The organism is Streptomyces sp. NPDC003247 (assembly GCF_042888135.1).
Classification (GTDB): Bacteria; Actinomycetota; Actinomycetes; order Streptomycetales; family Streptomycetaceae; genus Streptomyces.
In genome coordinates this window covers 1,089,952-1,142,577 of record NZ_JBIAPF010000001.1, presented here as the reverse complement: position 1 = coordinate 1,142,577, position 52,626 = coordinate 1,089,952, and the positions used below count along the sequence as shown (strand labels likewise).

At 73.1% G+C, this 52,626-nt stretch carries 51 protein-coding genes, 3 tRNA genes and 1 pseudogene; 25 read left to right on the top strand and 30 right to left on the bottom strand.

Features of this window, described 5'->3' with window-relative positions:
* Positions 1-224 (bottom strand): transposase family protein (locus ACFYWQ_RS04860; protein WP_389512827.1); only part of this gene is annotated, 224 nt, incomplete at its 3' end.
* A gap of 18 nt (positions 225-242) precedes the next feature.
* On the opposite strand from ACFYWQ_RS04860, the gene ACFYWQ_RS04855 reads away from it, so the two are divergent.
* Positions 243-803 (top strand): HNH endonuclease, encoded by a 561-nt coding sequence (locus ACFYWQ_RS04855; protein ID WP_389512825.1) that lies wholly within the window; start codon positions 243-245, stop codon positions 801-803.
* 142 nt (positions 804-945) lie between these two features.
* Here ACFYWQ_RS04855 and ACFYWQ_RS04850 read toward each other — a convergent pair whose 3' ends face one another.
* The 3 genes from ACFYWQ_RS04850 to ACFYWQ_RS04840 all read right to left on the bottom strand — a co-directional run bounded on the left by ACFYWQ_RS04850 (position 946) and on the right by ACFYWQ_RS04840 (position 4,033).
* Positions 946-1,365, bottom strand: coding sequence for a DUF3592 domain-containing protein (locus tag ACFYWQ_RS04850; RefSeq protein WP_389512823.1), 420 nt, complete (start codon positions 1,363-1,365; stop codon positions 946-948).
* 30 nt (positions 1,366-1,395) lie between these two features.
* Positions 1,396-2,415 carry an SEC-C domain-containing protein gene (locus ACFYWQ_RS04845; protein ID WP_389512821.1) on the bottom strand — a complete coding sequence of 340 codons (1,020 nt, stop codon included), beginning with the start codon at positions 2,413-2,415 and terminating at the stop codon, positions 1,396-1,398.
* Positions 2,416-2,557: 142 nt separating this feature from the next.
* Positions 2,558-4,033 carry a beta-1,6-galactanase gene (locus tag ACFYWQ_RS04840; protein ID WP_389512819.1) on the bottom strand — a complete coding sequence of 492 codons (1,476 nt, stop codon included), beginning with the start codon at positions 4,031-4,033 and terminating at the stop codon, positions 2,558-2,560.
* Between the two features lie 247 nt (positions 4,034-4,280).
* On the opposite strand from ACFYWQ_RS04840, the gene ACFYWQ_RS04835 reads away from it, so the two are divergent.
* The 3 genes from ACFYWQ_RS04835 (at position 4,281) to ACFYWQ_RS04825 (ending at position 6,559) form a co-directional block, all read left to right on the top strand.
* Entirely contained in the window at positions 4,281-4,607 is a 327-nt protein-coding gene (locus tag ACFYWQ_RS04835) for a DUF6412 domain-containing protein (protein WP_389512884.1), read from the top strand.
* 165 nt (positions 4,608-4,772) lie between these two features.
* The gene (locus tag ACFYWQ_RS04830) at positions 4,773-5,492 is read left to right on the top strand and encodes a YidC/Oxa1 family membrane protein insertase (protein WP_389512883.1); all 720 of its coding nucleotides are present in this window, start codon (positions 4,773-4,775) and stop codon (positions 5,490-5,492) included.
* A 209-nt stretch (positions 5,493-5,701) separates the two neighbouring features.
* The gene (locus ACFYWQ_RS04825) at positions 5,702-6,559 is read left to right on the top strand and encodes a fumarylacetoacetate hydrolase family protein (RefSeq protein WP_389512817.1); all 858 of its coding nucleotides are present in this window, start codon (positions 5,702-5,704) and stop codon (positions 6,557-6,559) included.
* A gap of 180 nt (positions 6,560-6,739) precedes the next feature.
* Here the strand turns inward: ACFYWQ_RS04825 and ACFYWQ_RS04820 are convergent, their stop codons facing one another.
* Positions 6,740-7,240 carry a heme-degrading domain-containing protein gene (locus tag ACFYWQ_RS04820; RefSeq protein WP_389512815.1) on the bottom strand — a complete coding sequence of 167 codons (501 nt, stop codon included), beginning with the start codon at positions 7,238-7,240 and terminating at the stop codon, positions 6,740-6,742.
* Entirely contained in the window at positions 7,237-8,304 is a 1,068-nt protein-coding gene (locus tag ACFYWQ_RS04815) for a Gfo/Idh/MocA family oxidoreductase (RefSeq protein WP_389512813.1), read from the bottom strand. Before ACFYWQ_RS04815 ends, ACFYWQ_RS04820 begins: the two co-directional genes overlap by 4 nt.
* A 107-nt stretch (positions 8,305-8,411) precedes the next feature.
* Here ACFYWQ_RS04815 and ACFYWQ_RS04810 point away from each other — a divergent pair, with 107 nt between their 5' ends.
* From ACFYWQ_RS04810 to ACFYWQ_RS04790, 5 genes are all read left to right on the top strand, one after another.
* On the top strand, positions 8,412-9,821 hold the full coding sequence (locus tag ACFYWQ_RS04810; RefSeq protein WP_389512882.1) for an ROK family protein: 1,410 nt from the start codon (positions 8,412-8,414) through the stop codon (positions 9,819-9,821).
* Between the two features lie 90 nt (positions 9,822-9,911).
* The gene (locus tag ACFYWQ_RS04805; protein ID WP_389512811.1) at positions 9,912-10,931 is read left to right on the top strand and encodes a hypothetical protein; all 1,020 of its coding nucleotides are present in this window, start codon (positions 9,912-9,914) and stop codon (positions 10,929-10,931) included.
* Between the two features lie 103 nt (positions 10,932-11,034).
* Complete coding sequence (locus ACFYWQ_RS04800; protein ID WP_389512809.1) at positions 11,035-11,814, top strand: HAD-IIA family hydrolase; 780 nt, start codon at positions 11,035-11,037, stop codon at positions 11,812-11,814.
* Positions 11,815-11,943: 129 nt separating this feature from the next.
* Positions 11,944-12,516 (top strand): hypothetical protein, encoded by a 573-nt coding sequence (locus tag ACFYWQ_RS04795; RefSeq protein ID WP_389512807.1) that lies wholly within the window; start codon positions 11,944-11,946, stop codon positions 12,514-12,516.
* A 4-nt stretch (positions 12,517-12,520) separates the two neighbouring features.
* Positions 12,521-13,180, top strand: coding sequence for a class F sortase (locus tag ACFYWQ_RS04790; protein WP_389512805.1), 660 nt, complete (start codon positions 12,521-12,523; stop codon positions 13,178-13,180).
* Between the two features lie 56 nt (positions 13,181-13,236).
* Here the strand turns inward: ACFYWQ_RS04790 and ACFYWQ_RS04785 are convergent.
* Positions 13,237-13,310: transfer RNA gene (locus tag ACFYWQ_RS04785), tRNA-Lys, on the bottom strand.
* Between the two features lie 202 nt (positions 13,311-13,512).
* Here ACFYWQ_RS04785 and ACFYWQ_RS04780 point away from each other — a divergent pair.
* From ACFYWQ_RS04780 to ACFYWQ_RS04770, 3 genes are all read left to right on the top strand, one after another.
* Entirely contained in the window at positions 13,513-14,958 is a 1,446-nt protein-coding gene (locus ACFYWQ_RS04780; protein WP_389512803.1) for a peptidoglycan-binding protein, read from the top strand.
* 273 nt (positions 14,959-15,231) lie between these two features.
* The gene (locus ACFYWQ_RS04775) at positions 15,232-16,344 is read left to right on the top strand and encodes an SPFH domain-containing protein (protein ID WP_389512801.1); all 1,113 of its coding nucleotides are present in this window, start codon (positions 15,232-15,234) and stop codon (positions 16,342-16,344) included.
* A gap of 144 nt (positions 16,345-16,488) precedes the next feature.
* Positions 16,489-17,094 carry a lytic polysaccharide monooxygenase gene (locus tag ACFYWQ_RS04770; protein WP_389512799.1) on the top strand — a complete coding sequence of 202 codons (606 nt, stop codon included), beginning with the start codon at positions 16,489-16,491 and terminating at the stop codon, positions 17,092-17,094.
* Positions 17,095-17,147: 53 nt separating this feature from the next.
* Here ACFYWQ_RS04770 and ACFYWQ_RS04765 read toward each other — a convergent pair.
* From ACFYWQ_RS04765 to ACFYWQ_RS04735, 7 genes are all read right to left on the bottom strand, one after another.
* A tRNA-Lys gene (locus ACFYWQ_RS04765) sits at positions 17,148-17,221 on the bottom strand.
* Positions 17,222-17,388: 167 nt separating this feature from the next.
* Positions 17,389-18,141 (bottom strand): IclR family transcriptional regulator, encoded by a 753-nt coding sequence (locus ACFYWQ_RS04760; protein WP_389512795.1) that lies wholly within the window; start codon positions 18,139-18,141, stop codon positions 17,389-17,391.
* A gap of 484 nt (positions 18,142-18,625) precedes the next feature.
* On the bottom strand, positions 18,626-19,426 hold the full coding sequence (gene ehuA, locus ACFYWQ_RS04755) for an ectoine/hydroxyectoine ABC transporter ATP-binding protein EhuA (RefSeq protein WP_389512793.1): 801 nt from the start codon (positions 19,424-19,426) through the stop codon (positions 18,626-18,628).
* Complete coding sequence (ehuD, locus tag ACFYWQ_RS04750; protein WP_389512789.1) at positions 19,416-20,066, bottom strand: ectoine/hydroxyectoine ABC transporter permease subunit EhuD; 651 nt, start codon at positions 20,064-20,066, stop codon at positions 19,416-19,418. Before ehuD ends, ehuA begins: the two co-directional genes overlap by 11 nt.
* Positions 20,063-20,707, bottom strand: coding sequence for an ectoine/hydroxyectoine ABC transporter permease subunit EhuC (gene ehuC, locus ACFYWQ_RS04745; protein WP_389512787.1), 645 nt, complete (start codon positions 20,705-20,707; stop codon positions 20,063-20,065). Before ehuC ends, ehuD begins: the two co-directional genes overlap by 4 nt.
* Entirely contained in the window at positions 20,704-21,618 is a 915-nt protein-coding gene (ehuB, locus tag ACFYWQ_RS04740) for an ectoine/hydroxyectoine ABC transporter substrate-binding protein EhuB (protein WP_389512785.1), read from the bottom strand. Before ehuB ends, ehuC begins: the two co-directional genes overlap by 4 nt.
* A 46-nt stretch (positions 21,619-21,664) precedes the next feature.
* Positions 21,665-22,615 carry a D-2-hydroxyacid dehydrogenase gene (locus ACFYWQ_RS04735; RefSeq protein ID WP_389512783.1) on the bottom strand — a complete coding sequence of 317 codons (951 nt, stop codon included), beginning with the start codon at positions 22,613-22,615 and terminating at the stop codon, positions 21,665-21,667.
* 153 nt (positions 22,616-22,768) lie between these two features.
* Between ACFYWQ_RS04735 and ACFYWQ_RS04730 the strand changes: the two are divergent.
* The 3 genes and pseudogenes from ACFYWQ_RS04730 to ACFYWQ_RS04720 form a co-directional block, all read left to right on the top strand.
* Positions 22,769-22,945, top strand: a pseudogene (locus ACFYWQ_RS04730) (decarboxylase); the annotation flags it as partial.
* Complete coding sequence (locus tag ACFYWQ_RS04725) at positions 22,942-23,673, top strand: aspartate/glutamate racemase family protein (RefSeq protein ID WP_389512781.1); 732 nt, start codon at positions 22,942-22,944, stop codon at positions 23,671-23,673. The pseudogene ACFYWQ_RS04730 and the gene ACFYWQ_RS04725, both read left to right, overlap by 4 nt.
* Before the next feature lie 538 nt (positions 23,674-24,211).
* The gene (locus tag ACFYWQ_RS04720; RefSeq protein WP_389512881.1) at positions 24,212-25,285 is read left to right on the top strand and encodes an LLM class flavin-dependent oxidoreductase; all 1,074 of its coding nucleotides are present in this window, start codon (positions 24,212-24,214) and stop codon (positions 25,283-25,285) included.
* Here the strand turns inward: ACFYWQ_RS04720 and ACFYWQ_RS04715 are convergent.
* On the bottom strand, positions 25,264-27,174 hold the full coding sequence (locus ACFYWQ_RS04715) for a putative bifunctional diguanylate cyclase/phosphodiesterase (protein WP_389512778.1): 1,911 nt from the start codon (positions 27,172-27,174) through the stop codon (positions 25,264-25,266). The two genes, ACFYWQ_RS04720 and ACFYWQ_RS04715, sit on opposite strands and share 22 nt — an antisense overlap.
* Positions 27,175-27,459: 285 nt before the next feature.
* On the opposite strand from ACFYWQ_RS04715, the gene ACFYWQ_RS04710 reads away from it, so the two are divergent.
* Positions 27,460-28,752 carry a M6 family metalloprotease domain-containing protein gene (locus tag ACFYWQ_RS04710; RefSeq protein ID WP_389512776.1) on the top strand — a complete coding sequence of 431 codons (1,293 nt, stop codon included), beginning with the start codon at positions 27,460-27,462 and terminating at the stop codon, positions 28,750-28,752.
* A gap of 79 nt (positions 28,753-28,831) precedes the next feature.
* On the opposite strand, the gene ACFYWQ_RS04705 is transcribed toward ACFYWQ_RS04710, so the two are convergent.
* The 7 genes from ACFYWQ_RS04705 to ACFYWQ_RS04675 form a co-directional block, all read right to left on the bottom strand.
* Positions 28,832-28,905, bottom strand: a tRNA-Lys gene (locus ACFYWQ_RS04705).
* A complete protein-coding gene (locus ACFYWQ_RS04700) occupies positions 28,896-29,615 on the bottom strand; it encodes a bifunctional DNA primase/polymerase (RefSeq protein WP_389512880.1) in 720 nt (239 codons plus the stop codon). Before ACFYWQ_RS04700 ends, ACFYWQ_RS04705 begins: the two co-directional genes overlap by 10 nt.
* A gap of 73 nt (positions 29,616-29,688) precedes the next feature.
* Positions 29,689-30,057, bottom strand: a complete 369-nt coding sequence (locus ACFYWQ_RS04695; RefSeq protein ID WP_389512774.1) for a hypothetical protein — start codon at positions 30,055-30,057, stop codon at positions 29,689-29,691.
* A gap of 545 nt (positions 30,058-30,602) precedes the next feature.
* Complete coding sequence (locus ACFYWQ_RS04690) at positions 30,603-31,943, bottom strand: AAA domain-containing protein (RefSeq protein ID WP_389512772.1); 1,341 nt, start codon at positions 31,941-31,943, stop codon at positions 30,603-30,605.
* On the bottom strand, positions 31,940-33,538 hold the full coding sequence (locus ACFYWQ_RS04685) for a hypothetical protein (protein ID WP_389512770.1): 1,599 nt from the start codon (positions 33,536-33,538) through the stop codon (positions 31,940-31,942). The genes ACFYWQ_RS04690 and ACFYWQ_RS04685 overlap by 4 nt, the downstream gene beginning before the upstream one ends.
* Positions 33,529-34,650: a hypothetical protein gene (locus ACFYWQ_RS04680; protein WP_389512768.1), complete on the bottom strand. Its 1,122-nt coding sequence runs from the start codon at positions 34,648-34,650 to the stop codon at positions 33,529-33,531. The genes ACFYWQ_RS04685 and ACFYWQ_RS04680 overlap by 10 nt, the downstream gene beginning before the upstream one ends.
* Positions 34,601-35,575, bottom strand: coding sequence for a phosphatase PAP2 family protein (locus ACFYWQ_RS04675; protein WP_389512766.1), 975 nt, complete (start codon positions 35,573-35,575; stop codon positions 34,601-34,603). The genes ACFYWQ_RS04680 and ACFYWQ_RS04675 overlap by 50 nt, the downstream gene beginning before the upstream one ends.
* A 213-nt stretch (positions 35,576-35,788) precedes the next feature.
* Between ACFYWQ_RS04675 and ACFYWQ_RS04670 the strand changes: the two genes are divergently transcribed.
* A complete protein-coding gene (locus ACFYWQ_RS04670) occupies positions 35,789-36,388 on the top strand; it encodes a histidine phosphatase family protein (RefSeq protein ID WP_389512764.1) in 600 nt (199 codons plus the stop codon).
* Between the two features lie 447 nt (positions 36,389-36,835).
* Here the strand turns inward: ACFYWQ_RS04670 and ACFYWQ_RS04665 are convergent, their stop codons facing one another.
* The gene (locus ACFYWQ_RS04665) at positions 36,836-38,251 is read right to left on the bottom strand and encodes a hypothetical protein (protein WP_389512762.1); all 1,416 of its coding nucleotides are present in this window, start codon (positions 38,249-38,251) and stop codon (positions 36,836-36,838) included.
* Positions 38,252-38,519: 268 nt separating this feature from the next.
* Between ACFYWQ_RS04665 and ACFYWQ_RS04660 the strand changes: the two genes are divergently transcribed.
* Positions 38,520-38,906: a hypothetical protein gene (locus ACFYWQ_RS04660; protein ID WP_389512760.1), complete on the top strand. Its 387-nt coding sequence runs from the start codon at positions 38,520-38,522 to the stop codon at positions 38,904-38,906.
* A gap of 58 nt (positions 38,907-38,964) precedes the next feature.
* Positions 38,965-39,834, top strand: a complete 870-nt coding sequence (locus ACFYWQ_RS04655; protein WP_389512758.1) for a spermidine synthase — start codon at positions 38,965-38,967, stop codon at positions 39,832-39,834.
* A gap of 162 nt (positions 39,835-39,996) precedes the next feature.
* Here ACFYWQ_RS04655 and ACFYWQ_RS04650 read toward each other — a convergent pair whose 3' ends face one another.
* Positions 39,997-40,548, bottom strand: a complete 552-nt coding sequence (locus ACFYWQ_RS04650) for a hypothetical protein (protein ID WP_389512756.1) — start codon at positions 40,546-40,548, stop codon at positions 39,997-39,999.
* Between the two features lie 120 nt (positions 40,549-40,668).
* On the opposite strand from ACFYWQ_RS04650, the gene ACFYWQ_RS04645 reads away from it, so the two are divergent.
* From ACFYWQ_RS04645 to ACFYWQ_RS04635, 3 genes are all read left to right on the top strand, one after another.
* Positions 40,669-41,385: a response regulator transcription factor gene (locus ACFYWQ_RS04645; RefSeq protein WP_389512754.1), complete on the top strand. Its 717-nt coding sequence runs from the start codon at positions 40,669-40,671 to the stop codon at positions 41,383-41,385.
* Complete coding sequence (locus ACFYWQ_RS04640; RefSeq protein ID WP_389512752.1) at positions 41,382-42,791, top strand: sensor histidine kinase; 1,410 nt, start codon at positions 41,382-41,384, stop codon at positions 42,789-42,791. The genes ACFYWQ_RS04645 and ACFYWQ_RS04640 overlap by 4 nt, the downstream gene beginning before the upstream one ends.
* Before the next feature lie 128 nt (positions 42,792-42,919).
* Entirely contained in the window at positions 42,920-44,419 is a 1,500-nt protein-coding gene (locus ACFYWQ_RS04635) for a cellulose binding domain-containing protein (protein ID WP_389512750.1), read from the top strand.
* A gap of 10 nt (positions 44,420-44,429) precedes the next feature.
* Here the strand turns inward: ACFYWQ_RS04635 and ACFYWQ_RS04630 are convergent, their stop codons facing one another.
* Both ACFYWQ_RS04630 and ACFYWQ_RS04625 read right to left on the bottom strand, forming a co-directional pair.
* Positions 44,430-44,621, bottom strand: a complete 192-nt coding sequence (locus tag ACFYWQ_RS04630; protein ID WP_389512748.1) for a DUF397 domain-containing protein — start codon at positions 44,619-44,621, stop codon at positions 44,430-44,432.
* A gap of 12 nt (positions 44,622-44,633) precedes the next feature.
* Entirely contained in the window at positions 44,634-45,515 is an 882-nt protein-coding gene (locus ACFYWQ_RS04625; RefSeq protein WP_389512746.1) for a helix-turn-helix domain-containing protein, read from the bottom strand.
* Positions 45,516-45,747: 232 nt separating this feature from the next.
* Between ACFYWQ_RS04625 and ACFYWQ_RS04620 the strand changes: the two genes are divergently transcribed.
* The 3 genes from ACFYWQ_RS04620 to ACFYWQ_RS04610 all read left to right on the top strand — a co-directional run bounded on the left by ACFYWQ_RS04620 (position 45,748) and on the right by ACFYWQ_RS04610 (position 47,587).
* Positions 45,748-46,158 carry an ATP-binding protein gene (locus tag ACFYWQ_RS04620; RefSeq protein ID WP_389512744.1) on the top strand — a complete coding sequence of 137 codons (411 nt, stop codon included), beginning with the start codon at positions 45,748-45,750 and terminating at the stop codon, positions 46,156-46,158.
* An 88-nt stretch (positions 46,159-46,246) separates the two neighbouring features.
* Positions 46,247-47,173: a hypothetical protein gene (locus ACFYWQ_RS04615; RefSeq protein ID WP_389512742.1), complete on the top strand. Its 927-nt coding sequence runs from the start codon at positions 46,247-46,249 to the stop codon at positions 47,171-47,173.
* 174 nt (positions 47,174-47,347) lie between these two features.
* Entirely contained in the window at positions 47,348-47,587 is a 240-nt protein-coding gene (locus tag ACFYWQ_RS04610; RefSeq protein WP_389512740.1) for a hypothetical protein, read from the top strand.
* Between the two features lie 81 nt (positions 47,588-47,668).
* Here ACFYWQ_RS04610 and ACFYWQ_RS04605 read toward each other — a convergent pair whose 3' ends face one another.
* From ACFYWQ_RS04605 to ACFYWQ_RS04590, 4 genes are all read right to left on the bottom strand, one after another.
* Entirely contained in the window at positions 47,669-49,105 is a 1,437-nt protein-coding gene (locus ACFYWQ_RS04605) for a GH1 family beta-glucosidase (protein WP_389512738.1), read from the bottom strand.
* Positions 49,106-49,240: 135 nt separating this feature from the next.
* Entirely contained in the window at positions 49,241-50,143 is a 903-nt protein-coding gene (locus ACFYWQ_RS04600) for a carbohydrate ABC transporter permease (RefSeq protein WP_389512736.1), read from the bottom strand.
* Between the two features lie 10 nt (positions 50,144-50,153).
* A complete protein-coding gene (locus ACFYWQ_RS04595; protein WP_389512734.1) occupies positions 50,154-51,170 on the bottom strand; it encodes a carbohydrate ABC transporter permease in 1,017 nt (338 codons plus the stop codon).
* 5 nt (positions 51,171-51,175) lie between these two features.
* The gene (locus tag ACFYWQ_RS04590) at positions 51,176-52,504 is read right to left on the bottom strand and encodes an ABC transporter substrate-binding protein (protein WP_389512731.1); all 1,329 of its coding nucleotides are present in this window, start codon (positions 52,502-52,504) and stop codon (positions 51,176-51,178) included.
* Positions 52,505-52,626 lie beyond the last annotated feature (122 nt).

Genomic DNA, 52,626 nt, shown 5'->3' with positions numbered 1-52,626 from the left:
ACCCCGAACAGCGGCGCCAACTGCCGCAGGGTGAGGTTCGTGCGCCAGTACGCGGCGACCAGCAGGACCCGGTCCTCCAGCGGCAGGCTCCAGGGTCGGCCCTTGCGGACCGGGTCGGCACCCTCGCGCCGCAGTGCGGTGACCAGTTTGCCGAACTGCCGCGGGCTCAGCCCGGTGAACGGGGCTATCCAGGAGGGCTCCGACGCCGTGATCACACCAGCCACGGCAAGATCATCTCACCCATGAACAGCAGTTACGGGACAACGCTTAGTCCGCAGCAGGAACTGACGTCCGCGGAGCGCGAGGTCGCAGAGGTGTTGGGTCAGCAGGAAGTGTTGCTGAGCCTAGGGGCGGAATCTGTGGATGGTGCTCACGACGAGGACGGCTCGTCCGAGGCCGCCGAATGGGAGAAGTTTCCCACGACTCGCGCCACCCGCGTCCAACGCATTGTGCGCGACGCCGCGACAGTACGACGTATCAAAGAGCTCTACGACCATGAGTGCCAGATGTGTGGTTTGCGTTTGGTTGGCCCCGACGAGAAGCCCTACAGCGAAGGGGCCCACATTAAGCCCCTGGGGAGTCCACACAAGGGCCCTGACGTCGAACGCAACGTCCTCTGCCTCTGCCCCAACTGCCACGTGCGACTGGACATTGGGGCGGTGGTCATCGCGGAGGACTGGTCCATCGTCGTGCGTGCGGGACTGTTTGGTGACCAACTGCGGGACAAGCTCAAGGTGAACCGGAAGCACAAGGTGCATGAGGAGTACGTCCGCTACCACAGGGAATTGTGGGAGGGACGCTGACCTCAGCGGGCTAAGGCAGCGCAACACCGTCTATCTCGGAGCGGTGAGTCGCTCGGTCGGGGGCAGATCACGAGCCAGGTTCTCGGGTGGCTTGGCGCTCTACCGCTCGGCGCTTCTTTGGTTGGCTTGGCGAGGGCCGTCCTCACACCAGGCTCCACACCCCCAACCCCACCCCGAACAGACACAGCAACACCCCACACGCCAGGTACGTGTAAGGACTGAACGAAGCCTGCGTCCGCACCACGACCACCCGTCGAGGGTCCGCGGGGTCGTACCGGACGACCACCTCGTAGCCGACCCGCAGTACATGCCGGTCCGCGTTCAGTGGCGCTCGTCGGTACGTCTGCTCCTGTGGGCCCGCCCGGTAGCGGACCTGGGCGGGGTGCACCACGGTCCCCTCGCGTCGCGGGCCACGCACGACCTCGCCCTCCGCGCGGACTCCCCGGACACCCAGCCGCCGCAGGCCTTCGCGCCCCCGAAGAGCGCCCCGGGTGACGCGGAGGCCGTAGGTCAGCCAGCCCGCGGCGAAGATCAAGGCGAACGTCAGCCACGGCTGGGTCATCGTCGCCCGCCCCGGGCGGCGCGGTGAGCCTTACGCCTGCGTACTGCCGTGACACCCCTCATAAGCCCGCCCCGACCCACACCAGCACCCCGCCCCCCTCTGCGGCGGCCAAGCCACCGCTCGTCCCCGGGCCGCCAAGGTCGTCGCGTACTGCGGCAGCAGCTCGGAGTCTTCCGGTGAAGTGCCCTCGGAGGCGGCGAAGGCCTCGTAGGAGGGCACCGTTCCCGTCACGATGCCCAGGTTCGCCGTGCCCGAAGCCGACAGTTCCCGCAGGGCGGCCTCTATCGTCGCGAGGTGCTCCTCGTGGGAGGGGTACTCCGTCGCGAGCGTCGGGTAGGCGGTGAGCAGCTCCGTCAGTTCGGCGGTCGGCCAGTGCAGCACGGCCACCGGGAAGGGGCGGGAGAGGGCCTCCCGGTACGCCCCCAGCTCCGCCCGCAGCCGCCAGATCTCCGCCTCCAGCTCCGCGGGGTTGTCCGAGCCGAGGGACCAGACCCGCTTGGGGTCGTGCAGTTCGTCCAGGGACACCGGCGAGGTGTGCAGCGCGTCCGCGAGGGCGTCCCACTCGTCGTGGCCGGCGCCCAGCAGGCGCCGTACCCGGTGGCGGCCGAAGAGGAGGGGGTGGGTGGAGTAGGGGGGCTCCGCCACGTCCGTCAGCAGCAGGCGCACGCCCTCCGTGAACGTCTCCTGCGCCGCCTCCAGCTCGTCGTGGGACTCCAGGGCCTCCGCGACGATCACCCAGGGCGCCGGGTCGCGGGGGGCCGTCGTGCGGAGGCCGTCGATGATCGCGCGGGCCTCCGCCTCGTGGCCGTACTCCCACAGGTTGGACGCCTTGAGGGCGCGGACCAGGTGCGGCTGCTCCAGGCCGTCCGCGGAGGACAGCAGACGGTCGTAGAGGGCGGTCGCGGCGGGGCGGTCGCCGGACAGCTCCAGGTGGGCCGCGGCCTGCAGCAGCAGGGCCTCGGCGTCCTCGGGGTACAGTCCGGCGGTCCGCTCCAGGCGTGCCGCTTCGGCGAGGTGGTCGACGTTCTCGGCGGGCGTGTCGGGGCGCATGCACGACACCGTACTGCCCGCCGGTGACAAAGGAGAGACAGGTGCCGGCCGACGGCCGTGGGGGCAGGAGCCCGCCGTGCCGTCGGGCGTCGACGCGAGCCCGGTGCCGCTCACCCCGCGCAGCCGGCCCGACCCCGAACCGTCAGACCGCCACCCCGTCCACCTGCAACGTCTGCACCGCCCCCGCCGCGAACGGCACGCTCACCGTCTTGCCGGAGAGGTACGTGTCCGAGTGGGCCGTGTAGAGGTCGCCGCCGCCCGCCGTCACGGTGTTCCAGCGGGGGACCAGGCCGCCCGAGCCGCCGGTGACCGTGGAGAAACGGGACAGGTCGAAGGTCAGGGTCTGGGCCGACGTCGACGTGTTGGCGGCCACGACGACCAGGCGCCGCGCCGTGCGGTCGAGGGCGGCCACGGCGTAGGAGACGCCGGTGTCCAGGAGGGTCATGCCGGGGCGGATGTGGCGGCTGAACTGGGCCATGACGTAGAACTTCGTCGTGACCGCGCCGGGCTGGAGCGTGGCCGCGTCGTACGCGATCATCGCCCAGTTCGTCGACGGGTCCATGACCTGCCAGTAGACCCAGGCCGTGGGGTGCAGCCAGCGGAAGTCGTAGAGCAGGTTGCTCGCCATGGTGAGGCCGGTGCCGTCGTTGTCGCCGGTCTCGGAGTTCCACAGGACCTTCTTCGCCGTCGTCACGACGTCCGTGTACAGCAGGTCCCGGCGGCCGCCCGAGCCCTGGTAGCCGTGCACGTTGACCTGGTCCACCAGGGCCTTCGTGGCCGACGGGAAGGAGTTCCAGGTCGTGCGCGCCAGGTCGTAGCTCGTCTCGTCCGACGCGGAGATCCGCACGTCCGTCAGGCCCCGCCCGTCCAGCTCGCTGCGCAGGTACGGCAGTACGGCGGCCTGGACGGTCGCGTCCATGTGGCAGCCCTCCTGGGTGCCGGTCGCCGTCCACCAGGACGACGACGGCTCGTTGAACGGGTCGACCGTCGCGAAGTCCACGCCCCAGTTGTCCCTGGCGTACAGGGCCGTGGCGGCGAGGTGGGAGGCGTGCTGGCGGTAGTTCCAGGACTGGAGGTTGTTGCCGCCGTCCGCCGCGCCGGAGGGGTTGTGGTTCAGGCACATCCACCACATGGGGGAGTTGGCGAACAGCTCGGTGACCGCGCCCCTCTCCACCGCCTTCACCAGCATCGCGCGCTGGTTGGCGTCCGCCGTCCAGTCCCAGGCGGAGGAGGCGGGGTCCTCGTCGTTCCAGTCCTGCCAGTAGCCCTCGATCTGCTTGAAGCCGGGGATGTTGGCGGAGGCGACCATCGTCTCGCCGCCCACGCTGTTCCAGCTGCACGCGCCGAGGTTGTAGCGGGCGATGTTCAGGCCGAGGCCGGGGAGCGTCCTGCCGCCGTACGACACCGAGTTCGTCGTGAAGAAGAGGTCGGCGAAGTCGTTGCGGGCGCCGAAGACGTTGGCCCACCAGGCGAGGGAGGTGCCCCAGCCCTCCCACGTGCCGTACGTGGTGGACGGGGTGACGGCGATCGTCGCGTCGGCGTGGGCCGTGCCCGTCGCCAGGGCGCCTCCGAGGACGGCTCCGCCCGTGGCGGCCAGCAGGGTTCTGCGTCGGATCATGACTTCTCCGCTTCACTCGGCGAGCGGGGCGGCCGTCCCGGCCGGCCCGCGACTCGTGCGGGACGTGAGTGCATGAAGGGGTGAGCGCGTCAGAAGCATCGGGGGTCACGCGTGGTGTTGTCGAGGGTTCCGACAGCCCTTTCTCGAACCGGTGGAGGAAGGGGGCGGGAACCGTCTCGGTGGTTCCGGGCGTTCTCATGGGGCAGAGGGCAGGGACGGGCTGGAGAGGTGGAGGGGAGGGGTGCCTGTGATCCGCGTGTGGTCCTCCGCCCTGCGCCCCGCCGTCCTCCTCTTCCTTTTCTCCTTCTTCCTCCTCCTCGACGTCGCCCTCCTCACCACCGGCGGTCTCACGGCCACCGTCGCGCTCGCCGCGACCGCCGCCGCCGGTGCCGCGCTCGCCCTCTGCTGTCTCGCCGCGGCGCGCTGCGCTCCCGCCGTACCGCCCACCCGGGTGCGGACGGCCATACGGGACCGGGACCGGCGTACGGCCTTCCTGCCCCAACGCGACCCCGACGCCTCCGGCCGGCCACGGCCCAGGGCACCCGGGTCCGCCTTCCCGGCGACCGCCGCGTAGGGCACTCCGGTACCCCCGATGCACCCCGGTGCATCGGTTCATCCCGGTACACCCTTGTACCCCGCACTCTCCCGTGGGTGACCCGCGCGGGTCGTCATGCCGTCAGCCCGTTCTCCTCCCGGCACGACGAGACCCCCGGAGGGCACCTCCCCCATGTCCGCACTCCTGTCCGCCTTCGTCCACCTCGTCGAGCGGTTCGCCGTCCTGCTCGAACCCCTCTTCCACGCGTCCGCGGCGGCCGCCGCGATCGTGCTGTTCACCGCTCTCGTACGGCTCCTCGTCCACCCCCTGTCCCGGGCCGCGGCGCGCGGTCAGCGGGCCCGGGCCGCGCTCCGGCCGCGCATCGCCGAACTGCGCAGGAAGCACGCGCGCGACCCGGAGCGGCTCCAGCGGGCGGTCCTGGAACTGCATGCCGGGGAAGGGGTCTCCCCGTTGTCGGGCTGCCTGCCGAGCCTGCTCCAGGCGCCCGCGTTCCTCCTCCTCTACTACGTCTTCTCGCACGCGTCGGTGGGCGGCGAGACCAACGGACTGCTCACCCACCGGCTCCTCGACGCGCCCCTCGGCGACCGCTGGACCGACGCCCTGGCTGCCGGCGGGGTGTTCGGCGGGGCGGGGCTGGTCTACCTGGGCCTGTTCGCCGTGGTCACGGTCGTCGCCGTCTTCGGCTACCGCCTCGCGCGGCGGACGGCGGCCACGGACCCGGCGATGGCCGTCACCGACGACACGCCCGGCGCGGGCGCGGTCACCGCCGTCACCCGCCTCATGCCGTTCCTGCCCTTCCTCACCCTCGTCACCGTCGCCGTCGTGCCGCTGGCCGCCGCGCTGTACGTGGTCACCAGCGCGGCGTGGAGCGCCGTCGAGCGGGCGGTGCTGTACCACCGCTGACCCCGCCGACCCTGATGGCCGACGACCAGGGACTCGGAGCCCGGAACCCGGAGCCCGGAACGTGGGACCCCCGCGACCCCGGGACCGACCGGGACGGTCCAGTACGTGAACCGGGTATTGCGGAGTGGACCCCCAGCTTGGAGGATCGACCAGTCATCCGATGGCTGCACCCGTCGGAGGGCGCCCCGCGAGCGAGGGAGATAGTGATCATGAAGCTGCTGCGAGTCGGTACGGAGGGTGCGGAGCGCCCCGCGCTGCTCGACGCCGAGGGAACCCTGCGGGACCTGACCGGTGTCGTGGACGACGTCGACGGCGCGCTGCTCGCCGACGACGCGGCGCTCGGCCGGGTCCGGGCCGCCGCCGAGTCGGGCGGGCTGCCCGTGCTGGACGCGGCCGGACTGCGGATCGGGCCGCCGGTCGGCCGGATCGGCAAGGTCGTGTGCATCGGCCTGAACTACCACGACCACGCCCGCGAGACCGGGTCACAGCCGCCCGCCGAGCCCGTCGTCTTCTTCAAGGCGGCGGACACCGTCGTCGGGCCGTACGACACCGTGCTCGTGCCCCGCGGCTCCACCCGGACCGACTGGGAGGTCGAACTGGCCGTCGTCGTCGGCCGGACCGCCCGCTACCTGGAGTCGGCCGAGGAGGGTCTCGCGCACGTCGGCGGCTACGCGGTCGCCCACGACGTCTCCGAGCGGGAGTTCCAGATGGACCGCGGCGGGACCTGGGACAAGGGCAAGAACTGCGAGACGTTCAACCCGCTGGGGCCCTGGCTGGTGACGGCGGACGAGGTGCCCGACCCGCAGGCGCTCTCCCTGCGGCTGTGGGTCAACGGCGAGCTGAAGCAGGACGGCACGACCGCCGAGCAGATCTTCCCGGTGGGCGAGGTCGTGCGGTACGTCAGCCAGTTCATGACCCTGTACCCCGGGGACGTCATCAACACCGGCACACCGGCGGGCGTGGCCTTCGGGCAGCCGGAGCCGAAGCCCTATCTGCGGGCCGGGGACGTGGTGGAGCTGGAGATCGACGGACTGGGCCGGCAGCGCCAGGAGCTGAAGGACGCGTAGGCGCTCCGAGGGGGGCGGGAAGGAGGGGGCGGGAGGAGAGGGGGCGGCGGCCGGGAACTGCGGTGGCCGGCCGCACCGGCCTCCGCCCGGCCTCCGCCCCGCATCCGCCTCCGCCCCGCCTCCGCCTCCGCCCCGCCTCCGCCCCGCATCCGCCTCCGCCCCGCCCCCGAGGCGCGCTGCTCAGCCCTTGCTCAGGAACTCCTCCAACGCCTCCACCACGAACCGGTGGTCCTCCAGCTGGGGCAGCCCGGACACGGTCACCGCGCCGATCACGCCGACGCCCTCGACGTTGATCGGGAACGAGCCGCCGTGGGCCGCGTAGGTGTCCGGGTCGAGGCGGGAGGACTCCTCGAAGGTCGTGCCCCTGGCGCGGAAGCGGGAGCCGACCAGGTAGGAGGAGACGCCGTAGCGCTCCACGACGCGCCGCTTGCGGGCGATCCAGGCGTCGTTGTCGGGGGCCGAACCGGGCAGCGCCGCGTGGAAGAGCTGCTGGCCGGCGCGGTGGATGTCGATGGCGACCGGGGCCTGGCGCTCGCGGGCCAGCTCCACCAGGAGCGTGCCGAGCGCCCAGGCGTCGTCGTGGGTGAACTGCTTCAGGACCAGCCGCCGTTCCTGGGCCTGGAGCTCCTCCAGGGTCGGGGTGATCTCCGGGGTGAACCTCGGGGTGTTCTCGTGGGTCACAGCGTCACCGCCACTCCGTCTCGGGCCGAACGGCGGGCCGCCTCCAGTACGTCGAGGGCGGCGGCCGCCTCCAGGGCGGTCACCGGGTTGGGGCCGCCGTCGGTCAGTGCCTCGGCCACCGCAGCGTAGTAGGCCGGGTAGTCGCCGGGCAGGGTCGGCACGGCACGTCCGCCGCCGGTCCGCGGGGACTCGCCGGCGCCGAGACGGCCCCACCGGCCCTCGGGTTCCGTCCCCCAGCCGGGGCCCGGGCGCAGGCCCTCGCGGAGCGCGGCCTCCTGCGGGTCCAGGCCGTGCTTGACGTACCCGGCCTTGGAGCCCAGCACCCGGAAGCGCGGGCCGGGCAGGGCGGCCGTCGCCGAGACGTAGAGGTGGGACCTGACGCCCCCGGCGTGCGTGAGCGCGATGAAGGTGTCGTCGTCCGCCTCCGCGCCGGGGCGGCGGACGTCCGACTCGGCGAACACCTGCGTGACCGGGCCGAACAGGACCAGTGCCTGGTCGACGACATGGCTGCCGAGGTCGTACAGCAGACCTCCGATCTCTGCCGGGTCGCCGGACTCGCGCCAGCCGCCCTTCAGCTGCGGCCGCCAGCGCTCGAAACGGGACTCGAAGCGGTAGACGTCACCCAGCTCGCCGTCGGCGATCAGCCGGCGCAGGGTGAGGAAGTCGTTGTCCCAGCGGCGGTTCTGGAAGACGGACAGCAGCAGGCCGCGCTTCTCGGCGAGGGCGGCCAGCTCCCGTGCCTCGGCGGCCGTGCCGGAGACCGGCTTGTCGACCACGACCGGGAGGCCGGCTTCCAGGGCGGCCGTGGCGAGCGGCACGTGTGTCCGGTTGGGGGACGCGATGACGACGAGGTCCAGCTCGCCGGCCCGGGCGAGGAGCTCGTCCGGGCCGGCGGCGACGCGTACGTCCGGGAACTCGGCGCGGGCCTGCTCCTGCCGCTCCGGGTTCGAGGTGACCACCGTGTCGAGGGCGAGGCCCTCGGTGGCGGCGATCAGCGGGGCGTGGAAGACGGAGCCCGCGAGGCCGTAGCCGATCAGGCCGACGCGGAGGGGGGTACCAGTCATGCCCTCCACTTTCGCAACGCTGTTGCCAAAGTGCAAGCGGGAGGGACAATGGAGGAGTGAACAGGACCAACGACGGCTCGGCGGGCGGGGCGGCACGCGGCACGGTGGTGGGCGGCACGGCGGTGGGCGCGAACCAGCTCGCGGTGCGCAGCCACAACACCGCCCTCGTGCTCGACCTGCTGCGCACGGCCGGTCCCGACGGCATCAGCCGCCTCGAACTGGCCGAGCGCACCGGGCTCACCCCGCAGGCCGTCAGCAAGATCACCGCCCGGCTCCGGGACGAGGGGCTCGCGACGGAGGCGGGCCGGCGCGCCTCCACGGGCGGGAAACCGCGCACGGTCCTGCGGCTCGTCCCCGGTGCCGGGCACGCGGTCGGCGTCCACCTCGACCGTGACGAACTGCGACTCGTCCTCGCCGAGCTCGACGGGCGGGTGGTGGGGGAGCGGTGCGTCCCACTGGACCTGGGGGCGGGAGCGGAGGCCGTCGTGGGGACGGTGGTGCGGGAGACCGAGGCGGTGGTGGACCAGGTGCTGGGGGGCGCCGGCGCGCACACCGGCGCGAGGGGCACGGGCACGGGGGTGGGTGCGGGTGCGGGTGCGGGCGCGGGCGCGCAGATGGATGTGGGTGCTCATGCGGGGGCGGAGACGGCTTCGGGGACAGCCGGGGGTGTTCGTTCGAGGGCGGAGACGGCTCCGGGGACGGCTCCGGTGACGGCCGGGGGTGTTCGTCCGGGGGCCGCGGACACGGGCGCGGACGCAGGCGTCTCAGGCGTCTCGGGCGTCTCAGGCGTCGCAGGTGTCGCAGGTGTCGCGGGTGGTGCCGGTGGGCGTTCCCGCACGCTGCTCGGTGTGCTCGGTGTGCTCGGTGTGGGGGTCGCGCTGCCGGGCCCCCTCGATCACGTCAACGGCGTCCTGCACCGCGTCACCGGCTATCCCGAGTGGGACGGCTTTCCCCTGCGGGACGCGCTCGCGTGGCGGCTCGGGGTACCGGTCGTCGTCGACAAGGACACCAACGCCGCCGCCCTCGGTCTCGCCGTCGGCGGCGAGGGCGGCTCCTTCGCCTACCTCCACCTCGGGACGGGGCTCGGCGCCGGTCTGGTGATCGGCGGGAGCGTGCACCGGGGGGCCCGCACCGGTGCCGGTGAGTTCGGCCACCAGGTCCTCCAGCTCGACGGGCCGCCCTGCCCGTGCGGCAACCGCGGCTGCGTGGAGGCGCTGTGCCTCGCGGCCATGGCCCGGGACGACACCGCCGAGGCGGCCCGCGTCCTCGGCACGGCCGCCGCCAATCTGGCCGGCCTGCTGGACATCGACCGGCTCCTGCTCGGCGGCCGTACGATCACGGCCTCCCCGGAACCCTTCCTCCGGGGCGTCACCAGCGTCCTCGCGGTCCGCGCCCACCGCGAGGGCGCCCCGAAGGACCGGGTCCCGGTACGCCTCGCCCCGGGCGGTGCCCGCGGGGTGGCGGAGGGCGCGGCCCAGTTGCTCCTCGGCCCGGTGTTCGGCCGGGCGGACGGCTGAGCCACCGCCTCCTCCATACGAATGGATTCGTACGGCCGTGCGGAGCGTCGTCCCTCCCACCCCCGTCCCACCCGGCAGGCTCACGTGTTCATGCGACTGTGCACACCCGTCTCCCTCTGCCTCGCCGCGGCCGCCGCCCTCGGAGGTGCGCCGGCTCCCGCGCACGCGGAAGCCGGTCCCGGTTGTGCCGGCCCCGACACCGGCGACTTCCCGCTGACCACCCGCCTCCACGGCGGCCCCGCCTCCTACCGGGCCGGCGGTGGATTCGGCACCTGGTACCTCGACCTCACCAACACCACCGGCCGCACCTGCACCGGCGTCCACCCGGTCGTCGTCCTCGTCGACGCCGAGCGCTCCCTGAAGCCGTCCCAGCCGCACCTGGAGTTCTACGCCGACGGCCGCCCCCACCCCGTCCACTTCGAGACGACCGACGAGGACGAACTCGTCGGAGCCCTCACCGACCGGCCCACCGCCGCCACCGGTCCGACCGCCTCCACCGCCTCCACCAGGTCCACCGCGTCCACCACCTCCACCACCTCCACCACCTCCACCAGGTCCACCGCGTCGACCGGATCCGCCGACTGGTCCGGGTCCTCCGCGCGCGCCCCCTTCGCGGGCTTCACCGTCCCCCCGCACAAGACCCTCACGGTCAAGCTGCGCCTCGCGCTCACCTCGGACACCGTGCCCAACGAGGTCACCGTCAACGCGGCGGTCGTCCAGCGCCACGGAGACGACGGCGAGTGGATCGGGCAGTCGAACGACTACCGCTTCACCGTCGAGGCCGGCGGACGCTCCACCCGCGAGACCGCACACGGGACCGCTCCCGGGACCGGCACCGAATCCGCGCCGGGGACCGAGTCCGAGACCACGACCGAAACCGATGGCGAGACCGCGACCGAGACCGATCCCTCCGCCTCCGCCTCCGCCTCCACCACCGCCTCCGCCTCCACCGCCTCCACCCCCGCCCCGGCCACCGGCCTGCCGTATCTCGCCGAGGAGGCGAGGGAGATGGCCCGTACCGGCCTCGCCTCCCCGGCCGTCGTCCTCGCCGCCACCGCCTGTCTCCTGGCCGTGGGAGTCGCCCTGCTGCTCGCGCGCAGACGCCGCTGACCGCCGAACCCGGCGCAAACAGGCCATTCCCTCAAGATCGGCCTGTGATTAGGCTGGGGCCGCACGCAGCACCGCGTGGCGTACGGCACAGGAGATCCCGCACATGGCAGACCGCAAGCCCATCGAGTCGTGGCTCACCGACATGGACGGTGTGCTCATCCACGAGGGCGTCCCGATCCCCGGCGCCGACTCCTTCCTGAAGAAGCTGCGTGAGTCGGGCAAGCCGTTCCTCGTCCTGACCAACAACTCGATCTACACCCCGCGCGACCTGCACGCCCGGCTGCGCCGCATGGGCCTGGACGTGCCGATCGAGAACATCTGGACGTCTGCGCTGGCCACCGCCAAGTTCCTCGACGACCAGCGGCCGAACGGCTCCGCGTACGTCCTCGGCGAGGCCGGTCTGACCACCGCGCTGCACGACATCGGGTACATCCTCACCGATCACGAGCCGGACTACGTCGTCCTGGGCGAGACCCGCACGTACTCCTTCGAGGCGATGACCAAGGCGGTCCGGCTGATCAACGGGGGTGCCCGTTTCATCTGCACCAACCCGGACGAGACCGGCCCGTCCACCGAGGGCCCGCTGCCCGCGACCGGCGCGGTGGCGGCCCTGATCACCAAGGCGACCGGCAAGACCCCCTACTTCGCGGGCAAGCCGAACCCCCTGATGATGCGCACCGGGCTGAACGCGATCGGCGCCCACTCCGAGAGCAGCGCGATGATCGGCGACCGCATGGACACCGACGTGCTGGCGGGCATCGAGGCCGGCATGCAGACGTTCCTCGTGCTCACCGGGCTGACCGGGCCCGAGCAGGTCGAGAACTTCCCGTACCGCCCGTCGCAGATCGTCGACTCGATCGCGGATCTCGTGGACCGGATCTGACCGACTCGTGGACCGGATCTGACCGAACCGTTCACCCGCGGAAACTGACCCGTTCGGAGTAGTGGCGCCCCGGTCCGAGATGCGGGGCGCCGAGCCGGGGAGGAATCTCCAGATAGCTGGAGGTTCACCATGCGCTCACTGAAAGCAACTCTCTGTGCCGGTGCCGCGGCCGTCGTCGTGGCGCTCGTCCCGACGGCGTACGCGACGTACGCGGCGGACGGCGGTGGCGGGGGAGGCGGTGGAGGCGGGGCGGGCGAGGTCTCGGTGACACCGACGACGCCGTCCCCGGGCGCCGAGGTCTCACTGCGGGTCAGCGGCTGCCGAGGGACGACGGCCACGGCCGCGTCGGACGCGTTCGTCTCGGACGCCCGCCTCGTCGGCACGGACGGCACCCTGACCGGCGAGACCCGGGTCCGCTCCTCGCTCGCCCCGGGTTCCTACGCCGTCACGATCGTCTGCGCCGACTTCCGGATCACCGGGGCGATCCGGGTGGTGCCGGTGTCGGCGCGCCCGTCGGGGTACGCCTCGCCCGTCGCGCCGGTCCGCGCGGGCGGCGGCGGTGCCGCTCCGCTCGCCTCCGCCGAGGAGGCCCAGGTGGACGGTCCCGGCATCGGGCACGCGGTCACCGGACTGGTCCTGGCGGGTGTCGCCGCCGTCGCCGTGGCGCTCCGGACGGTGCGCCGCCGCCCCGGGACGGACTGACTCCGTGGCCGGACGCGAGCGCCCTTCCGGGCGCCTTCTGACGGGTGTGGCCTGGGCGCTGCTCCTGTTCGGGCTGTGGCTGTGGGGGCGCGAGGTGACCGACGTGCGCCCTGTGACGTCCGCGCCGACCACGGGTGACGTGGCGGCCGTGGGCCGGCCCGGCGACGCCCCGCTGCCGCCCGCCGCGAAACCGTTGGGGGCCGCGCTGCCGCAGCGCATCGACATCCCCGAACTGGGGGTGCAGGCGCCGGTGGTGGCCCGCGGACTGGACGGGCGGGGCGGGATCGACCCGCCGCCCTACGACCAGGCGGGCGTCGTCGGCTGGTACGGGGCCGGGGTGAAGCCCGGCGCGGCGGGCACCGCGCTGATGGTCGGGCACGTCGACACCGAGACCCGGCCCGCCGTCTTCTACAAGCTGAGCACGCTGGAGGCCGGCGAGACGATCCGGGTGGCCCGCGCCGACGGCAAGGTCGCCGAGTTCACCGTCGACGACGTCGAGGTCGTCCAGCGCGACCGCTTCGACGCCCGACAGGCCTACGGCACCCGGGCCACGGGCCGCGCCGAACTGCGGCTGATCACCTGCGGCGGCACCTTCGACCGCGCGAGCGGCAGCTACTCGGCGAACGTGATCGTGTCGGCGTACCTGACCGGGACCGCGGTGTGATCCGCGGAGCGGTACAACAGAAAGCCCCTCGCTCACGCGAGGGGCTTTCCGGTCTGTGCGCCGCCAGGGACTCGAACCCCGGACCCGCTGATTAAGAGTCAGCTGCTCTAACCAACTGAGCTAGCGGCGCCTGCTGACAACGACAACTCTACAGGACGCCCCAGGGTGCTCCCGACCGCCGTCCGGCTGAGCCGGGCGGCCCGCACCACCCCCGGGGAGGGGTCCGCGTACATCATTCGGACCGTCAGCTTGCGCGCCCGTACAACCAGTGGGAAAGACTGACGAACGTGAGCAGTCGCGGACATTTCCATCTGGAATCTGAGGGGAATCGCATGGAGACGCCGGTGTTCGAGGAATTCGATCCCGCGAGCGACTGCGACTGCCCCGGGTGCGTTCAGCGGCGGCGGGCGAGCCCGCGGTCCCTGCCCGTGGGGTTCGGCGGCCGTCCGGCCGCCCACCGCACCGTCGTCGTCGCGGCCGCGGCCGCGGCCACCGCGGCGCTCGGCGCCGGGCACGCCGCCCCGGCCGTGGCCGCCCCGCACACGCCCGACCGGCCGGGCGTCCCCGCGGGTGACGAGCCCGGCAACCCCCAGGGCGGCAGGGAGCCGCTGTACGGCCAGGGCGGCCGACCGGTGCCGTCCGCGCAGGTCAGGGCGCCCGAGATCGCCCGGGCGGACATCATCAAGCGGGCCAAGGCCTGGGTCACGGCGAAGGTGCCGTACAGCATGAGCGCCTACTGGTCCGACGGGTACCGGCAGGACTGCTCGGGCTTCGTGTCCATGGCCTGGAAGCTGCCGGGGAACGAGTGGACGGGCAGCCTGCACGAGTTCGCCACGCGCATCACCAAGGAGGAACTCCAGCCGGGCGACATGCTGCTCTTCCACAATCTGTCCAATCCGCAGAACGGCTCGCACGTCGTCCTCTTCGGCGGCTGGACGGACTACACGCACACGTCCTACATCGCCTACGAACAGACCCGCCCGAACGCCCGCCGCCTCGCCACCCCCTACGCCTACTGGTCGAACTCCGGCCGCTACGTCCCCTACCGCTACAAGAGCATCAAGGCGGCGTCGGCGCAGACCGGCGCGGGCGCGACGGGCACGACGGGCACGACGGGCACGACGGGCACGACGGGCACGACGGGCACGACGGGCGGGACGGGGAGTACGGGGAGCACGGGGGGCGGGAACGCCGTGTCTCCCGCCCCGGCCCCCGGCGCCGGCGCCTCGGCGGCCCCGTACCCCGGACGCGCGTACTTCGGGCCGGGCGCCGACAACCCGCACGTCACCCGGCTCGGCCGGCTCCTCGTCCAGCACGGCGCCGGGCGCTTCTACGCGTCGGGGCCCGGTCCGCGCTGGTCGGAGGCGGACCGGCGGGCCACCCGGGCGTTCCAGGAGGCCCAGGGCTGGCGCGGCGCGGACGCCGACGGGCTGCCCGGCCCGCGGACCTGGTCGCTGCTGATCACCGGCACGGGCCGGTCCGTCGCCCCGGCCCCCGGAACCGGGGACGGGGCGTCCGCCGCCGCTCCGGCGACGGACGTCCCCGCCTACCCGGGCCGGGCCGTGTTCCGGCCCGGCGCCGACAACGCGTACGTCACCCAGCTGGGGAGGCAGCTGGTGAAGAAAGGGTTCGGCACGTACTACACGACGGGACCGGGGCCGCGTTGGGGCGAAGCGGACCGGCGGGGCGTCGAGGCCTTCCAGCGCACCCAGGGCTGGCGCGGCGGCGCGGCCGACGGCTACCCGGGGCCCGAGACCTGGCGGAGGCTGTTCTCGTAGCCCGGCCGCGGCTGCGGCTGCGGCTGCGGCCCCGGTGCCCGCCGGTCCGCGGCCCCGGTCCCCGGTCTCGGTCCCTGGCCCCGGTTCCTGGTCCTGGTCCTGGTCCCCGATCCCCGGTCCCCGGCCCGCAGCCCGCGGTCCCGGTGCCCGCAGCCCCGGTCCCGGTCCACGACCCCCGACCCCCGACCCGCCGGTCCGGTCCCCGACACCCGGCCCGCAGTAACGGTTCTTTCACTGTCATGGCGTATCTGGCGCGGAGGCTGGAGGCACGCAATGAGCACGACCACTTCTCACACGCCCGAGCACGAGGGCCCGTCCCGGCCGCCCGCGCGGCTCATCCAGAACGAGGCGACCACCGAGATCCCCGTCCACCTGCTGTTCCGGGACGAGCCCGAGCCGCGGCCGGTGCCGCTCGGCCCCGCCGTGGTGGGGAGCCGGACGGGCACGGGGGAGCAGCCGCGTCTGCGGCGGCCCGCGGCCGTGAAGCCCCGCCCGATGGCGGAGGTCGACCCCGCGCTGGTGGAGCGGCCCGCCCGGGTGCTGCCCGGCGCGGCGGGCGTGGCCGCCGGGCTGTGCGGGGCGGCGGGCTGCGTGGCCGCCTCGTGGTGGGCCGGGATCCTGCCGCCGCTGGTGACGGAGGCGCTGCGCCTGCCCGCGTACTCCGGTGCCGGCCTCGGCCCCGCGCAGTGGGCGGCGTACGCGGGGGCGGGCGCCCTCGGGCTGTTCGGCTTCGGCGGGCTCGCCCGGGGCCGGACCGGGCACGCCTGGGTGCTCGACCTGTTCGGCCGCTACCGGGGGACGGTCCGGCGCACCGGGCTGCTGTGGGTCAACCCGCTGCTGCTGCGCCGCCGGGCGGACGTACGGCTGCGGCACTGGCGCAGCGAGCCGATGCCGGCGGCCGACGGCAACGGGATGGCGCTGCGGGTGGTGGCGCTGGTGGTGTGGCGGGTGCGGGACACGGCGCGGGCCACGCTCGGGGTGGAGGACCACGAGACGTACCTGCGCGAGTGCGTGGAGGCGGCCTTCGCCCGGATCCCGGTGGAGACGCCCGGCTCGGTGCGGTTCTCGGTCGAGGCGACCGGGGAGGCGCTGACCCGGCGGGTGGCGCGGGACGCGGGCGCGATCGGCCTGGAGGTGTACTCGGTGCAGCCGGTGCGTGTCGAGTACGCCCCGGAGGTCGCCCCCGCGATGCACCGCCGCCGGATCGCCGCGCTCGACGCCCAGCACCGGGCGACCGTGCTCACCTCGGTCGTGGACTCGGTGGAGGACACGGTGACCCGGCTGACCATGCGCGGGCTGGTGGAACTGGACGACTACGAGCGCAAGGCGCTGGTGAAGGACCTGACCGTGGCGTTCTGCGCGGGACGCGGCGAGCAGTCGCCCTGACGGTCCGTCGGACCCGTCCCCCGATCGGCACCCTATTGGTATGGACATGTTCAACGAACGGCCGTAACCTCAGACTTGGTCTAGACCTGCACGCACGGCGCGCCGAACCCCACCGAACTCCCCACGTTCTCCAGGAGCGGCAGCATGCGCAAAAAGAGCAAGTGGTACGCCGCCGCGCTCGGGCTCACCACGGCGGGAGCCTTCGTGCTCTCCGCCGGGGGCGCGAGCGGCCACGGCTACACCGACCTCCCCGTCAGCCGGCAGAAGCTCTGCCAGAACGGCACCGTGACGGGCTGCGGCAGCATCCAGTGGGAGCCGCAGAGCGTCGAGGGCGCCAAGGGCTTCCCGGCCTCCGGGCCGGCCGACGGGCAGCTCTGTTCCGCCGGGAAAACCCAGTTCGCCTCGCTCGACTCGCCCACCCGGCCGGATGGCGCCGCCTGGCCCACGACCCAGGTGACGGGCGGCCAGGCCTACACGTTCCGGTGGCAGTTCACGGCGATACACGCCACCACCGACTTCCGGTACTACCTCACCAAGCAGGGCTGGAACCAGAACCACGCCCTCGCCCGCTCGGACCTCGAACTCACGCCGTTCTTCACGGTGCCGTACAACGGCCAGCGCCCGCCGTCCACGCTCTCGCACACCGGCCAGTTGCCGTCGGGTCTGAGCGGTCACCACGTCGTCCTCGCGGTGTGGACGATCGCGGACACGGGCAACGCGTTCTACGCCTGCTCGGACGTCACGTTCTGAGTGCCGGAGAACGCCGAAGGGCTCCTCGTTCCTCACGAGGAGCCCTTCACCGGTGCGCCGCCAGGGACTCGAACCCCGGACCCGCTGATTAAGAGTCAGCTGCTCTAACCAACTGAGCTAGCGGCGCATGACTCTCGCCCTCCGCCTCTCGGCGGCCGGCGACGAAGAAAATACTACCTGGTCCGCGGGGGTGCTCCCGACCACCGGCCGGGGGCCGCCACCGGCGGAGCCGCTACCGGCGGAGCCGCTACCGGCCGGGGGAGCCACAGGCCGGGGGCCGCCCCGGCCGGGGTGCTAGATCGCCAGGGACAGCAGCACGGGCGTCGCGTTGCGGTTCAGGGTGTCGGCGGCGTGGCGGAGCCGGTGGGCGTGTTCGACGGGCAGGGAGAGCGCCAGGCAGCCGGCGGTGGTCCCGGCGGTGATCGGGACGGCCGCGCAGACCGTGCCCACGGCGTACTCCTGGAGGTCGAGGACCGGGACCGTGGGCGGCTGGGCCTCCAGACGGGAGAGGAGCAGCTTGTCGCTGGTGATGGTGTGCGAGGTGAGGCGGGCCATCTTGTGCCGGGAGAGGTGGTCGCGGCGGCCGTTGTGGTCGAGCTGGCCGAGCAGGCTCTTGCCGAGCGCGGTGGCGTGCGCGGACGAGCGGAAGTCGACCCACTCGTTGACCGCGGGCGTGGCCGGGCTGTCGGCGTACTGGGTGATGGTGACCTCGCCGTCGACGTACCGGCTGATGTAGACGGCGGCGCCGACGGAGTCGCGCAGCCGGTCCAGGGTGTGCTGGAGCTTGTCGCGCAGGGCCTGCTCGCGCCGGTGCGCGGAGCCCAGGCGGGTCAGCGCGTCGCCCGTGACGTACGCGCCGTCGGCGGTCTGCTCGACGTATCCCTCGCGGCGCAGCAGCCGCAGGAGGGGGTGCAGCCGTGCCGTGCCGAAGCCGGTCCGGCGGGCGAGTTCGGTGTCGGTGACGCCGGCGGCGTGCCGGGCCACCGTCTCCAGGACGCGCAGGGCGTCCTGGGCCGAGTGGAGCGGAGTGGTCGGCTCGAGCCTCATGACGGGCCCCCTCGCGTTGACGTCCTGGGGTCGTGCGGCTTGGGCCGGGGGTCCGGGGGGCGTCCCCCGGGATGACACAGCAGCGCCACGGTCTTCCCCCTGCGGTCGCTTCTCTGGGCGTGATCCGGACGGCGAACCACCCTCCACGATAACGGCCGGGGGTGCGGTGGCGTGGGCCTGTCGGCGAGATTGCGCCGCCCCGGTGACCCGCCGGTACGGCCCCGGCCGTGACCCCCGGCCGGTGACCCTGGCCCGCGCCGCACGACGCCCGGACGTGGCCCCGACCGTGGCCCGGACGCGGCCCCGGCCGTGGCCCCGACCGCGGCTCCGACCGCGGCCCCGGCCACGATCCCGGCCGCGCCCCGCCCTGCCGGCATGCGCCAGGGGCGGGAGCCGCGGCCGGGACCTCCGTGATCTGCCGGGACCTCCGTGATCTGCCGTGATCTGCCGGGATCTGCGGGGCCTTCCCGATCACGGCACCTGGTCACAGCACGGCGCCGAGGAACTCCCGGGTCCGCTCCTGCTCGGGGTCGCTGAAGATCTTCTCCGGCGGGCCGGACTCGATGACCCGGCCGGAGTCGAACATCAGGACCTGGTCGGAGATGTCCCGGGCGAAGTTCATCTCGTGCGTCACGCAGAGCATGGTGATGTCGGTGGTGCGGGCGATGTCCCGCAGGACGTCGAGGACGCCCGCGACCAGCTCGGGGTCGAGCGCCGACGTCACCTCGTCGAGCAGCAGCACCTGAGGCCGCATCGCCAGGGCGCGGGCGATCGCCACCCGCTGCTGCTGGCCGCCGGAGAGCCGGGACGGCCGGGCGTCGCACTTGTCGGCGAGGCCCACCATGTCCAGCAGCTCGCGCGCCCGCTCCTCCGCCTCGTCCCGGGACAGGCCGAGCACGCTCACCGGAGCCTCGGTGACGTTCCGCAGGACGCTCATGTTCGGGAAGAGGTTGAACTGCTGGAACACCATCCCGATCTTCTTGCGGACCTCGCCGACCTCCTTCCGCGACGCGGGGAACAGCCGCCGCCCGTCCACGGTGATCGTGCCCTCGTCGGGCTCGGTCAGCGTCATCAGCAGCCGCAGGATCGTGGTCTTGCCGGAGCCGGACGGGCCGATCAGGGTGACGTGCCGGCCCGCCTCCACCCGGAAGTCGAGGTGGTCCAGGACGGTGTTGTCCCCGAACCGCTTGGTGACCCGCTCCAGACGGATCAGCTCGGTGTTCCCGGGGGTGCGGTCGACGGTGGTCTTGCTGGTGTCGGTGGTCTTGCTGGTCTCAACGGACAAGGCGGCGCTCCAGGGTGCGCAGGAGGACGGAGGCGAGGTAGGAGACGACGATGAAGGCCACGCCGATCACCGTGACGGGCTCGGTGAACCGGAAGTTCTGCTGGGAGAAGAGCCGCGCCCGGCCCAGCAGTTCCAGCACGGTGATCGTCATCAGCAGCGGTGTGTCCTTGAGCATCGCGATGACGTAGTTGCCGAGCGCCGGCACGACCCTGCGGACCGCCTGCGGGAGGATCACCGCCCGCCAGGTGCGGGTGCGCGAGAGGTTCAGCGCGGTCGCCGCCTCCCACTGGCCGGCGGGCACCGCGTCGATGCCGGCCCGGTAGACCTGCATCGTGTACGTCGAGTAGTGCAGGCCGAGGGCGAGGACGCCGGTGGTCATCGCCGACAGGGTCAGGCCCCACTCGGGCAGCACGTAGAAGAGGAAGAACAGCTGCACCAGCAGCGGGGTGTCGCGGACGAACTCCGTGACGATCCCGACCGGCCACTGCACCCACCGCGTCGGCGTCCGCATCAGCAGCGCCCACACCAGCCCCAGCGTGAACGAGATCAGCGAGCCGAGGGCCAGCGCCTGGAGGGTGACCAGCAGCCCCTCCCGGAAGAGCGGCATGAAGTCGCGGACTGCGCTCCAGTCCCAGTTCATCGGACACCTGCCTTCAGCCGCCGCTCCAGCCCGCGCATCCCCCGGGTGAGCAGGAAGGCGATCACGAAGTAGAGGATCAGTACGTACGTGTAGATCTCCGCGCTCTCCTGGAGCGCCAGACGCACCAGGTTCCCGCTGAAGGCCAGGTCGCCCATCCCCATGACCGACACCAGCGCGGTGCCCTTCAGCAGTTCGATCAGCAGGTTGCAGAACGGCGGGATCATCTCCGGCACGGCCTGCGGCAGCAGGATCTTGCGCATCCGCTGCGCGGGCGTGAAGCCGAGCGCGATGCCGCCCTCCCGCTGGGCGGGGTCGACGGAGCCCAGCGCGCCGCGCACGATCTCCGAGCCGTACGCGCCGTAGGTCAGGCCGAGGGCGAGCGTGCCCGCCCACATCGGCACCAGCTGCCAGCCGAGGGCGAGGGGCAGCACGAAGAACACCCAGAAGATCATGACAAGGGCCGAGGTCCCGCGGAACACCTCGGTGTAGAAGCCCGCGAGGAAGCGGACGATCCACCGGCGGTGGGTGCGGGCGATCCCGGCGGCGAAGGAGACGGCCGCCGCCAGCAGGGAGCTCAGCACGAGCAGTTGCAGGGTCGTCCAGACACCCTTGAGGACGAGGTCCCAGAGTCCCGAGGTCATCCGCCGCACAGCTCCTTCGCCGTCAGGTCGGTCATCTCGGACCGGGTGAACCCGAACGGCCTCAGGATGCGGAGCAGTTCGCCGCTCTCCTTCAGCTTGCGCAGTTCGGCGTTGAAGGCGTCCCGCAGCGCGGTCTCCGTCGGACGGAACGCGAACGCGCCCCCGTCGACGTGCGGCTTGCCGTCGACGAGCGGGGCGAACGGCTCGGTCGCCTCCGCCTTGGCCGACTTCTTCACCACCTCACGGATGGTCACCGCGGTCCCCGCGAACACGTCGACCCGGCCCGCCTCGACGGCGTTCAGCCCGGCGACCTGGTCCGGGACGATGAGGATGTCGTCCTGCGCGTACCCCGCCTCGACGGCGTACCGGATCTGGGCGTACCCGGTTCCGGTGGCGAACCGCGCCTTCTTCTCCACCACGTCCTGGTAGGTGTGGAGATTCTCCGGATTCCCCTTGCGGACGACGAAGGAGTTGAGCATCTGGTGATCGGGGTCGGCGAATATCACCTGTGCGCAGCGCTCCGCGTTGACGTACATTCCGGCGGCCACCACGTCGAACTGCTGGGAATTCAGCCCGGGTATGAGGGAACCGAACTCGGTGGGCACCGGCTGCACCTCGTCCACACCGAGCCGCTTGAAGACGACTCTCGCCAGTTCGGGCGCCTCACCCGTGAGATGCCCGTCCTCGTCGATGTACCCGAACGGGATCTCCCCCGCGATGCCGAGCCGTACGACACCCTGTGCCCGCAGCCGGTCGAGCAGGTCGCCGCCGGGGGTCGTCGAGGCCGTGGCCACCCGGGTGCAGCCTGCCGCGCCCAGTGCGCCGAGCGCCGCCACCCCCGCGAGCAGCGACCGACGGGTGGGCCTCGGTGCGCGTATGTTCTGTCTGACGTGCCAGTTCGGTGGAGCCATGGCGGCGCGGCTACCCGAGACCAACCGGGTTATGCACCACAGATGTTCAGGGCCCGGGTACGTACCCGCGCTGCTTGTCGACCACGTTCCGCAGCGGCCGGCCCGCCGCCCACAGCTCGAACAACTCCACGAACTGCGCGCCGAGCTCGTCCCGCCGGCCGACCGTGTCCCCGCCCATGTGGGGGGACAGCAGCAGCCCCGGGACCTGCCACAACGGGCTGTCCGCGGGCAGGGGTTCGGTCGTGAGGACGTCCAGGGCGGCCCCCGCGATCCACCGCCGCTCCAGCGCGTGGACGAGCGCGTCCTCGACGACGAGCCGCCCCCGGCCGACGTTCACGAACCGGGCGGAGGGCTGCATCACGCCGAACCGGCGCAGGTCGAACATGCCGTGCGTCCGCTCGGTGAGCGGGGCCGCCGCGATCACCCAGTCGGCGCGGGCCAGCAGGCGGTCCAGGTCGTCGGGGCCGTGGACGCCGGTGCGCGGGACCCGGCCGACGACCGCCGTCGCCACCCCCAGCGCCTTCAGCCGGCGGGCGACCGCCCGGCCGACCGGCCCCGAACCGACCACCACGGCACGTGTGCCCGCGACCCTGAGCCCCTCCCGGTGCCGCCACTCGCGCCGCCGCTGGAGCTCCCAGGTGCCCGGCAGGTCCTTCGCCATCGCCAGGACCAGCGCGGCGACGTACTCGGCGACCGGCTCGTCGAAGACGCCCCGCGCGTTCGTCACCACCGTGTCCGACGCGGCCAGCTCCGGACACATCAGATGGTCCACGCCCACGCTCGCCGTGTGCACCCAGCGCGGCCGCGGCCCCTCGCCCGGCCAGGCGGCCCGTACCGCGTGCGAGGCGCAGTCCCACACCAGCAGCACGTCCGCCTCCGGCAGCCGCGCCGCGAGCCCGGCCCCGTCGGTACGCACCACCGCCGCCCGCCCGGTGAGCCGGCCGAGCCGGGGCGGGGGATCGGCGTCGAGGACGAGGAGCGTGGGGACGGCGGACATCCGGGGAGCCCCTTCCTCCGGCGGGACGTGACACGGACGGCGGCGCCGAGCCGGCGGACGTGCCCGGCCACCGCCCGGCGTCCGTGCCACAAGGGGTCGACGAGCGCGGACCGACCACGTTCGCACCCGGACCCACCGCCGTCAACACGACCTCCCCGACCGGAGGCGGAGCAGTACATACCGGTCATCTCGGCCAACCAGGTGACGATGGGGGCGGCGCTGCGCCGAATGGGTACCCGAGCCGTGGGGCCGTACCAGGCTCTGCTGGAGGAGGGGGCGCGGCCAGTGGCCCCCCGTACTGCCGGACGACAGCAGGAAGGCTGGACATGACCGCACTCGGAGTCCTCTACCCGGGCCACTCCGCCGAGGACGACTACCCCCGGATCGAGCAGCTCCTCGGCAGCGACATCCGGGTGGAGCTGGTCCACACGGACATCGGCGAGGACGCCCACGGCGCCGACGCGCCACGGCGGACGGGCACGCCCGAACGGCTCGCGGCGGGCGTGGAGCGACTGCGGCTGTCGGGCGCCGAGGCCGTCGTGTGGGCGTGCGCCGCCGAGGGCTTCGTGCACGGCTGGGAGGGCGCCCAGGAACAGGTGCGCGGCCTGGCCCGCGCCGCCGGGATGCCGGCCTCCTCGACGCCCTTCGCCTTCGTGCACGCCGCCCAGGCGATCGCGGCGGCCCGGGTCGCCGTCGGCGCGACCTTCCCGGACGACGTCGCCGGCCTGTTCGCCGCGTTCCTGCGCGCCGGCGGCCTGGAGGTGACGGGCGTCCACGGCTCCGGGACCGTCACGGCCGCCGAGGCGGGCACCTGGGGCGAGGCCGAGGTCCTCGCGCTGGCCCGCGCGGCCGACGACCCCGGCGCGGACGCGGTCCTGCTGCCCGACACCGCCCTGCACACCGCCGCGTCCCTGCCCGCCCTGGAGAAGGAGCTGGGCAAGCCGGTCCTCACCGCCCACCAGGTCACCGTCTGGGAGGCGCTGCGGCTGGCGGACCGGAGGGTGAACGCGCCCGCCCTCGGGGCGCTGTTCACCCGGGAGCCGATCGTGCAGGTGTGACCGATCGTGCACGTGTGACCCCTCCGACGCCCCGGCCTCGGGAACGGCGGGAACGGCGGGAACGTGCGGGAACGGCGGGAACAAACGGGGACACCCCCCTGTTGGTGGTCCGAGGACAGCGCGCGGCCGAGGACAGGAGGACCCCGTGACGGCGGACGAGAAGGCGGCGGACGGGAATACGGCGCACGGGAACGTGGCGCGGGAGCCGGCGGCGCACGAGCCGGCGGCGCACGAGCCGGCGACCCACGAGCCGACGGTGGAGACCGCGGCGGCGCGCGGAACCGCGGCGCCCGAGCCGCCGAATGGCGACACCGCGACGCACGGCGACACCACGACGCACGCCTCGGCGACGACCGCGCGCGAGGCGGGCACCCCGGCGGCGGCCGTGCACAGGGCAGCCGTGCGCGGGGCGGCCGATCCGGCGACGGCCGTGCGCGGGGCGGCCGATCCGGCGGCAGCCGTGCGCGGGGCGGCCGATCCGGCGGCAGCCGAGCGCCGGGCGGACGACCCTCCGACGGCCGACCGCCCGTCGGACGGCATCCGCGGCACGGCGCACGGCACCGCCCCCGTCCCCCTCTCCGTCCTGGACCTGGTCACCGTCGGTTCCGGCAGCACCGCCACCGACGCCCTGCGCGCCGGCGTCGACCTCGCCCGGCTCGCCGAGGCGCGCGGCTTCCACCGGTACTGGGTGGCCGAGCACCACTCCATGCCCGGCGTCGCCTCCTCCTCGCCCGCGGTGATCCTCGCCCACCTCGCCGCCCACACCGAGCGCATCCGGCTCGGCTCGGGCGGCGTCATGCTGCCCAACCACGCGCCGCTGGTGATAGCCGAGCAGTTCGGCACCCTGGAGGCCCTCGCCCCCGGCCGCGTCGACCTCGGCCTCGGCCGCGCCCCCGGCACCGACGGCGCCACCGCCGCCGCCCTGCGCCGCACCGACCGGCTGCACGAGGGCGCCGACGACTTCCCCGAGCAGCTCGCCGAGCTGACCCGCTTCCTGGACGACGACTTCCCCGACGGCCACCCCTACCGCCGGATCCACGCGGTCCCCGGCCCGGTCCAGGCCACGTCCCCCGGCGGCGTGCAGTCCCGGCACCGCCCGCCGGTCTGGCTGCTGGGCTCCTCCGGGTTCAGCGCCCGCCTCGCGGCCCTGCTCGGACTGCCCTTCGCCTTCGCGCACCACTTCTCCGCGCAGAACACCGTCCCCGCGCTCGACCTCTACCGCGAGCACTTCCGCCCGTCGGCGGTCCTCGACGAGCCGTACGCCCTCATCGGCGTCTCCGTGCTCGCCGCCGACGACGAGCGCGAGGCCCGCCGCCAGGTCCTGGCCACCGGCGTGAACATGCTCCGCCTGCGCACCGGCCGGCCCGGCCTGTTCCCCTCGCCGGAGGAGGCGGAGGCGTACGCGTTCAGCCCGCTGGAGCGCGAGTTCGTCGACTCCTGGACCGCGAACATCGTGCACGGCACGGCCGACGAGGTCCGCTCCGGCCTCGACGACCTCCACAAGCGCACCGGCGCCGACGAGCTGATGCTCACCAGCCACGCCCACCGCGGCGCCCTGCGCCTGCGCTCCTACGAACTCGTCGCCGACGCCTACGGGTTGCCGACCGCGTAGGACGCGGAACCCAGCAGCAGCTCGGAGATGCGGTCCGGGGACACCGGGCGGGAGTACAGCCAGCCCTGCCCGGTGTCGCAGCCGATGCTGCGCAGTCGGCCGGCCTGCGCGGACGTCTCCACGCACTCGGCGGTGACGGTCAGCCCCAGCCGGTGCGCGAGGTCGATCATCGCCTCGACGACGACCTGGTCGGCCGGGTTGGGCGGCGCTCCGGCCCCCTCGTACTGGAAGCCGCGCACGAACGACCCGTCCAGCTTCAGCACCGACACCGGCAGCCGGCTCAGGTAGGCGAGGTTGGAGTAGCCGGTGCCGAAGTCGTCGATGGCGATGCCCACCCCCATGTCGCTGAGCGCCTGCAACGCCTGCAACGGCCGCCCGGCCGAGCCCATCACCGCGGACTCCGTCAGCTCCAGCTGGAGCAGGTGCGGGGCCAGTCCGGTCTCGTCGAGGATGTCCGCCACGTCCGTCACCAGGTCGGAGTCCCACACCTGACGGACCGCCACGTTGACGCTGACGAACAGCGGCGGCTCCTCGGGACGCTCCAACTGCCAGCGGCGGGCCTGACGGCAGGCGGTGGCCAGAACCCATCGGCCGAGCGGCACGATCGAGCCGTCCTCCTCGGCCAGCGCGACGAACCGATTCGGCGGCAGCAGCCCGAACCGGGGGTGGTCCCAGCGCACCAGCGCCTCCACCCCGCGCAGCCGCCCGTCCGCCATGCCGACCAGCGGCTGGTACTCCAGACGGAACTCGCCCCGCTCGATGGCGGGGCGCAGCGTGGACGCCAGGGCCTGGCGGGTCATCAGGTGGGCGTTGCGCTCCGGGTCGAACAGCGTCCAGCGGTCCTTGCCGTCCACCTTCGCCCAGTACAGCGTGGTGTCCGCGGCCTGCATCAGCCCGGTGGCGGTGGTGCCGGCCGCGTGCCGCTCGACGACCCCGATCGACGCGGAGACGTTCAGCCGGTGGCCCGCGAGGTCGAACGGCGCCTGGAGCGCCTTCAGCACCGACTCGGCGAGGTCGGCGAGCTGTTCGGTGCCGGTGGAGTCCTCCACGAGCAGCGCGAACTCGTCACCGCCCAGCCGTGCCACCAGCGGTACGCTCGGCCGGTTCCGCCCGGCCTCCTGCGCGCACGCCGTCAGCCGCTCGGCGACGGAGGCGAGCAGCCGGTCGCCGACCCGGTGGCCGAGGGTGTCGTTGACCGCCTTGAACCCGTCGATGTCCAGGTAGCACAGCCCGATCCGGCCGGTCCCGCCGTCGTCGTACGACTCCGCCTCCAGCGCCGCCGACACCCGCTCGAAGAACAGGGTGCGGTTGGGCAGCCGGGTGACGGGGTCGTGCATCTGGAGGTGGCGCAGCCGGGCCTGGAGGTCGCGGTGCACGCTGATGTCGGCGACGGACAGCAGGACGCCGGCCGGGTCGCCGTCCAGCGGTGCGACGGTGATCTGCACCCACAGCGAGCGTCCGTCGGGCTGCTTCAGCCGCCGGGTGCAGCGCAGTCGGGCCTGGCGGCCGCGGAGCACCTCGCGGTAGGCGTGCCAGCTGCGGGCGTCGGCGGCCAGGTCCAGCAGATCGGCGGCCACCCGCCCGACCAGGTCCTCGGGGCCGCCGGCGAGCAGCGCGCCGAGCGCCCGGTTGGCGTCGGTGACCAGGCCCTCGCGGTCGACGACGGCCATGGCGAGGGGGGCGGCCGCGAAGACGGAACGGTAGGCCGGGGGAGGGCCGTCGCGACGGTCCCCACCTGCTGTTCTCGTACCGTCCGTCCCGTCCGTGAGGTCCGCGCCTTCCCGGTGTTCCGGCACTCCCGTACGAGGAGACGCCTGATGATCACTCTCTGTGACGGCCGACCGGTCGAGGTCTGCCGCGGGCGTCGGCCCTTCGGACGTTCCGCTCACCGCTCGCTCCCGCAGTGCACTCGATCTCTGTCCGCCCAGGAAAGTGTGCCGATCATAGAGGCTGGCCCCGGACTTGCGCAGCCACTGCCCAGTGTCCCGGAACACCCCGCCTTTCTGACAGATCGTTTCTGCCCCCACACGGGACGGTTCTGCGAGCGGGCGACCACTTGTGACGTTCCGTGAGTATTCCGGGGGTGTCGGGGTTCATGCCCGGTTTCCGGGGTCTCACTCTTCTGGTGCAGATAAACAGGGCGTAGTACGACAAATCTGCACAGGCTGGGTGCGGTGTCCCGTGAACCGTTCCCGGAGGTCTCCGTGCCGCGACAGCTCCCGCGTCCTCGACTGCGCAGCACCGCGGCCGTGTTCACGACCCTCTCGGCGCTCGCCGCGACCTCCCTGATCACCGGCCCGTCGGTGGCCGAACCCTTCTCCTCGCTGCCCTGCGCCCTCAAGCGCACGGACGCCCACCACTCCGAGGGACTGGACACCTGGAACACCGCCTATCCGCGGCCGGACCGCGCCCTTGACGCGGTGATGGTCTTCCTGTCCTTCCCCGACTGGGTCCCGATGAGCTCGCCCGTCGAACTCGCCGCCGACCACTTCCCGGTCACCAGCGACTACTTCCACCGGGCCTCCTACGGCAGGTTCACCCTGCGTGCGCATCCGCTGAAGCGGTGGGTCCGCATGCCGAAGCCGTCCACCGCGTACGCCATACAGCGTGACTGGAACGCCGAGGACCGCGCCACCTATCTGCGCGACGCGCTCGACGCGGCCGACGGCCAGGTGGACTTCTCCCGCTACGACGTCGTCTACTTCGTCGCCGATCCGGACGCCCCCGGTGTGGACTCCGACGCCACCAAGGTCGTGAACCTGGACGAGCCGCTGCACGCCGACGGCGTGGACATCCGGCGTGTCGTCACGGTGTTCGAGCAGCATCCGCCGGACCGGCTCGTCCTGGCCCACGAGACCGGCCATGTCTTCGACCTGCCGGACCTCTACCGGCGGCCGGCGGACGGCAAGGGGGACTGGGACACGCACGTCGGGGACTGGGACCTGATGGGCAGCCAGTTCGGACTGGCGCCGGATCTGTTCGCCTGGCACAAGTGGAAGCTGGGCTGGCTGGAGCCGAGCCAGGTGGTGTGCGTGGCCGAGGGGGCGCCGTCGGCCCGGCTCACGCTGGAGCCGCTGGCCGCCGGCGCGGGGACGCCGGTGGCCGGGATTCCCGGTGTGCCGGGCTTCGGGCTCGGGCACGGCGCCAAGCTCGCGGTCGTCCGCACGGGCACCGACACCGCCCTCGCCTTCGAGGTGCGCGGTCCGATCGGCAACGACCACGGCGCCTGCCGGGCCGGGATCCTCGTCTACCGCGTCCACAGCGGCGCGGAGTCCGGCCGGGGGCCGGTCGAGGTGGTCGACGCCCACCCGGGTACCGAGGCCTGCTGGGCGGACTCGGTCTACCCGCCCCTCGCGGACGCCCCGGTCACCGTCGGTGAGAGTTTCACGGTGCCGGGGGAGGACGTCCGGGTGGAGGTGGAGGAGCGGACGGTGACGGGGACGTGGACCATGAGCATCACGGCCTGATCCGGCGGTGGCCGCCCGGATGCGGTGGCGGGGAACGGACGGAAGGCCCCTCGCTGCTGCGAGGGGCCTTCCGGTGTCGTGCGCCGCCAGGGACTCGAACCCCGGACCCGCTGATTAAGAGTCAGCTGCTCTAACCAACTGAGCTAGCGGCGCCTGCTGACGTCGTAGACCTTAGCACCCTGGTCGGCGGGGTGAGAAATCGATATCCGCACGGCCGACCGGGCCGCCCGGACGGCCGCCCAGAGCAGGATCTCGGGCCCCGGCAGCCAGGGGTGCCGGGTGTCGGGGGCGACCATCCAGCGGGTGGCGGCGTCCTGCGGGGAGGTGAGCGGGGGCGGCACGGTCACCGCGTCGCCGGTGCCGTGGCACAGCAGCGGTGGGACGGTGCTCGTCCGGCCGTCCGGGCGGCCGTCGGCGCTCCACTCCTCCCACTCCAGCAGCGAGGGCAGCCGCCGGGCCGTGCCCGGCGCGGCGAACAGCAGCGTGCGCCCGCGGAACGCGGCCACCGGTCCGGAGCCGGGGCCCTCGCCCCACAGCCGGTCCAGCATCAGCCGCCCGAACAGCGCCGGCGCGCTCACGATGTCGAAGACGGACCCGCAGGGCAGGACCACGGGGGCGTGCGGCCGTTCCGCCCAGAGGGCGAGCGTGCCGTGCGGGGAGGTGTTGGCGGAGGCGAGCCACGCGGCGCCGTCGGCGGTGACTCCGGTGACTCCGGCGGCGTCGGAGCGATCGGTCAGGCGGGATTCCCAGGCGCTGCTCATGCCGTCAGGTCTACCGGGCGTGAGCAGCCGGTTCCCCGGGTTGGGGGAAATCGGGACAGGGAGGGGCGGGAGCGGGTATCTTACGCGCCTGGCATATGCCAGAAGATTACGGAGGGTGACGTCGGTGAGCGCGGTGTCCTCCGGGAGGGCCGTCCGCCCGACGGGTGGCCGTGCCCTACACGGGGTCGACGTGTTCCCGGCCCTCGACCTCGCCCTTCAGCAGGTCCCGCCCGAACTCGACCATCTTCTTCGCGTAGTCCTCGGTCCACTCGGCCCGCTCGGCGATGTCGGCCGGCGTCAGCCGGTCGAACCGCCGCGGATCGGCGAGCTGGGCCGCCGCCATGGCCTGGAACTCCACCGCCCGGTCGGCCGCCGCCTGGAAGGCGAGCGTCAGCTCCGTGGCACGCGCCAGCAGCGCCCCCGGGTCGTCGATCGACTCCAGGTCGAAGAAGTGCTCCGGATCGCCTGCCGCTTCCGCGGGCTCGAACAGCAGGGGCGCGGGGCGTAGCCGCGGTTGGTTCCGACGCGGCGTGGGCTCCGCCATGTCTTCTCCTCCTCGTACGGTCGGGGTGGCGCCACCGGTGAGCGGACCACCTTCCATTGTCCCCCGGGCACGCAAGGGGGCCGGGGGCCCGCACTCTCAAGGCTCCCGGGGCGCACGATGTTCCCGGGACACCCGATGCCCCGGGCGCGCCGGCACCGCGGGGTTGGCTGCCCAGCGGTCCGGACGGTATGCATCGGCCGCGGCTCGGGGCGTCGCACTGCGGACCGCTGGGCTGCTGGGCTGCTGGACCGCCAGGCTGCTGGGCCGCCGGGCCGCCGAGCTGCCGGGCCGCCGAGCCGCCGGGCCGTTGGGGCTCCCGGGCGGCTGGGGCTGCCGGAGCCGCCGGACCGCTGGGGCGGTCGGGCCGCCGGAGCTGCCCGCCAGCCGGAGCCGCCGGAGCTGCCGGAGCCCCCCCGGCCGGTGGTACCGCCGATGTGCGTCCGGTGCCGGGGCGTCCGGTGTCGGGGCGTCCGGTGCCGGGGCGTCCGGTGCCGGGGCGTCCGGTGTCGGAGCGTCCGGTGCTGGGGCGTCCGGTGTCGGGCGGTTCACGGTCGCCATGTCACGCGGTGTTCCGCCAGGTGGGCCAGCACCGCGTGGTTGGCCTCCCAGCCGTCCGGGAACTTCACGAGCGTCCCCAGCTGCACCGGCTCCGTCGACGGATAGTCGTCCAGGAGGTCGCCCACCCCCGCCCGGCACACCACGACGCACGCGTGCCGGTGCCGGGAGGCGAGGACGCACAGGCGGCCCGTCTCCAGGTGGAAGGCGGTGGCGTCGGGGCGGCCGGAGAGGGGGTGGAGGACGACGGTGACGTCGAACTCCCGGCCCTGGAGCCGGTTCGCCGTGTCCACGATGACGTCCGCCACGCCCAGCTCGGCGAGGGCCGCCCGGACCGCCGCCGCCTGGTCGCGGTGGGCCGTGCCGACGGCGACCCGGTCGGCGGTCAGCCGCGTCGGGGCCGGGGAGCGCTCCGAGACGGCCGCGCCGTCCCGGTCCAGCAGGCGCCGCACCACCGTCGCGACCGCCCGGACCGCCTCCGGGTCCGTGCGCGGCGTGTGGCGGGCGGGCAGCTCCAGCAGGCCCCAGCCCGACTCCGCCGCCTCGTCGATCACCCGGTCGGGGGCGGAGCCGTCCGACGGGACGGCGAAGGACAGACGCCGGTCGCCGTGGCCGGTGCCGCTGCGGAACCGGGTGTACGGATAGAACGCGTCCGACACCAGCGGTGCCGCCGACGCGGGCAGCCGCCACGACACCGGCAGCCGGTGCTGCGGCAGCCGCGGGTTGTGGGCGAGCAGCGTCGTCACCGCCGACGCCGACGGGTCGTAGGACAGGCCCGCCCACTGCTCGCTGCCCACGATCGCGAACGGGTCCAGCTGCCCCGGATCGCCCACGAACAGCGCCCGCTCGAACAGCCCCGCCACGGCCAGCAGACCGTCCGAGCGCATCTGGTACGCCTCGTCCACGATCGCGTGCCGCCACGGCTCGTCGACCTTCACGTGCGCCCACTTCGCCGCCGTGGAGATCACCACGGGCAGCCCGGCCAGATCGGCCGCCTTCGCCGACTTCCGTACGTTCGCCAGGTCGTCCAGCGCCTTGTCGTACGCGTCGGCGTCGCTGCTGTGCAGACGGCCCACCGGCAGCTCGGGGCTCTTCTCGGCGAGCCGCAGGACCAGGTCGTCGACCTGGGCGTTGGTCTGCGCCACCACCATCAGGGGGTGCCCGGCGTCCGCCAGTTCCAGCGCCGCGCGGACGACGAGCGTGGACTTGCCGGCGCCGGGCGGGGAGTCCACGACCACACCGCGTGCCGTGCCGTGCAGCGTGTCGTGGAGGATGGCGTCGGTCGCGCGGGCGGCGGCCGTACCGGGGTCGAACGCGGCCTGGGTGGTCACAGCACGTCCTCCTGAGTGACGGAATCGGGCGCTTCGGGCGCCTGCTCCCCGGGCGGCCCGCCGTGCGTCCACGGCGTCTGCTCCGGGTCGGGCAGCTTCGCGCCGCCGCGCTGCTCGTGCTCGAAGAGGGTGAAGCACACCCGCTCCCCCTTCTCGGGCACCGACCCCTTCTCCGGCTCCTTGCCGCGCCCCATCTTGTCGACGATCCGCAGCACCAGCAGGCCCTCGTCGTCCTCGCCCTGCCGCTCGACGAACTCCGCCGCCTGCGGCTTGCCGCCCAGCGACCGGAACACCTTCACCCGCTCCCCGAGGTGCGGCCGGTCGTCCGTGCGCACGGTGACCAGCGGACGCGGACTCGGCCGCCTGCCCTCGCTGTAGGCCATGACGACGTCGACGACCTCGCCCGCGAACGCCTCCCCGGCCAGCCGCCGCCCCGCCATCACCAGCGGGTCGTCGAGGGCCTCCTGCGCCTCCAGCCGGGCCTGTTCCCGCTCGCGTGTGGCGAGCTTGTTGGCGGCGGTGACCGCGTCGTCGCGGCGCGGCTGCGGGGGCTCGCCGGCCAGGACGCGGTCGCGGTGGCCGGTGAACGACCAGCGGTCGCGCGTCCACCGCTCCTCGACGTGCGCCCCCTCGGGCAGCGTCCGCAGCAGGTCCAGCCCGCGCCACACCGCGTCCCAGGTGGGCCGCGTCCGGCTCTCGACCAGGGCACGGATCTCCCGTTCGGCGGCGGTCAGCGCGCCGAGCCGGTCGTCGGCCTGGAGACCGTCCTCGGCGGCGGCCAGGGCGGTGCGCGCCCGGTCGTAGCGCTCGATGGCGGGGGCGAGCAGCTTGTTGTCGAACGCCGGGTCGGTGGCCGGGCCGGCCGGCGGGCACAGCAGCTGGCCCTCCGCGTCGCGCGCCAGCTCGGCCCGCAGCGCCGCCTCGGCGCCCGAGGCGCCCTCGGGCGGGTCGATCCAGGCGAGCAGCGCCCCCAGGTGCTGGTCCTCCAGGCTGGACTGCCCGGTCGCCCAGTGCCGGCCCAGCACCTCCGTCAGCGCCGTCAGCAGCGAGGATCCCGGCACCCGGGCCCGCTCCCCGAAGTGCGTCAGCCACCGCCCGAGCAGCGGCACGCGCGCGGGCGCCGGGTACGGCGTCTCGGGGTCCTGCTCCGCCGTACGCCGGAAGCGCATGGAGCGGCCCAGCAGACGGACGAAGTCGACGCCGGCGCGGCTCGGGACGATCAGCTGGGGCGCGTCGGCGCACAGCTCGACCTCGACCTTGACGCGCTTGCCGGTCTCCGGGTCCGTCTCGTTGCGCTCGGCGGCCTCGACGGTGTCGGCGTAGGAGTCGATGTACGGCAGCACGGTGTCGGCCAGCTCGGCCAGGAACGCGAACCGCAGGTCGCGGTCGCGCGGCTGCGGGACGACCAGCAGGCGCGGCGCGTCCCGGTCGGTGCCGACCAGCGCGCCCAGCGGGGCGCCGGCCTCACCGGCGGTGGTCAGCGGCACGAACACCAGCGGGTGGTCGGACAGGTGCCGGTGGCGGACGGTGGCGGCGGGCTGCGCCCGGCCGGTGGCGACGGCCTCGAGGCGGGCGAGCGTGGCGATCAGCGACACATCGCCCCCAGGACCTCGCCGCGCAACCGTGCCGCCCGGCGCAGGGCCGCCACCGCCGGGTCGTCCGGATCGCCGGTCTCCCCGCGCGCGGCCGCCAGCACCTCCTCGACCGTCGTCAGCCCGCCCAGCTCGGCGCGGACCGGGCGGCCCAGCGTGGTCACCGCGCCGGCCGCGCGGGAGCGGTCGCGGCAGTGGAACGCCAGCTCGCACGCGGCCAGGCACTCGGGCGCGTACGTCGCCGGGACCGACGCGACCGCCGCCGTGAGCTGTTCGGCGGGCAGCTCGGGGGAGAAACAGGTGCCCTCCGGGAGGGCGTCGGCGATGTCCTGGATGCGGGTGAGCCGGGCCAGCTGGCGGCCGGTGACCGCACGCTGCTTGCGGACGTCCACGGCGGACGCGGTGGGCAGGTTGGAGAAGTCCTTCGGGCAGACCAGCAGGACACGGTGGCGCACCTGCGGCGCGGGGTCGAGGCGGGCGGCGACCTCCTCCAGCGCCAGCACGTACACCGCGGCCTGGCGGGCCGCCGCGCCGACCTTCGCCGGGTCCGCCGACCCGTCCAGCATCGGGAACGACTTGATCTCCACGACCGTCCAGCCGCCGTCCGGGTGCACCACCACCGCGTCCGGTTCGAGGAAGGCGGGGGAGCCGGCCACGTCGAGCGCGAGCATCGGGTGGTCGAGCAGGGTCCAGGTGCCGGCCGCCTCGGCGGCCTCGCGCAGCGCCAGCGCCGTCCGGGCGGTGCGGCCCTCGGGGCCGGCCGCCGACAGGTCGGGGACGCTCGCCCCGGTGGGCGCGGGGGCGCGCGGGTCCAGCTTCTCGTGCACCAGGCGCAGCAGCTCCGCGCCGCCGTCCGCCTTCACCTTCGCCTCGAAGGCGTTGCCCCGGGTGAGGGCGAACTGCGACTGGCCGAAGGCCGACGGCGAGCCCAGCGCGCCCGCCAGCGCCGCCTTGTCCACCCCGGCGCCGTCGAGGAGCGCGCGCCGCCTGCACCCCGGGTTCGCGGCGAGCGCCGCGAGCGCCCGGGCGTCCAGAGCCTTGGCGGGTACGTCGGGACCGCGCAGGTCAGCGAGCCGCTGCCGGAGCGCCGTCCCCCGCGTCCGAGGGGGAGGCACCCGGCTCGGCCTGGGGCCCGAACCGTGACTCGCGCTGCCGTGGAATTCGCTCACCCGGGGAAGTCTGGCATCCGCCACTGACAATCGGGGCTTCCGCGCCCCCGGAGGGCGCCGGGACGGACGGGACACGCGCCGCGGGGCGCGGGACGCGGGACACGTACCAGGCCCGCATCCGCTCCGCGCGGCGCAGCACCAGCGGCGTCAGCAGCAGGCCCGCCCCCATCACGGCGGCGCCCGCGAGCGCGTCGAGGAAGTAGTGGTTCGCGGTGCCCATCACCACGATCGTGGTCACCAGCGGGTACACGACACCCGCCACCCGCGCCGCCCGTGTGCCGCCGTGGCGCCACAGCATCACCCCGCACCACAGCGCCCATCCCACGTGCAGGCTCGGCATCGCCGCGTACTGGTTGGTCATGCCGCCCAGCCCTCGCGGCGCGCTCGCCTCGCCGCCCCACCAGCCCCAGGAGCTGTACTGGGCCATGGTGTCCACGAAGCCGTGCTCCGCGGCCAGCAGCCGGGGCGGGCAGGTGGGCAGCAGGGTGAAGCCGATCAGGCCGATGAACGTCGACGTCATCAGCCAGGTGCGGGCCGTCCGGTAGTGCACGGCACGCGAGCGGAACAGCCAGACCAGCAGCACCGGTGTCACCAGGTAGTGCAGCGACGCGTACCAGAAGTCCGCCGGCACGCCGATCCACGGTTCGCTGCGGAAGAGGCGGTTCAGCGGGTGCTCGGCGTTGATGTGGAGGAACTTCTCGACGCGCAGGATCGCCAGACCGTGGTCGACGGCGGTGCCGACGTCACCCCGGGCGAGCAGCCGGCCCGCCGAGTAGCAGGCGTACACCAGCAGGATCAGCGGCAGTTCGGTCCACCAGCGCAGCCGGCTCCGCGGGACCGCCTCGGTGCCCGGTGACTCGGTCTGCGGCATCCGATCGCCTCCCCCTTCTCGTCGCTGCGCCGGCAGTGGCACGGGAGGTGCCACTTTACGGCGTGAGCGCGCGCCCTCCCCGGACGCCCCCGGCCCTCAAAGACGCACAGATCGCCCCCCGGGTTGCCCTGTTCCAGGGTGAGCGATGATGGAAGGGTTCCGCCGTCGACTCATCCCTTGGTTCTCTCAGGGTTACCCCCGGAAAGGTCCCCCATGGCACCGCGCATCCTGCTGGCCCGGCACGGACAGACCGAGTGGTCGCTGTCCGGCAAGCACACCGGCAGGACGGACATCCCCCTGCTGGAGGAGGGCCGCCGGGGCGCCAAGCTGCTCGGCGAGCGGCTGCACCGGGCGCCGTTCGACGGCCTCCCCGGCGTCGAGGTCCGCACCAGCCCGCTGGCCCGCGCGCGGGAGACGTGCGAGCTGGCCGGTTTCGGCGAGCGGGCCACCGAGTGGGACACGCTCATGGAGTTCCACTACGGCGCCTACGAGGGCATGACGCCCGCCGAGATCCAGGCCGTCCGCCCCGGCTGGCTCATCTGGCGCGACGGCGTGCCCGACGGGGAGAGCCTCGCCGAGGTCACCGCGCGCGCGGACGAGGTGGTCGCGTGGGCGCGGTCCGCCGACCGGGACGTGCTGGTCTTCGCCCACGGGCACATCCTGCGGTCGATCGGGGCGCGTTGGCTGGGGCTGCCGCTGGACTTCGCGGCACGGATACGGCTGAACCCGACGTCGCTGTCGGTCCTCGGCTGGGCCTACGGGGAACCGGCGATCGAGAGCTGGAACGACCGCGGGCACCTGCTCGCGGACTGATCCGGCACGCCCGCCCCCGCGCGTCGGGGGACGACCGGGCGGCCGGGTGACCGTGTCGCCGCCGGGCGACGACACGGTCCCTGCCGTGCGGGACCGACGGCATGGTCCCTGCCGTGCGGGGCCGACGGCATGGTCCCTGCCGTGCGGGGCCGACGGCATGGTCCCTGCCGTGCGGGACCGACGGCATGGTCCCTGCCGTGCGGGGCCGACGGCATGGTCCCTGCCGTGCGGGACCGACGGCATGGTCCCCGGCGCGCGGGGCCGACGGCACGGTCCCTGCCGCTCGGCTCCGAGGGAAGCGCGGTTCCGGGACGACCGGACCGTGCGGGCTGTTACACCCGCGGGGCGCTACACCGCGCGGGGCGCTACGCCCGCAGGGCGTCAGACGGCGCGGGGCGCTACACCCGCGGTGCGTCAGACGGTGCGGGGCGCTACACCCGCGGGGCGTTACACCGTGCGGGGCGCGGAGGCGTGCCGTTCCAGGAACTCCGACACCCCCGAGGCCCGCCGGTGCGGCAGCAGTACCCGTGCCGTACCCGCCAGCATCGTCTGGATCCGCGACGACTGGACCTGCCCCAGCAGGTCCAGCACCCGCATCCCCGCCGCCGCGGCCTCGTCCGGCCGTCCCCCGCGCGCGAGGTCGTCCGCCAGCTCCGCGGTGTAGAGGGCGATGTTCCGCGTGAAGTGGGGGTCCTGGAGCTGCGCCGCCCGCCGGGCGTGCCGGGCCGCGCGCGGCCAGTCGCCCAGGGTGGACCAGCACTGCGCCTCCAGCCCCTCCAGCTCGGCCTCGCCGTAGAAGCTCATCCACTCGGGGTCGGCGTCCGAGGAGCCCCGCCCGTAGAGGGCCTGCGCCCGCGCGAGGGCCTGTTCGCAGCCGGTGCGGTCGGCGAGCCCGGCCCAGCCGCCCGCCTCGCGCAGCGCGAGCAGCGACATCAGCCGGGCGGAGCCGAGGGGCCGCGCGACGCGCTGGGCGGCCTGCGCGGCGCGCACGGCCTCGCGCGGCCGGCCCGCGTCCCGCGCGAGGAAGGCCGTGTTGCAGAAGGCGTGCGCCTCCAGTGCCTCGTCCCCGGCCGTCCGGGCGGTGGCGAGGGCCTCCGCGTAGTGGGAGCGCGCGTCGTCGAAACGCCCCGAGTCGTGTGCCAGCCAGCCCACCGAGATGGCGAGCTCCCCGGCGCCCGAGTGGAGCCGGTCGGCGGTCGTCTGCCGGGTGGTGCCGGCGTCCAGCAGCGCGTACGCGGCGCGCAGCGGTGCCGCCGCGCGCCGGTAGAGGCCGTCGGCGCCGTGCCGGTCGTCCAGCAGCCGGATTTTGCGGACCGCTTCTTCGAGGGCGCTCGCCTCGCCCGCCCCGACACGGCGCACGGGCCGTTCGGCCGCCGACGCGTCCAGGGCGAGCCCCAGGGGCCCCAGCGAGGCGGCGGCCACCGTGGCGCCTCCGCCGGTCATGAATGCGCGACGCAGCACGTCGCTCTCCTCGTGGTTGTGGTGCGTGTCGTACGTGTCCTGCGGGTCATACGGCTCGGACACCCCGTGCGTCTCATCCACGCACGGCGCGTCCTCGGTCGTCCGTGCCCCTCGCCCGCGTACGGACGAGCGGGGCGCGAACCCCAGATCGGTGAGCGTGCGGCCGGGGAACATGTGCAGGAACACCCGTTCGTAGGCGTAGTTGGGGCAACGGATCTCCCCCGCCTCGACCCGGCCGATGTAACGCGCGTCACAGCTGACCCCCTCGCCGATCTCGCGTGCGGCCCGCCGTACCAGCGCGGCGAACTCGGCCGGCGAACGCTGTCCGCGCAGGTGCCGGAAAGCGAGATTGGGCCGTGGTGGCCGGTTGGGCCGGGGTGGGGGCACCGTTGACGACGCCATGGCCGGGTCCTCTCGTGCGAACCGTCGAACCATGCCGGATTCCCGGTGGACCGACCGCCTCTTCGCGCGGCGCTCACCCCGGTCTCCAGCGGGCAAGAACGTACCTGCTGTTGCTGTGTCGCCACGCAGTGTTTGGCTACAAACCGGATATCTCATCCCCGATCTGCCATGAACTGCCATCCTTTGCGGCGGACTTCCGCCGTAGCCGTTGACGGTGTGACGCGTTGACCACTGCGGACTGCAAGAGGGCTGCGCGGTGGAGGCCGGCATGGTGACCAGCCAGAGCAACGATCCTTGTACGCCGTCGGTGACGGCCTGTGACCTGGTGACGGTGCCGACCCGGCACGGGCTGGAGGCGGTCGACATCCTGCGCCGGGCCGCGGGGGACGGGGTGGGGCCCGTGCTCCACGACGGGGGCGACACCCTCGCCTTCCTCGTGCCGCCGGGCACCGCGGCCGCCTGGGACGTCCCGGGAAGCACCTGTACGGAGACCGAGGGGCGGGGACTGAGACTCGACCCCGAGCCCCCGGTGGAGGGCTCGGACTGGCTGGTCCCACCTGGCGAGGCCGACCTCGATACGCACCCCCCGGCGGTGCTCCGGCGCGCGCTGGGGGAAGCGGCCCGCACGATCGAGGCGGCGGACGCGTGCCGGTAGGCGGTCATGGGGGCGTCCGCGGTCGGCGCGGCCCTGGCCCGGCTGCGAAAATGCCCGCATGGGAAAGTCCAGGAACTCCCGGCGCGGGCGGGACACCGAGGCCACCGTGGCCGAGCCGGTCGACGGCGGCCTCGCACAGCTCATACCCGACCGGGACCGGACGAGGGCCTGGACCCTCCTCGTCGACGGCGCCCCGCAGTCGCACGTGGACCTCGACGACCCGCGGTTCCTCTCCTTCGAGTACCAGCGGCGGCTCGGCCACGTCATCGACCTCGCCGCACCGCCCGGCAGGCCCCTGCACGTCGTCCACCTCGGCGGTGGCGCCCTCACCCTCGCCCGGTACGTCGCCGCGACCCGCCCCCGCTCCACCCAGCAGGTCGTCGAGCGGGACGCCCGCCTCGTCCAACTGGTCCGCCGGGAGCTGCCGTTGGACCCCGGCGCCCGGATCCGGGTCAGGTCCGTCGACGCCCGTGAGGGACTGCTCAAGGTGCCCGAGGGGTGGGCCGACCTCGTCATCGCCGACGTGTTCAGCGGCGCCCGCACCCCCGCCCACCTGACCTCCACCGAGTTCCTCGACGAGGTCCGCAGGGCGCTCCGGCCCGGCGGGCTCTACGCCGCCAACCTCGCCGACGGCCCCCCGCTCGCTCACCTGCGCGGCCAGATCGCCACCGCCGCCGCCCGCTTCCCGGAACTCGCCCTCGTCGCCGACCCGACCGTGCTGCGCGGCAAGCGGTTCGGCAACGCCGTCCTCGTCGCCTGCGACCTCCCCCTGCCGGTCGCCGAACTGACCCGCCGCGCCGCCTCCGACCCGCACTCCGGCCGGGTCGAGCACGGCAGGGCGCTCACCGACTTCACCGGCGGCGCCGCCCCGGTCGTCGACGCCTCGGCGGTGGCGTCACCGGCCCCACCGCCCGACGCGTTCCGGTAGGGCCGGGCCCGGCCGGTCCGGCGGCGCACCTCGGCAGGCGCGGGGCGTCTCAGCAGGCACGGCGCACCTCGGCAGGCGCGGGGCGCCTCGGCAGGCACGACGCGTCTCGGCAGGCACGGCGCGCCTCGGCAGGCGCAGAGCGTCTCAGGAGCGGGGCGCACCTCAGTAGGTGCCGACCTCCACCCGCGGCGGCCCGTCGTGCCAGGTGCAGAACACCGACACATGGTCCGCGCCCGAGGTGAACTCCACACGGATCCAGGTCTCCGTCTTCCACACCTGCATCGACCAGCCCGCGTCCGGTGTCGCCGAGACGAGCGTCGCGGAGGCCGCCTGGAGCTCGAACACCACCCGCCCGCCGTCGGTGTCGTAGCTGCGGACCCGCCCGGTGGGGGTCGGGGAGGCGGCCGCCGTCGAGGACGGATCCGCGGGGGCGGGCGAGCGGGACGTGCGGCTCGGCTCCGGCGACGGACTGGGCGAGGGGCTCGCGGAGGACGCCGGACGGCCCTCGGGCGACGCCGACACCGGCGCCGACGTCGGAACCGGCGTCGGGGGCTCCGACTCCCGCGCGGCCGTGTCCCCGGCCGCCAGGGGCACGGCGCGCGGCGGGTCGTACGCGGTGCCCGCCATGACCGTGTGGACACCCCACCACGACAGCGTGGTCGCCGCGCCCGTGGCGAGCGTCCAGGCCAGTACGTGTACGAGTGCTCTGCGCATCGTGGGCCATCTTGCCCCACGCGCCACGGGTGCCGCACGGACGGTCCACCGGTCGTCCACAGGAGCCGAGTTGTCCACAGGCCCGAATGCCCGTCGCCCGCATGGCGTACGGTGCGGCGCATGGCAAGTGTGCTCGTCGTCGAGGACGACCAGTTCGTACGCTCCGCGCTCATCCGGCACCTGACCGACGCCTCGCACACCGTGCGCAGCGTCGGGACAGCACTGGAGGCGCTGCGCGAGGTCGCCCATTTCCGCTTCGACGTGGTCGTCCTGGACCTCGGACTGCCCGATCTGGACGGCTCCGAGGCTCTGAAGATGCTGCGCGGCATCACGGACGTGCCCGTCATCATCGCGACCGCCCGCGACGACGAGACGGAGATCGTCCGGCTGCTGAACGCGGGGGCGGACGACTATCTGACCAAGCCCTTCTCGGTGGATCACCTCTCGGCGCGCATGGCGGCCGTCCTGCGCCGCTCCCGCGCCGGCGCCGGGGACGCCCCGCCCTCCTCCGTCCTGCGCGTCGGCGGCCTCACCGTCGACCCGCTGCGCCGCCAGGCCGAGCTGGACGGCGTCCGACTCGACCTCACCCGCCGCGAGTTCGACCTGCTCGCCTTCCTCGCCGGCCGCCCCGGCGTCGTCGTCCCGCGCCGGGAACTGCTCGCCGAGGTCTGGCAGCAGTCCTACGGCGACGACCAGACCATCGACGTCCATCTGTCCTGGCTGCGCCGCAAACTGGGCGAGACGGCGGCCCGCCCGCGCTATCTGCACACCCTGCGGGGCGTCGGCGTGAAGCTGGAACCGCCCGTCGCGCAGTCCGACGGGGAGCCGCCGCGATGAGATGGGCACTGGTCAAGGTCTGCCTGGCCGTTACCGCGATGGTCGTGGTCGCCTTCGCGGTCCCGCTCGGTCTGGTCATCAAGGAGATGGCCCGCGACCGCGCCTTCTCCAACGCCGAGCGGGAGGCCGCCGTCGTGGTCCCCGCGCTGTCCATCACCACCGACCGCGAGCAGTTGGAGCGGGTCGTCGCCTCCGCCGGCTCCGACGACGGGATGGCGGTGCACATCCCGGCGAGTGACGGCCGGGCCGCCGTCGAGCTCGGCCGGCAGCGCGCCACCGGCGCGGACATCGACGCCGTCCGCGAGCTGGGCCGCGCCTCCACGGCCGAGGTGCCCGGCGGTTCCGCCCTGCTCCAGCCCGTCGCGCTCAGCCTCGGGACCGTGGTCGTCGAGGTGTACGTCCCCGAGTCCGAGGTCAGCAACGGCGTCGCCACGGCCTGGGCGGTGCTCGCGGCGGTCGGCGTCGCGCTGGTCGTCGGCTCGGTCGCCGTCGCCGACCGGCTGGGCGTGCGGATGGTGCAGCCCGCCCAGCGGCTGGCCGAGGGCGCCCACGAACTGGGGGAGGGGAAGCTCGGCGTGCGCGTCCCCGAGGAGGGGCCGAACGAACTGCGGCTGGCGGCGGTCGCGTTCAACTCCATGGCCGACCAGGTCGTCCAGCTCCTGGCGAACGAACGGGAGCTGGCCGCCGACCTCTCCCACCGGCTGCGCACCCCGCTGACCGTGCTCCGGCTCAACGCCGCCTCCCTCGGCGACTCCCCGGCCGCCGAACAGACCCGGGCCGCGGTCGCCCAGCTCGAACGCGAGGTCGACACCATCATCCGCACGGCCCGCGAGGCCAAGCCGCAGACCGCGGCGGCGGGCCCGGGCGCCGGGTGCGACGCGGCCGAGGTCGTCCGGGAGCGGATGGCGTTCTGGTCGGCGCTCGCGGAGGACGAGGGCCGCACGGTGCGGCTGGCCGGCGTCGACCGTCCCGTGCGCATACCCGTGGCCCGCGCCGATCTCGCGGCCGCGCTGGACGCCCTGCTCGGCAACGTCTTCCGGCACACCCCCGAGGGCACGGCCTTCGCGGTGGACGTGCACAACGGCGAGGACGCGGTGATCGTCCTGGTGTCGGACGCGGGGCCCGGCATACCCGACCCCGAGGCGGCGATGGCACGCGGCCGGGGGTCCGGGAACGCCGGGTCGACCGGGCTGGGCCTGGACATCGTGCGCCGGCTCGCGGAGTCGACCGGCGGCGACGTACGGATCGGCTCGTCGGTGCTGGGCGGCACCGAGGTGCGGATCTGGCTTCAGGTCGACGGGCGGACCGGGCGCGAGCCGGGGCGCAGAGGACACCGGGGTCCGGTGCGCAGGCGCCGGCAGGGCAGAGGGGCCGCCACCTTTAACCGCCCCCGATCCCTTCCTTAAGCGCACCCTAAGATCACCGACCCCCGTCCCGATCAGGCGCTTTGCCCGATTCGGGATCGCTAGCGTGCTGCCGCGTCCCCCTCCGGGACCTCCCTGGAACCCCCGTGAACCACGAAGGCAGGCACGCCATGAGTACGCACCGGCGCAAGTTCAGCGGCAGGAACAAGGCGATCGGCGGCGTGGTCGCCGCGGCCGTGGTCGGCGGCGGCGCGGTCCTGCTCACCGGCACCGCCCAGGCGGCCGGGGTCGGCGCCGCGTACACGAAGACCAGCGACTGGTCGACGGGGTACACCGCGCAGTACGTCGTCACGAACAACAGCGGTGCGGTGAAGGCCGACTGGACCCTCGAGTTCGATCTGCCGGCCGGTTCCAGACTCAGCTCCCTGTGGAACGCGGAGTCGGGCGTCAGCGGACAGCACGTCACCGTGACGCCCCCGAAGTGGGACACCGACGGCCTCGCGGCCGGTGAGTCGGTCACCGTCGGGTTCGTCGTCAACGGCAGCGGCGATCCGTCCGGCTGCCGCGTCGACGGCGCCCGCTGCTCGGCGGACGAGGGCGCGACCCCCGAGCCGAGCGGCCGCCCGACGCAGACCGCGAGCGCGACCCCGACGGCCACGGCGACCGCGTCGGCCACCGCGAGCCCCACGGCCACCGCCTCCACCCCGACGGCCACCGCCTCCCCCTCGGCGAGCACCAGCACCGGCACCGGCACCGGCTCGGGGACCGGCACCGCCGCCTCCGCCGGCTTCGCCCCCTACGTCGACACCTCCCTCTACCCCGCCTTCGACCTCCTCGCCCACGCGTCCGCGACCGGCGTGAAGGAGTACAACCTCGCCTTTGTCACCGACGGCGGCGGCTGTACGCCCAAGTGGGGTGGCGTCACCGACCTCGCCGCCGACGCCGTGGCCGCCCAGATCGGCGCCCTGCGCGCCGAGGGCGGTGACGTCCGGGTCTCCTTCGGCGGCGCGGCCGGCTCCGAGTTGGGTACGACCTGCTCGTCGGCGGACGCGCTGGCGACGGCGTACGGCAAGGTCGTGGACGCGTACGGCCTCACCAAGGTCGACTTCGACATCGAGGGCGGCGCGCTGCCGAACACGGCCGCGAACACCCGCCGCGCCCAGGCGATCGCCACGCTCCAGCAGCTCCACCCCGACCTGGACGTCTCCTTCACCCTCCCCGTGATGCCGGAGGGCCTGACCCAGGACGGCGTGAACCTGCTGGCCAACGCGGAGACCAACGGTGTGGCGATCAGCGGCGTCAACATCATGGCGATGGACTACGGCGCGGCGTACAGCGGCGACATGGGCACCTACGCCGAGCAGGCGGCCACCGCCACCCAGGCCCAGATCAAGAGCGTCCTCGGCCTGAGCGACGCCGCCGCCTGGAAGGCCGTCGCCGTGACCCCCATGATCGGCGTCAACGACGTCACCTCCGAGATCTTCACGGTCGACGACGCCACCCAACTCGTCGCCTTCGCGAAGGCCAAGGGACTCGGCTGGCTGTCGATGTGGTCCGCCACCCGCGACAAGCAGTGCACGGGCGGCGCCAAGACCTACGCCGACCCCACGTGCAGCTCGATCGTCCAGGACGCCGGCGCGTTCTCGAAGGCCTTCGCCACCTACCAGTGACCCCACGGGGTCAACGCCCCGCGCCACCGTCCTTCACGGCGTCCAGCAACGCCGCGAGAGCACGGGGCGCCACGAGAGCGACCTCCTCCGGGCGGTCGCTCTCGCGGAGGTGGAGGCGGGTGGGAGCGGATGCCGCCAGCTCTACGCACTCGCCCTCGCCGCCGGTGCTGAACGACGACTTCTGCCAGGCAAGGTGAGGCACGGCGGGGTCCTTTCAAAGGGTGTACATCACATGCTGGATGAGGCTCAGGGAGTCGCGTGACTCGTGCGACTCGGGTGCCGTCTCCGGATCGATGGGCGCCAGCGCCAGCTCCGAGAGTCGCTCGAACATTCTGGCGTACTCATCCAGTTGAGCTCCATCCCAGAGGAAGAGCGAGTTCGTCGGATGCTCCAGGTAGACCGTGTCCAGTTCGGCGACTCCTGTGCCGAAGATGACGAACGACCGGCTGTGGGCGGCGTAGACGCCCGCCTCGAACGGGTACACCTGCACGGTCACGTTGGGGAGGCGCGAGACTTCCATCAGCCGCAGCAGTTGTCTGCGCATGACCGCCGGACTGCCCACCCGGGTGTGGAGTGCGGCTTCGTGGATGATCGCGTGGCAGGCCACCGGCGACCCGCTCGTCAGCACGCCCTGCCGGCGGAGGCGGAACTCCGCGTACCGGTCGGCCCGTTGTGGCTCGGCTTCCGTGGCGGCGAGGACGGCACGGGCGTACTCCTTGGTCTGCAGCATGCCCGGGATCACCAGCGGGTTGTGGGTGCGCAGCACCGTCGAGCGGGCTTCGAGCTCGGCGAGATCCCGGGCCGCCGGGCCGATCGTCTCGCTGAACTCGTCCCACCAGCCCTTCCCGTTCTCCTGTGCCATGGCCATGAGGGCGTCGAAGTACGGTCCTGGAGGACAGCGGTACTCCCGCAACACCTTGTAGAGGCGGTTGCGGGACACGTCGATGCGCCCCGTCTCGATGTTGCTGACGCGGGCGCGGTCCGCGTCCAGGAAGGCGGCGGCCTGCTCGCCGGTCAGCCCGGCTCGAACGCGCAGCTTGCGCAGCTCTGCTCCCAGCCGGCGCTGACGCTCGCTGGGGTTGGTTCTGGGTGCCATGTCGACCTCCTGTTCAGCAGTCTGCCGACCTCGACCGGAGAGAGTCATCGAGCTGTTGGCTGGTCACCCACTTAGGTGACAGTGCAGGGAGAAGCTTGCTGTGAAGGAAAACATTTCCCTACCGTCGACGACAAGTCACCCGCGAGGAAGCACCCCCGCCCTCAGGCCACTTGTCGAGGCACGGACCTGGTCACCGCGTGGATCCACCACCGACCGACGAAGGGACCCTCCCATGGACGACCCCCCAAGCGTCTCCCTCACCTTCCCGCCTCACCCCGCCTGGGTCCGCACGGCCCGTGACGCCGTCCGCACCCTCCTCCTCGTCTCCTCCCACCCCGGCCTCGTCGACACCGCCGTCCTCCTCACCTCCGAGGCCGTCACCAACGCCATCAACGCCTGCGCCGACAAGGGCTGCACCACCCCTGTCACCCTCCACGCCGGCTGGACCGACCCCCACCGCCGCCTCCGCGTCCTCGTCCACGACGAAGCCCCGGGCCTCCCCACCCCCCGAACCCCCGCCCACGACGACGAGGACGGCCGCGGCCTCCACCTCATCGCCGGCGGCGCCGACGCCTGGGGCATCTGCACCCAGGGTCCGGGCCGGGGCAAAGCCACCTGGTTCGAGCTCGGACAGCCGAGTTAGGCATAGGCCGGTGGCACATTCACCCAAAGGGCTGAATAAGCCGCGAAACGGTATTGACCGCACCCGGCACCCGCCTACGTTCCGTCACATGGTCAGTTCAGCGCATGAGGCGATGCACCAGATCTTCCGGGAGGATCCGGGGCTCTTCGCCCGGGCCCTGCCCCGGGCGGGCATCGCCTTCCCCCAGCCCACGGCGATCCAGCACCTGGACACGGATCTCACCGAGATCAGGCCGCTGGCACGCCGGGTGGACACCCTCTTCCGGGTCGACACGGCGAACGACGGGAGCTTCCTGCTCGCCGTCGAGGCCCAGGGCAAGCCGGACCAGGACAAGCCGAGCAGTTGGACGTACTACCTGGCGCACCTCTACGCCAAGTACCAGCTGCCCCCGATCCTGCTGGTCGTCTGCCGGGACAAGGCCACCGCGTCCTGGGCGGCGGAACCCGTCCGGATCGGCCTGCCCGTGCACACCAGCATGGCGGTCTTCCCACTGGTCCTGGGCCCGGGCAACGTTCCCGCGGTCACCGACCCGGACGAGGCGAGCGAGGACCTCGCCCTCGCCGTCTTCTCCGCGCTCGCCCACGCCAAGGATCCGGACCTTCCTGCGATACTGGACGCGCTGGCGGAGGCAGTGGCCGAGACCGGCGGCGAGACCGCGAAACGCTGGGCGGAATTCACCGAAGTCGGCCTGGGCGACACCCAGGCCCGTGCACTGTGGAGGCACCTGATGGCCACCTACACACCCCGCTTCCCCGGCAGCGGCACCCTCATCGAGGAAACCCTGATCGCGGGCGAGACCAAGGGCCGGGCAGAGGGCCGGGCAGAGGGCCGGGTCGAGGGCCGGGTCGAGAGCCGGGCCGCTGACATCCTCCGCATTCTCGACGTGCGGGGTGTCGAGGTCTCCCAGGCCGTACGGGAGCGGATCACTTCCTGCGCCGACTTCGACCTCCTCGGTACCTGGCTGGACCGGTCCCTCACCGCCGCGGCCGCCGAAGAGCTGTTCGAAGAGGCGTGAGCGGTGCTCCCGAGAGACGGCGGGGCGCGGCCGCTCCCACAGCGTGCCGCGCCCCTTTCTCGCGTCCCGGGGCGAGCGGTCTCGAAGGGCGGCGGCGAGACCGCGAAGCGCTGGGCGGAATTCACCGAAGTCGGCCTGGGCGACACCCAGGCCCGTGCACTGTGGAGGCACCTGATGGCCACCTACACACCCCGCTTCCCCGGCAGCGGCACCCTCATCGAGGAAACCCTGATCGCGGGCGAGACCAACGGCCGGGCCGCGGACATCCTCCGTGTCCTTGAGTTGCGCGGCGTTGCGGTCCCCGAAGCCGTACGGGAGCGGGTCACCTCCTGCACCGATCTCGACATCCTCGGCACCTGGCTGGACCGGTCCCTCACCGCCTCGGCCGCCGAAGACCTGTTCGACGAGTCGTAACCGGAGCTCGGACGCTCGGAAGACAGCGGGGCGCGGCACGCTCCCACGACGTGCCGCGCCCCTTCCCCCCGTTCCCCCGTGTCAGGCGGTCTCGATGGGCGGCAGCGTGCCCGACTTCGCCGCCTGGCCATACCACAGCGCGCTCGACTTCGGCGTACGGGCGAGCGTGGCGTAGTCGACGTACACCGCGCCGAACCGCTTCTCGTAGCCGTACGCCCACTCGAAGTTGTCCAGCAGGGACCACAGGAAGTAGCCGCGGACGTCGACTCCCTCGGTGATGGCGCGGCGGACGGCCCGGAGGTGGCCGTGCAGGTAGGCGATGCGCTCGGGGTCGTGGACGCGGCCGTCGGAGTCGGGCTTGTCGTCGTAGGCCGCGCCGTTCTCCGTGATGTAGAGCGGCAGGCCGGGCGCCTCCTTCGCGTAGCGCGTGATCAGCTCGTGCAGGCCGGTCGGGTCGACCGTCCAGCCCATCTCGGTGCGTTCGCCCGGCGTCTGGTGGAAGGCGACGTCGTCCGCGCCCGGCCAGGGAGAGTGGTCGCTGGTGCCGTGGCCGTCCGACCGCGGGCCCTTCGGATCGGCGTCCGCCGCCGAGACCAGGGTGGGCGTGTAGTAGTTCAGGCCCAGCGCGTCCAGCGGCTGGCGGATCGTCTCCAGGTCGCCGTCGAGGACGTACGACCAGTCGGTGAGGGAGGAGGTGGCGGCGAGCAGCGTCTCCGGGTACGCGCCGTGCAGCAGCGGACCGTGGAAGACGCCGTTGGCGAGGTCGTCGATCTTCTGGACGGCGGCCAGGTCCTCCGGCGACTGCGACAACGGCCGCACCACCGACGAGTTCAGGCTGATCCCGACCGAGTTGCGGGCCGGCATCACCGACCGGAGTGCCGTGGTGCCCAGTCCGTGCGCCAGGTTCAGGTGGTGCGCCGCCCGCAGGGACGCCGCCGGTTCCGTGCGGCCCGGCGCGTGCACACCGGACGCGTAGCCGAGGAACGCGCTGCACCAGGGCTCGTTGAGCGTCATCCAGTGCTCCACCCGGTCGCCGAGCGCCTCCCCGACGATCTGCGCGTACTCGGCGAACCGGTACGCCGTGTCGCGCTCCGGCCAGCCGCCCGCGTCCTCCAGCTCCTGCGGGAGGTCCCAGTGGTAGAGGGTGATAGCCGGCTTGATGCCCTTCGACAGCAGCTCGTCGACCAGGCGGCGGTAGAAGTCCAGGCCCACCTGGACCGCCGGACCACGTCCGGTCGGCTGGACCCGGGGCCAGGAGACGGAGAAGCGGTACGCCGACAGGCCGAGCTCCGCCATCAGCGCCACGTCGTCGCGGTAGCGGTGGTAGTGGTCGACAGCGATGTCACCGTGCTCGCCGCCGGCCGTCTTGCCCGGCGTATGGCTGAAGGTGTCCCAGATCGACGGCGTGCGGCCGTCCTCCCGCACCGCCCCCTCGATCTGGTACGCGGACGTCGCGGCGCCCCAGAGGAAGGCGGAAGGGAAGGACACCGGAGTGACCGACTGTGCGGACTCGGACATGGAAGCGCTCCCATGGGTGGTCGTCGAGGTCGTCGAGACCGACGGAGGATGGGGGGAAGAGGTGCGGGTGCGGAAAGGGGGCCGAGGCGGCGCTGACCCGGCCCCCGGGAGGTCGCTGGTGTGCGGCGGCGGGCGTCAGCCCTTCACGGCACCCTGCATGATGCCGCCCACGATCTGCTTGCCGAAGATCGCGAAGACCAGCAGCAGCGGCAGTGTGCCCAGCAGCGCGCCCGCCATGATCAGGGACTGGTCGGGCGTGAACCCGCGGCCCAGGCCCGCGACCGCCACCTGCACGGTCGGGTTGCCCGTCTGGCTCAGCACCAGGAACGGCCACAGGAAGTCGTTCCACGTCTGGACGAACATCAGCATGCCGAGCACCGCCATCGCCGGGCGCGCCGCGGGGAACACCACGTGCCACACCACGCGCCAGCTGCTCGCGCCGTCCACCCGGGCCGCCTCGATGATCTCGTCCGGCAGCGCCTGGATCAGGTACTGCCGCATGAAGAACACACCGAAGGCGCTCACCAGCGACGGCAGGATCACCGACTGGAGCTGGTCGGTCCACTCCAGCTTGGCGACCATCATGTACAGCGGGATGATGCTCAGCTGCGGCGGCACCATCATCGTGCCGATGACGATCAGCATCAGCGCGCCGCGGCCCTTGAACCGCAGCTTGGCGAAGGCGAACCCGGCGATCGTGGAGAGGAAGACGATCGTCACGGCCGACGTCCCGGCCACGATCGTCGTGTTGAAGAACGCCGTCCCCAGATTGGCGTCGTTCCAGGCCAGGTCCAGGTTGTGGAAGAGGTTGGAACCGAACCAGAACGGCGGCGGTGTCTGCGCCAGCCGGTTGCTGTCGCGGGAGGCGGCGATCGCCGTCCACACCAGCGGGAACAACGAGCCGATGGTGAACAGCGCCAGGATCAGGTAGGCGACCGGCCCGGCGTGCAGCGTGCCGCCGGCGCGGGCCGACCTGGGCCGCCGCCCGCCCGGGGACTTGCGCGGGGTCGTGTCCGGCGGAGTCAGTGTCGTCGTCACGGCCGTACTCCTAACTACTGGCGCGCAGCCGGCGCGAGATGACGTAGTTGACGATGCCGATCACGATCAGGATCAGGAACATCGTCCAGGCGATCGCGGAGGCCCGGCCGAGGTGCTGGTTGACCCAGCCCTGCTCGTACAGGTACAGGCCCAGTGTCTGGAACTGGTGCTCCGCACCACCGGACGAGCCCTTGTTCGCGTCGAACAGCAGCGGCTCGCCGAACACCTGGCTGGCGCCGATCGTCGAGACGACGACCGTGAAGAGGATCGTCGGCCGCAGCGACGGCAGCGTCACGTGGAAGAACTGCTTCCAGCGGCTCGCGCCGTCCAGCGCCGCCGACTCGTACAGATCCTGCGGGATCGCCTGCATCGCGGCCAGGTAGATCAGCGCGTTGTAGCCGGTCCACCGCCAGATGATGATCGCGGAGACCGCGAACTGCGACGGCCACTTGTCCTCCTGCCAGTCGACCGCGTCGATCCCGACCAGGTCGAGCACCCAGTTGACCATGCCGTAGTCGCGCCCGAAGAGCAGCACGAAGACGAGCGAGGCGGCCGCGATCGACGTCGCGTACGGCGCGAGCATCACGACCCGGTAGAAGGTCGAGGCGCGCAGCTTGTAGTTGAGGATGTGGGCGAGCCCCATCGCCATCAGCAGCTGCGGCACCGTCGAGATGATGCCGATCGTCAGCGTGTTCTTCGCCGCGTTCCAGAAGAACTCGTCGTCGAAGATCCGCGTGTAGTTGTGCAGCCCCACCCAGGTCATGTCGGTGGGCGCGGTCATCTCCACCTGGTGCAGCGACGCCCAGCCCGTGTAGACCAGCGGGAACACGCCGAAGGCGAGGAACAGCAGGAAGAACGGGGAGACGAAGGCGTACGGGCTCCAGCGGATGTCGCGCTGCCAGCGGCGGGAGAGCCGGGCACGCCGGCGCTGCTCCGCCTCCGTGGGCGCGGTGCCCGGTGTCGGGCGGGCCGGGGCCGCGCCCCCCTCCTTCACGGGGGGCACGGCGCTGTCGTGGCGGGTGGTCATGGGAGTCACTGGTCCAGGCTGTTGTCGATGGTCTTGGTGGCCGTCTCCCAGGCCTCCTCCGCCGACTTGCCCTTCGTCACGAGGATGACGCCGTTGTCGGTCAGACCCTGCTGGATGATCTGGTCCTTCGGGCCGATCACCTGTTCCGGGGCGGCCTTCGCGGCCGCGGCGAAGATGGTGCCGATGGGGGCGTCACCGGTCATCTCGTTCTTGGCGCCGGTCACTTCGGGCATCGTGTACGCGCTCGGCGCGCTCGGGAAGGAGCCCTGCACCTTGAACAGCTTCGCCTGCTGCTCCGGCGCGGTCAGCCAGGCGACCAGCTTCTCGGCCTCCTTCACGTTCTTGCCGCTGGAGGGCACGGTGAGGAAGGAGCCGCCCCAGTTGCCGGACTTCGGGGCCACCGCGACGGCCCACTTGCCGACGGACTCAGGCTTCGACTTGCCCTTGAGGGTGCCGAGCATCCACGGCGGACACGCCACCGTGGCGAACTTGCTGTTCGCGATCGTCTGGTCCCACGCCGCCTGGAACTGCGTCGAGGACTGCACCAGACCCTCCTCGGCGGCCTTCGCGGTCAGGTCGAAGGCGTTCTTGACGGCCGGGTTCGTCTTGTAGATGACCTCGCCGGAGGAGTTGTAGAACTTCTCCGTCTCACTGCTGAGGATCGCGTTGATCAGACCGCCGGGGGAGTCCATGAAGTACGTGCCGTTGGCGGCCTTCTCCTTGTACTGCTCGCCGACCGACACGAACTTGTTCCAGTCGCCCGCCCACAGCTTGCCGACCTCCGCCGGGTCGGTGGGCAGACCGGCCTGCTCGAAGAGGTCCGTGCGGTAGCAGATGGCCATCGGGCCGATGTCGGTGCCGAGGCCGATCGTCTTGCCGTCCTTGGTCGTGGCCTGCGCCCACTTCCAGTCCACCCAGTTGCTCGCCTTCACGCCCGAAACCTTCGACAGGTCCTGGAGCTTGGCGCTCTGGGTCGAGGTGATCTCGGCGATGTTCGCCACCTCGACGGCCTGCACGTCCTGCAGCCCGCTGTTGGTGGTGAGGTGGTTGAGGAGCGGCGGGTAGTAGTTCTCGTTCCGCTCGATGACCGTCTCGGCGATCTTTATGTTCGGGTTGAGCTTCTCGTACTCCGCGTAGAGCCCGGCCTCCTTGAAGCCCATCGTGCCGAAGAGCCCCAGCGTGATCGTGGTCTTGCCCTTGCCGTCTCCGGACGACGAACCGTTCGAGTTCTCGTCGCCGCCGTCGTCGGCACAGCCGGCCAGCAGCCCGGCGCCCAGCGTCGCGACGGCCGCCAGGACCACCACCCGACGGGAGGTTCGGGTACGTGCTCGCATTACGTCCTCCTGTTGCCCTGACGTGCCGACCCCCCGGCCAACTGCATTGTTGGGCCCGTTAGTTTCTCGCTGCGGCTCGGGCGGGGAACGTGCGGGATGTGTATGTGTCAGGTACTGTGGGA

Excerpts from the sequence above, each read along its gene's own strand:
- ACFYWQ_RS04605 (WP_389512738.1), bottom strand. The coding sequence starts at position 49,105 with ATGTCCGAGTCCGCACAGTCGGTCACTCCGGTGTCCTTCCCTTCCGCC.
- ACFYWQ_RS04655 (WP_389512758.1), top strand. The coding sequence starts at position 38,965 with ATGGGAAAGTCCAGGAACTCCCGGCGCGGGCGGGACACCGAGGCCACC.
- ACFYWQ_RS04670 (WP_389512764.1), top strand. The coding sequence starts at position 35,789 with ATGGCACCGCGCATCCTGCTGGCCCGGCACGGACAGACCGAGTGGTCG.
- ACFYWQ_RS04815 (WP_389512813.1), bottom strand. The coding sequence starts at position 8,304 with ATGACTGGTACCCCCCTCCGCGTCGGCCTGATCGGCTACGGCCTCGCG.
- ACFYWQ_RS04695 (WP_389512774.1), bottom strand. The coding sequence starts at position 30,057 with ATGGCGGAGCCCACGCCGCGTCGGAACCAACCGCGGCTACGCCCCGCG.
- ACFYWQ_RS04770 (WP_389512799.1), top strand. The coding sequence starts at position 16,489 with ATGCGCAAAAAGAGCAAGTGGTACGCCGCCGCGCTCGGGCTCACCACG.
- ACFYWQ_RS04825 (WP_389512817.1), top strand. The coding sequence starts at position 5,702 with ATGAAGCTGCTGCGAGTCGGTACGGAGGGTGCGGAGCGCCCCGCGCTG.
- ACFYWQ_RS04625 (WP_389512746.1), bottom strand. The coding sequence starts at position 45,515 with ATGGCACCCAGAACCAACCCCAGCGAGCGTCAGCGCCGGCTGGGAGCA.
- ehuB (WP_389512785.1), bottom strand. The coding sequence starts at position 21,618 with ATGGCTCCACCGAACTGGCACGTCAGACAGAACATACGCGCACCGAGG.
- ACFYWQ_RS04590 (WP_389512731.1), bottom strand. The coding sequence starts at position 52,504 with ATGCGAGCACGTACCCGAACCTCCCGTCGGGTGGTGGTCCTGGCGGCC.
- ACFYWQ_RS04645 (WP_389512754.1), top strand. The coding sequence starts at position 40,669 with ATGGCAAGTGTGCTCGTCGTCGAGGACGACCAGTTCGTACGCTCCGCG.
- ACFYWQ_RS04665 (WP_389512762.1), bottom strand. The coding sequence starts at position 38,251 with ATGGCGTCGTCAACGGTGCCCCCACCCCGGCCCAACCGGCCACCACGG.
- ACFYWQ_RS04775 (WP_389512801.1), top strand. The coding sequence starts at position 15,232 with ATGAGCACGACCACTTCTCACACGCCCGAGCACGAGGGCCCGTCCCGG.
- ehuC (WP_389512787.1), bottom strand. The coding sequence starts at position 20,707 with ATGACCTCGGGACTCTGGGACCTCGTCCTCAAGGGTGTCTGGACGACC.
- ACFYWQ_RS04640 (WP_389512752.1), top strand. The coding sequence starts at position 41,382 with ATGAGATGGGCACTGGTCAAGGTCTGCCTGGCCGTTACCGCGATGGTC.
- ACFYWQ_RS04595 (WP_389512734.1), bottom strand. The coding sequence starts at position 51,170 with ATGACCACCCGCCACGACAGCGCCGTGCCCCCCGTGAAGGAGGGGGGC.
- ACFYWQ_RS04725 (WP_389512781.1), top strand. The coding sequence starts at position 22,942 with ATGACCGCACTCGGAGTCCTCTACCCGGGCCACTCCGCCGAGGACGAC.
- ACFYWQ_RS04800 (WP_389512809.1), top strand. The coding sequence starts at position 11,035 with ATGGCAGACCGCAAGCCCATCGAGTCGTGGCTCACCGACATGGACGGT.
- ACFYWQ_RS04635 (WP_389512750.1), top strand. The coding sequence starts at position 42,920 with ATGAGTACGCACCGGCGCAAGTTCAGCGGCAGGAACAAGGCGATCGGC.
- ACFYWQ_RS04780 (WP_389512803.1), top strand. The coding sequence starts at position 13,513 with ATGGAGACGCCGGTGTTCGAGGAATTCGATCCCGCGAGCGACTGCGAC.
- ACFYWQ_RS04840 (WP_389512819.1), bottom strand. The coding sequence starts at position 4,033 with ATGATCCGACGCAGAACCCTGCTGGCCGCCACGGGCGGAGCCGTCCTC.
- ACFYWQ_RS04850 (WP_389512823.1), bottom strand. The coding sequence starts at position 1,365 with ATGACCCAGCCGTGGCTGACGTTCGCCTTGATCTTCGCCGCGGGCTGG.
- ACFYWQ_RS04845 (WP_389512821.1), bottom strand. The coding sequence starts at position 2,415 with ATGCGCCCCGACACGCCCGCCGAGAACGTCGACCACCTCGCCGAAGCG.
- ACFYWQ_RS04615 (WP_389512742.1), top strand. The coding sequence starts at position 46,247 with ATGGTCAGTTCAGCGCATGAGGCGATGCACCAGATCTTCCGGGAGGAT.
- ACFYWQ_RS04620 (WP_389512744.1), top strand. The coding sequence starts at position 45,748 with ATGGACGACCCCCCAAGCGTCTCCCTCACCTTCCCGCCTCACCCCGCC.
- ACFYWQ_RS04735 (WP_389512783.1), bottom strand. The coding sequence starts at position 22,615 with ATGTCCGCCGTCCCCACGCTCCTCGTCCTCGACGCCGATCCCCCGCCC.
- ACFYWQ_RS04760 (WP_389512795.1), bottom strand. The coding sequence starts at position 18,141 with ATGAGGCTCGAGCCGACCACTCCGCTCCACTCGGCCCAGGACGCCCTG.
- ACFYWQ_RS04805 (WP_389512811.1), top strand. The coding sequence starts at position 9,912 with ATGCGACTGTGCACACCCGTCTCCCTCTGCCTCGCCGCGGCCGCCGCC.
- ehuD (WP_389512789.1), bottom strand. The coding sequence starts at position 20,066 with ATGAACTGGGACTGGAGCGCAGTCCGCGACTTCATGCCGCTCTTCCGG.
- ACFYWQ_RS04675 (WP_389512766.1), bottom strand. The coding sequence starts at position 35,575 with ATGCCGCAGACCGAGTCACCGGGCACCGAGGCGGTCCCGCGGAGCCGG.
- ACFYWQ_RS04855 (WP_389512825.1), top strand. The coding sequence starts at position 243 with ATGAACAGCAGTTACGGGACAACGCTTAGTCCGCAGCAGGAACTGACG.
- ACFYWQ_RS04660 (WP_389512760.1), top strand. The coding sequence starts at position 38,520 with ATGGTGACCAGCCAGAGCAACGATCCTTGTACGCCGTCGGTGACGGCC.
- ACFYWQ_RS04650 (WP_389512756.1), bottom strand. The coding sequence starts at position 40,548 with ATGCGCAGAGCACTCGTACACGTACTGGCCTGGACGCTCGCCACGGGC.
- ACFYWQ_RS04795 (WP_389512807.1), top strand. The coding sequence starts at position 11,944 with ATGCGCTCACTGAAAGCAACTCTCTGTGCCGGTGCCGCGGCCGTCGTC.
- ACFYWQ_RS04610 (WP_389512740.1), top strand. The coding sequence starts at position 47,348 with ATGGCCACCTACACACCCCGCTTCCCCGGCAGCGGCACCCTCATCGAG.